Origin of the sequence: Micropruina sp. (assembly GCF_047602085.1) — a bacterium.
Classification (GTDB): domain Bacteria; phylum Actinomycetota; class Actinomycetes; order Propionibacteriales; family Propionibacteriaceae; genus Micropruina.
In genome coordinates this window covers 171,829-229,499 of sequence record NZ_JASGID010000002.1, presented here as the reverse complement: position 1 = coordinate 229,499, position 57,671 = coordinate 171,829, and the positions used below count along the sequence as shown (strand labels likewise).

At 67.1% G+C, this 57,671-nt stretch carries 50 protein-coding genes and 2 pseudogenes (2 of these 52 only partly in view); 26 read left to right on the top strand and 26 right to left on the bottom strand.

The genetic code is table 11. The annotated features are described in order from the left end of the window. Positions 1 to 166: the 3' portion of a GNAT family N-acetyltransferase gene (locus QM721_RS01860; protein WP_415118419.1), read on the top strand. 365 nt of this gene lie to the left of the window's left edge; 166 of the gene's 531 nt are visible here — the last part of the coding sequence; the start codon falls outside the window, past its left edge; the stop codon is at positions 164 to 166. Between the two features lie 94 nt (positions 167 to 260). Here the strand turns inward: QM721_RS01860 and QM721_RS01855 are convergent, their stop codons facing one another. From QM721_RS01855 to QM721_RS01820, 8 genes are all read right to left on the bottom strand, one after another. Next, positions 261 to 584, bottom strand: a complete 324-nt coding sequence (locus QM721_RS01855; RefSeq protein WP_415118417.1) for a thioredoxin family protein — start codon at positions 582 to 584, stop codon at positions 261 to 263. A 58-nt stretch (positions 585 to 642) separates the two neighbouring features. After that, positions 643 to 1,620: a thioredoxin-disulfide reductase gene (gene trxB, locus QM721_RS01850; RefSeq protein ID WP_415118415.1), complete on the bottom strand. Its 978-nt coding sequence runs from the start codon at positions 1,618 to 1,620 to the stop codon at positions 643 to 645. Between the two features lie 283 nt (positions 1,621 to 1,903). Continuing rightward, on the bottom strand, positions 1,904 to 2,758 hold the full coding sequence (locus tag QM721_RS01845) for an HAD-IIA family hydrolase (protein WP_415118413.1): 855 nt from the start codon (positions 2,756 to 2,758) through the stop codon (positions 1,904 to 1,906). A gap of 66 nt (positions 2,759 to 2,824) precedes the next feature. Continuing rightward, positions 2,825 to 4,060: an anaerobic glycerol-3-phosphate dehydrogenase subunit C gene (locus QM721_RS01840; RefSeq protein ID WP_415118411.1), complete on the bottom strand. Its 1,236-nt coding sequence runs from the start codon at positions 4,058 to 4,060 to the stop codon at positions 2,825 to 2,827. Beyond that, positions 4,057 to 5,337: a glycerol-3-phosphate dehydrogenase subunit GlpB gene (gene glpB / locus QM721_RS01835; RefSeq protein ID WP_415118409.1), complete on the bottom strand. Its 1,281-nt coding sequence runs from the start codon at positions 5,335 to 5,337 to the stop codon at positions 4,057 to 4,059. The genes QM721_RS01840 and glpB overlap by 4 nt, the downstream gene beginning before the upstream one ends. Next, complete coding sequence (gene glpA, locus QM721_RS01830) at positions 5,337 to 6,914, bottom strand: anaerobic glycerol-3-phosphate dehydrogenase subunit GlpA (RefSeq protein ID WP_415118407.1); 1,578 nt, start codon at positions 6,912 to 6,914, stop codon at positions 5,337 to 5,339. Before glpA ends, glpB begins: the two co-directional genes overlap by 1 nt. A 134-nt stretch (positions 6,915 to 7,048) precedes the next feature. Continuing rightward, complete coding sequence (locus QM721_RS01825) at positions 7,049 to 8,797, bottom strand: DUF4185 domain-containing protein (RefSeq protein ID WP_415118405.1); 1,749 nt, start codon at positions 8,795 to 8,797, stop codon at positions 7,049 to 7,051. A gap of 2 nt (positions 8,798 to 8,799) precedes the next feature. After that, entirely contained in the window at positions 8,800 to 9,750 is a 951-nt protein-coding gene (locus tag QM721_RS01820; protein ID WP_415118403.1) for a sugar-binding transcriptional regulator, read from the bottom strand. A 228-nt stretch (positions 9,751 to 9,978) separates the two neighbouring features. Here QM721_RS01820 and QM721_RS01815 point away from each other — a divergent pair, with 228 nt between their 5' ends. Further along, positions 9,979 to 10,764, top strand: coding sequence for an MIP/aquaporin family protein (locus tag QM721_RS01815; protein ID WP_415118401.1), 786 nt, complete (start codon positions 9,979 to 9,981; stop codon positions 10,762 to 10,764). Positions 10,765 to 10,874: 110 nt separating this feature from the next. Then, complete coding sequence (glpK, locus tag QM721_RS01810; RefSeq protein ID WP_415118399.1) at positions 10,875 to 12,389, top strand: glycerol kinase GlpK; 1,515 nt, start codon at positions 10,875 to 10,877, stop codon at positions 12,387 to 12,389. A gap of 106 nt (positions 12,390 to 12,495) precedes the next feature. Here glpK and QM721_RS01805 read toward each other — a convergent pair whose 3' ends face one another. Together QM721_RS01805 and sigM are read right to left on the bottom strand one after the other, a co-directional pair. Further along, positions 12,496 to 12,705, bottom strand: coding sequence for a hypothetical protein (locus QM721_RS01805; RefSeq protein ID WP_415118397.1), 210 nt, complete (start codon positions 12,703 to 12,705; stop codon positions 12,496 to 12,498). A 64-nt stretch (positions 12,706 to 12,769) separates the two neighbouring features. Then, positions 12,770 to 13,369 carry an RNA polymerase sigma factor SigM gene (gene sigM / locus QM721_RS01800; protein ID WP_415118395.1) on the bottom strand — a complete coding sequence of 200 codons (600 nt, stop codon included), beginning with the start codon at positions 13,367 to 13,369 and terminating at the stop codon, positions 12,770 to 12,772. A 371-nt stretch (positions 13,370 to 13,740) separates the two neighbouring features. Between sigM and QM721_RS01795 the strand changes: the two genes are divergently transcribed. After that, entirely contained in the window at positions 13,741 to 14,376 is a 636-nt protein-coding gene (locus QM721_RS01795) for a hypothetical protein (protein WP_415118393.1), read from the top strand. 228 nt (positions 14,377 to 14,604) lie between these two features. Here QM721_RS01795 and QM721_RS01790 read toward each other — a convergent pair whose 3' ends face one another. The 3 genes from QM721_RS01790 to QM721_RS01780 all read right to left on the bottom strand — a co-directional run bounded on the left by QM721_RS01790 (position 14,605) and on the right by QM721_RS01780 (position 20,813). Further along, positions 14,605 to 15,165, bottom strand: a complete 561-nt coding sequence (locus QM721_RS01790; protein ID WP_415118391.1) for a hypothetical protein — start codon at positions 15,163 to 15,165, stop codon at positions 14,605 to 14,607. Positions 15,166 to 15,294: 129 nt separating this feature from the next. Then, positions 15,295 to 18,867, bottom strand: a complete 3,573-nt coding sequence (gene murJ, locus QM721_RS01785) for a murein biosynthesis integral membrane protein MurJ (RefSeq protein WP_415118389.1) — start codon at positions 18,865 to 18,867, stop codon at positions 15,295 to 15,297. Beyond that, positions 18,864 to 20,813, bottom strand: coding sequence for a DUF6049 family protein (locus tag QM721_RS01780; protein WP_415118387.1), 1,950 nt, complete (start codon positions 20,811 to 20,813; stop codon positions 18,864 to 18,866). Before QM721_RS01780 ends, murJ begins: the two co-directional genes overlap by 4 nt. A gap of 99 nt (positions 20,814 to 20,912) precedes the next feature. Here QM721_RS01780 and QM721_RS01775 point away from each other — a divergent pair, with 99 nt between their 5' ends. Further along, positions 20,913 to 22,364 (top strand): CCA tRNA nucleotidyltransferase, encoded by a 1,452-nt coding sequence (locus QM721_RS01775; protein ID WP_415118385.1) that lies wholly within the window; start codon positions 20,913 to 20,915, stop codon positions 22,362 to 22,364. A gap of 288 nt (positions 22,365 to 22,652) precedes the next feature. On the opposite strand, the gene QM721_RS01770 is transcribed toward QM721_RS01775, so the two are convergent. The 5 genes from QM721_RS01770 to QM721_RS01750 form a co-directional block, all read right to left on the bottom strand. Beyond that, a complete protein-coding gene (locus QM721_RS01770; RefSeq protein WP_415118383.1) occupies positions 22,653 to 23,753 on the bottom strand; it encodes an ABC transporter permease in 1,101 nt (366 codons plus the stop codon). After that, entirely contained in the window at positions 23,750 to 24,397 is a 648-nt protein-coding gene (locus QM721_RS01765) for an ABC transporter ATP-binding protein (RefSeq protein ID WP_415118381.1), read from the bottom strand. The genes QM721_RS01770 and QM721_RS01765 overlap by 4 nt, the downstream gene beginning before the upstream one ends. A 4-nt stretch (positions 24,398 to 24,401) precedes the next feature. Then, a complete protein-coding gene (locus QM721_RS01760; protein WP_415118379.1) occupies positions 24,402 to 25,454 on the bottom strand; it encodes a peptidoglycan-binding protein in 1,053 nt (350 codons plus the stop codon). Positions 25,455 to 25,514: 60 nt separating this feature from the next. Then, a complete protein-coding gene (locus QM721_RS01755) occupies positions 25,515 to 26,036 on the bottom strand; it encodes a hypothetical protein (RefSeq protein WP_415118377.1) in 522 nt (173 codons plus the stop codon). Between the two features lie 173 nt (positions 26,037 to 26,209). Continuing rightward, positions 26,210 to 26,392, bottom strand: coding sequence for a hypothetical protein (locus QM721_RS01750; RefSeq protein WP_415118375.1), 183 nt, complete (start codon positions 26,390 to 26,392; stop codon positions 26,210 to 26,212). A 390-nt stretch (positions 26,393 to 26,782) separates the two neighbouring features. Between QM721_RS01750 and QM721_RS01745 the strand changes: the two are divergent. The 5 genes and pseudogenes from QM721_RS01745 to QM721_RS01725 form a co-directional block, all read left to right on the top strand. After that, positions 26,783 to 27,007, top strand: a pseudogene (locus QM721_RS01745) (ISAzo13 family transposase); the annotation flags it as partial. A gap of 316 nt (positions 27,008 to 27,323) precedes the next feature. Next, positions 27,324 to 28,697 carry an IS1380 family transposase gene (locus QM721_RS01740; protein ID WP_415118373.1) on the top strand — a complete coding sequence of 458 codons (1,374 nt, stop codon included), beginning with the start codon at positions 27,324 to 27,326 and terminating at the stop codon, positions 28,695 to 28,697. A 101-nt stretch (positions 28,698 to 28,798) separates the two neighbouring features. Next, positions 28,799 to 29,410, top strand: coding sequence for an SAF domain-containing protein (locus QM721_RS01735; protein WP_415118371.1), 612 nt, complete (start codon positions 28,799 to 28,801; stop codon positions 29,408 to 29,410). Further along, the gene (locus QM721_RS01730; RefSeq protein ID WP_415118369.1) at positions 29,410 to 30,183 is read left to right on the top strand and encodes a hypothetical protein; all 774 of its coding nucleotides are present in this window, start codon (positions 29,410 to 29,412) and stop codon (positions 30,181 to 30,183) included. Before QM721_RS01735 ends, QM721_RS01730 begins: the two co-directional genes overlap by 1 nt. Further along, a complete protein-coding gene (locus QM721_RS01725) occupies positions 30,180 to 30,947 on the top strand; it encodes a hypothetical protein (protein ID WP_415118367.1) in 768 nt (255 codons plus the stop codon). Before QM721_RS01730 ends, QM721_RS01725 begins: the two co-directional genes overlap by 4 nt. A gap of 145 nt (positions 30,948 to 31,092) precedes the next feature. Here the strand turns inward: QM721_RS01725 and QM721_RS01720 are convergent, their stop codons facing one another. Next, positions 31,093 to 33,624, bottom strand: a complete 2,532-nt coding sequence (locus tag QM721_RS01720; RefSeq protein WP_415118365.1) for a DEAD/DEAH box helicase — start codon at positions 33,622 to 33,624, stop codon at positions 31,093 to 31,095. A 218-nt stretch (positions 33,625 to 33,842) separates the two neighbouring features. After that, positions 33,843 to 35,621: an SIR2 family protein gene (locus tag QM721_RS01715; protein WP_415118363.1), complete on the bottom strand. Its 1,779-nt coding sequence runs from the start codon at positions 35,619 to 35,621 to the stop codon at positions 33,843 to 33,845. Positions 35,622 to 36,138: 517 nt separating this feature from the next. Here QM721_RS01715 and QM721_RS01710 point away from each other — a divergent pair. Beyond that, positions 36,139 to 36,711: a hypothetical protein gene (locus QM721_RS01710; protein WP_415118361.1), complete on the top strand. Its 573-nt coding sequence runs from the start codon at positions 36,139 to 36,141 to the stop codon at positions 36,709 to 36,711. On the opposite strand, the gene dcd is transcribed toward QM721_RS01710, so the two are convergent. After that, on the bottom strand, positions 36,690 to 38,747 hold the full coding sequence (dcd, locus tag QM721_RS01705) for a dCTP deaminase (protein WP_415118359.1): 2,058 nt from the start codon (positions 38,745 to 38,747) through the stop codon (positions 36,690 to 36,692). The genes QM721_RS01710 and dcd overlap by 22 nt on opposite strands. Positions 38,748 to 38,988: 241 nt before the next feature. Further along, the gene (locus tag QM721_RS01700) at positions 38,989 to 39,315 is read right to left on the bottom strand and encodes a hypothetical protein (RefSeq protein WP_415118357.1); all 327 of its coding nucleotides are present in this window, start codon (positions 39,313 to 39,315) and stop codon (positions 38,989 to 38,991) included. A 247-nt stretch (positions 39,316 to 39,562) separates the two neighbouring features. Here QM721_RS01700 and QM721_RS01695 point away from each other — a divergent pair, with 247 nt between their 5' ends. The 3 genes from QM721_RS01695 to QM721_RS01685 all read left to right on the top strand — a co-directional run bounded on the left by QM721_RS01695 (position 39,563) and on the right by QM721_RS01685 (position 42,654). Next, the gene (locus QM721_RS01695; RefSeq protein ID WP_415118355.1) at positions 39,563 to 40,009 is read left to right on the top strand and encodes a helix-turn-helix domain-containing protein; all 447 of its coding nucleotides are present in this window, start codon (positions 39,563 to 39,565) and stop codon (positions 40,007 to 40,009) included. Positions 40,010 to 40,097: 88 nt separating this feature from the next. Then, complete coding sequence (locus tag QM721_RS01690) at positions 40,098 to 41,342, top strand: hypothetical protein (protein WP_415118353.1); 1,245 nt, start codon at positions 40,098 to 40,100, stop codon at positions 41,340 to 41,342. A gap of 100 nt (positions 41,343 to 41,442) precedes the next feature. Continuing rightward, positions 41,443 to 42,654, top strand: a complete 1,212-nt coding sequence (locus tag QM721_RS01685; protein ID WP_415118351.1) for a hypothetical protein — start codon at positions 41,443 to 41,445, stop codon at positions 42,652 to 42,654. A gap of 199 nt (positions 42,655 to 42,853) precedes the next feature. Here the strand turns inward: QM721_RS01685 and QM721_RS01680 are convergent, their stop codons facing one another. Both QM721_RS01680 and QM721_RS01675 read right to left on the bottom strand, forming a co-directional pair. Then, positions 42,854 to 43,567, bottom strand: coding sequence for a hypothetical protein (locus QM721_RS01680; RefSeq protein ID WP_415118349.1), 714 nt, complete (start codon positions 43,565 to 43,567; stop codon positions 42,854 to 42,856). Between the two features lie 8 nt (positions 43,568 to 43,575). Next, the gene (locus QM721_RS01675) at positions 43,576 to 44,799 is read right to left on the bottom strand and encodes a hypothetical protein (protein WP_415118347.1); all 1,224 of its coding nucleotides are present in this window, start codon (positions 44,797 to 44,799) and stop codon (positions 43,576 to 43,578) included. Between the two features lie 200 nt (positions 44,800 to 44,999). Here QM721_RS01675 and QM721_RS01670 point away from each other — a divergent pair, with 200 nt between their 5' ends. Next, positions 45,000 to 45,158: a hypothetical protein gene (locus QM721_RS01670; RefSeq protein WP_415118345.1), complete on the top strand. Its 159-nt coding sequence runs from the start codon at positions 45,000 to 45,002 to the stop codon at positions 45,156 to 45,158. Between the two features lie 3 nt (positions 45,159 to 45,161). Continuing rightward, a complete protein-coding gene (locus QM721_RS01665) occupies positions 45,162 to 46,202 on the top strand; it encodes a hypothetical protein (protein ID WP_415118343.1) in 1,041 nt (346 codons plus the stop codon). 138 nt (positions 46,203 to 46,340) lie between these two features. Here QM721_RS01665 and QM721_RS01660 read toward each other — a convergent pair whose 3' ends face one another. Beyond that, a complete protein-coding gene (locus QM721_RS01660; RefSeq protein WP_415118341.1) occupies positions 46,341 to 46,661 on the bottom strand; it encodes a hypothetical protein in 321 nt (106 codons plus the stop codon). A gap of 93 nt (positions 46,662 to 46,754) precedes the next feature. Here QM721_RS01660 and QM721_RS01655 point away from each other — a divergent pair, with 93 nt between their 5' ends. From QM721_RS01655 to pdxH, 10 genes and pseudogenes are all read left to right on the top strand, one after another. Next, complete coding sequence (locus QM721_RS01655; protein WP_415118339.1) at positions 46,755 to 47,732, top strand: tyrosine-type recombinase/integrase; 978 nt, start codon at positions 46,755 to 46,757, stop codon at positions 47,730 to 47,732. Beyond that, complete coding sequence (locus QM721_RS01650; RefSeq protein WP_415118337.1) at positions 47,636 to 49,735, top strand: hypothetical protein; 2,100 nt, start codon at positions 47,636 to 47,638, stop codon at positions 49,733 to 49,735. The genes QM721_RS01655 and QM721_RS01650 overlap by 97 nt, the downstream gene beginning before the upstream one ends. A gap of 241 nt (positions 49,736 to 49,976) precedes the next feature. Beyond that, positions 49,977 to 50,828 (top strand): annotated as a pseudogene (locus QM721_RS01645) (ATPase, T2SS/T4P/T4SS family); the annotation flags it as partial. Beyond that, on the top strand, positions 50,825 to 51,670 hold the full coding sequence (locus tag QM721_RS01640; RefSeq protein WP_415118335.1) for a type II secretion system F family protein: 846 nt from the start codon (positions 50,825 to 50,827) through the stop codon (positions 51,668 to 51,670). The pseudogene QM721_RS01645 and the gene QM721_RS01640, both read left to right, overlap by 4 nt. Next, positions 51,667 to 52,542, top strand: a complete 876-nt coding sequence (locus tag QM721_RS01635) for a hypothetical protein (RefSeq protein ID WP_415118333.1) — start codon at positions 51,667 to 51,669, stop codon at positions 52,540 to 52,542. Before QM721_RS01640 ends, QM721_RS01635 begins: the two co-directional genes overlap by 4 nt. Positions 52,543 to 52,564: 22 nt before the next feature. After that, positions 52,565 to 52,744: a hypothetical protein gene (locus QM721_RS01630; protein ID WP_415118331.1), complete on the top strand. Its 180-nt coding sequence runs from the start codon at positions 52,565 to 52,567 to the stop codon at positions 52,742 to 52,744. Further along, a complete protein-coding gene (locus QM721_RS01625) occupies positions 52,741 to 53,100 on the top strand; it encodes a TadE/TadG family type IV pilus assembly protein (protein WP_415118329.1) in 360 nt (119 codons plus the stop codon). Before QM721_RS01630 ends, QM721_RS01625 begins: the two co-directional genes overlap by 4 nt. Then, a complete protein-coding gene (locus QM721_RS01620; protein WP_415118327.1) occupies positions 53,097 to 53,525 on the top strand; it encodes a TadE/TadG family type IV pilus assembly protein in 429 nt (142 codons plus the stop codon). Before QM721_RS01625 ends, QM721_RS01620 begins: the two co-directional genes overlap by 4 nt. Position 53,526: 1 nt before the next feature. Next, complete coding sequence (locus tag QM721_RS01615; RefSeq protein ID WP_415118325.1) at positions 53,527 to 56,349, top strand: LysM peptidoglycan-binding domain-containing protein; 2,823 nt, start codon at positions 53,527 to 53,529, stop codon at positions 56,347 to 56,349. 330 nt (positions 56,350 to 56,679) lie between these two features. Beyond that, positions 56,680 to 57,312 carry a pyridoxamine 5'-phosphate oxidase gene (gene pdxH / locus QM721_RS01610; protein ID WP_415118323.1) on the top strand — a complete coding sequence of 211 codons (633 nt, stop codon included), beginning with the start codon at positions 56,680 to 56,682 and terminating at the stop codon, positions 57,310 to 57,312. Positions 57,313 to 57,479: 167 nt separating this feature from the next. Here the strand turns inward: pdxH and QM721_RS01605 are convergent, their stop codons facing one another. Further along, a protein-coding gene (locus tag QM721_RS01605; protein WP_415118321.1) for a universal stress protein crosses the window boundary here: on the bottom strand, positions 57,480 to 57,671 show its 3' portion. 684 nt of this gene lie beyond the right edge of the window; 192 of the gene's 876 nt are visible here — the last part of the coding sequence; the start codon falls outside the window, past its right edge; the stop codon is at positions 57,480 to 57,482.

Genomic DNA, 57,671 nt, shown 5'->3' with positions numbered 1-57,671 from the left:
GCTGGCCACCGGTTTCGCACCCACCGCGAATGCCTCGCGTTGGCGGCTCGACCTCGACACCACGGTGCGAGCGCCGCTGGAATCGATGCTCGACCGCTTGGGACGGTTGATGCAGGCCGTCCGTCCAATGGCTCCTCCGGAACCGGCCCGGCGCAGCGCCCCTTGACCGGTCAATGCTGCAGTCGTTGCCACTGAACGGCCGCCGGTAGCCGACGGCGACGACGCGGGCTCGCCCGGCGGAAAATCAGCGCTTCGTCAGCTCAGATGAACTCTTCGATCGCCCGGACCAGGGCCGCCTTGGTCTTGCCGCCGGTGAACTGCTTGACCAACTCGCCGCCCTGGAAGATCTGAATGGTGGGCAGGCCCAGCACGCCCTGTTCGGTGGGCACCCGCGGGTTGGTGTTCGTGTCGAGTGAGTAGAACCCCATGCGATCGCCGAACTCACCGGCCAGCTCGTCGATGATCGGGGCGATCTGACGGCACGGGGCGCACCAGTCGGCCCAGTAGTCGACCAGCACCGGTTTGTCGGCGCGCACGACCAGTGCCTCGAAGGTGTCGTCGGTCACGGCGGTGACTTCGGCCATGGGGTTCCTCTCGATTGTGGGGTGACCGGCACGTCAAGCTGTGCCGACAGCGTTCGGATCAGACGTTAGCGCCGAGTTCGGACAGTTCGCCAAGGTCGCCGAGGTCGATCAGCTCGGCCAGGTAGCGCTCGGCGTCCAGTGCCGCCGAGCAGCCGGTGCCGGCAGCGGTGATGGCCTGCCGGTAGGTGTGGTCGACCAGGTCGCCGGCGGCGAACACGCCCGGCAGGTTCGTGTGGGTGGTGCCCGGCCGCACCAGCACGTAGCCGGCCGGGTCGAGCTCGACCTGGCCCTGCACCAGGGCCGAGCGCGGGTCATGGCCGATCGCGATGAAGCAGCCCTGCACGGCCAGCTCCCGCTGCTCGCCGGTGGCGGTGTCGGCCAGTGTGATCGAGGTGAGCGAGGGGTCGCCGTTCAGCGACGCCACAGCGGAGTTCCAGGCGAAGCCGATCTTCGGGTCGGCCTGCGCCCGGGCGATCATGATCTTGGAGGCCCGCAGCTCGTCGCGGCGATGCACCACGGTGACCGAGCTGGCGAAGCGCGACAGAAAGGTCGCCTCTTCGAGAGCCGAGTCGCCGCCGCCGATCACCGCGATGTCTTTGTCGCGAAAGAAGAAGCCGTCGCAGGTGGCGCACCAGCTCACCCCGCGGCCGCTCAGGTCGTCCTCGCCCGGCACGCCGAGACGGCGGTAGCCGGAGCCCATCGCCAAGATGACCGCCTTGGCGTGGTGCACGCCACCGGCGGAGTCTGTGACGGTCTTGATCACGCCGGTGAGATCGACCTCGACGATGTCGTCGGTGACGATCTCGGCGCCGAACCGTTCGGCCTGGGCGCGCAGATTGCCCATGAGGTCGGGGCCCATGATGCCCTCGGGAAAGCCGGGAAAGTTCTCTACGTCGGTGGTGTTCATCAAGGCACCCCCCGATTCGACGGCGCCCTCGAAGACCAGCGGGTGCAGGTCTGCCCGGGCAGCGTAGATGGCGGCGGTGTAGCCGGACGGACCGGAACCGATGACGATGACTTCGCGAACCTCAGACATGCACTACCTCGTGGGTTGTGAGAACGACCAGCACAGCCTAACCGGCCGCTGTCGTCTGAAGAACGAGACCCGCGTGGTGGCTATTCCCCCAGCCGGCCATCGCCGATCAACTTCGGGTGGCAGGGGCGGAAAGGAATCACCATGGTGGAGACATATGTCAAGACCCGCATCGCGGTCGAGTCGTTTGTGTGGCGGCAGGCCGAACTGGCAACTCGCAGTGAGTACCGCTCGGTGTGGCTCGTGCTGATCGGCATGCTCGCCGGCAAGCACGGCTTCAGTCGGCTCAGTTGTCTTCGGTCCAGCCCAGCTCGGACCAGACGGCCCGGGGGATGAGCCGGTCGATCCGGTCGAGCACGTAGCTGGGCCGGTGCTCGTCGGTGAGCGCACGGACGTCGTCGGCCGTCGCCTCGCCGGTGAGCACCAGGCCCGAGACCATGCCTGCATCGAGCGCCATGCGAATGTCGGTCTGCAGCCGATCGCCCACCATCACCGAGTGTTCGAGGCGGGCGTCCAAGCCCTGCATGGTGACCTGCAGCATGATCGGGTCGGGCTTGCCCAGCGAACGCACGCACCTGGTGCGGGTGCAGGCCTCGATCGCTGCCGTGATCGAGGCACAGTCGGGTTCGCCGCGTCCGCCGGGAAAGGGGCAGAACCGGTCGGGGTTGGTCTCGATCAGAAAGGCCCGCCGGTGGTACCAGATGGCGTCGAAGGCGATCTGCAGCTTGCGGTAGTCGAAGCTGCGGTCGTAGCTGGCGATCACGATGTCGATCTGGGCCGGATCGTCGCTGAGCCGGAACCCGGCCTCGGTCAGCGCCCGGTGCAGCGGCTCTTCGCTGATCGGGAACAACACCGCGTCGGGGTGATTGGCCAGCAGCCACCGGGTGGTGGTGACGATCGTGTTCGCGATGTCCTCGACCGGGGTGGGCAGCCCGAGGTCGGTCAACATGCGGGCGTACATCGCGGGGTCTTTGGTCGCGTTGTTCGACAGGTAGCGAATGGGTATGTCGCGCCGGCGCAACTCGGTGATCGCCCGGGCGGCACCGGGCAGCAGGTGGTCGCCCAGGTAGATGGTGCCGTCCAGATCGAAGATGTACGCGTCGTAGAACTCGATCGGGGCGCGAAGTACGTCGGTGGACACGTCGAAGCCCTCTCACCAGCAGGCGGCCGGGCCGGCCTGCGCTGAACCTACCAGCGCCGGCTCAGCTCAGCTCAGCCCGTAGGCCTGGTGCACCAGGAAGATCGGGTGCTCCACCTGGGCGCCCGAGCCTTTGCGGATCTGCCAGCGGCAGGTCTCGGTGTCGCACATCGCGAACTCGGGGTTCACCTCGCGCACCTTGTCGAACAGCGGCTTGCCGACGGCCTGGGCGATCTCGTACTTCTCTTTCTTCAGCCCGTAGGTGCCGGCGATGCCACAGCAGGTGGCGCCCGACTCGACGGCCTCGACACCCGGGATCAGCCGCAGGATCTCCATCGCCGGCTGGCCCATGCCCTGGCTCTTCAACTGGCAGGGGGCGTGATAGACGGCGGTCAACTCGACCGGCTTGAAGTCGGTGGGCAACTGGTCGGCCTCGTGCAATTCGAGGAGAAACTCCATGATGTCGCGAATGCGGGTGCCGACGTCGGCGAGCCGGTCGTCGTCCACACCCATGATCTCGTGCGCCTCGTGCTTGAGCATGCCGGTGCACGAGCCGGACGAACTGATGATGGTCAGGTCGCTTCCGGACGCCCGCAGGTCGTCGCACAATTTCAGCACCTTCTCGCTGGCCCCGTCGAACAGGCCATTGGACTGTTCAGCCAGGCCACAACAGCCCTGCTTGGGCACCAGCACCTCGTAACCGAGATGCTCCAGAACCTCGATCGACTTCTTGGACGTCTCGACCTCGAAGTAGCCCCCGGCGCAGCCGTGGAAGAAGACCACCGTGCCGCGGCTCGCCTGCACCGCCGGCTTCGTGCGCTTCTTCAGCCAACCGGTGATGGTCTGGCTGTTGGCCTTGGGCATCGGAGCGTCGCGGTGAATGCCCATCACCTTCTCGATCACCGTGCGCAACGGTTTGATCGACAATGCCGCGTTGGCCACCGGCGCCAGCGGGGTCATCGCCTTGCCCATCAGTGTGGTCTGGGTGATCAGACGGTCGCGCACCGGCATCTGGTCGGCCTTCATCACCGCCCGGGCCTGGCCGTTCAGCTCCGCGATCTTCACCCCCTGCGGGCAGGCCAGCGTGCAGGCCCCGCACGAACTGCAGTAGTCGAGGGAATGGTCTGCCGACTCGCCGTGCCGGAAGCGTTCGGCCTGCGGCCCGACGAACTTCGGCCCGGTGAACTTCGGGGTGACCGCTGAGACCGGGCAGTGGGTTTCGCAGATGGTGCACTTCACGCAGTGGTCGAGCGACGCCCGGGCGACCTGGGTCTGGGCGAACTCGAGGCCGTGGGGGGCGTTCATGAGGCTGCTCCTTGCTCGGTGACGGTGGCTGCTGTGGCGAGAATCGAGTCGGCGGCCTGCACGGCGCTGGCGACCGCGATGCCCTCGCCCGATTTCTCGTGCCAGCGGGTCGCGCCGGCCAGAATGCCGCCCGCTGCGTACAGGTTGGTGTACACCGGATCGCCACCGGGGTGACGCACCAGCATGGTGTCGTCGGTCTCGACCCCGATGGTGAACAGCGGCTGCGGATCACCCCAGTAGTCGCCGTGCACCAGCGCTCCCTCGGGTATACGCAGGGGCAGGTCGAAGACCGACTCGTGCACCTTGTGGAAGCTGTCGGCGTGCAGGGCACCCGACTCGAAACCGCCGGTGGCAAGTACGAACGCGTCGGCCACGAAGTCGCGCGTGCCGCCGGCGGCGGCAAGCTGCACACTGTTCACCGAGCCACCGGAGGCCCGGAAGCCGGTCACCTTGCTGCCCGGCACCACCCGCACCCCGCACGCCTTGGCGCGTGCGGTCAGCGCTCGGTTGAGCCGCATGCCCGGCACCGACGGCGGTGGCAGGGGAATCTCGAAGACCGGCGCGCCGATCACCTCGGCGATCTCGGCCCAGGCCCCGTGGTCGTCCAGCCCGAGCACGGCCGGCAGCCCGACCGACTCACCCTCGGCGACCAGACCGGCCAGCACCTGCGCGAAGCGCCGCCGGTAGGCCGGGTCGTCCAGGGCCCGGGCGTAGCTCAGGCCGGTGGAGTCGACCTCACCGTCGCGGGCCGGGAAGTCGAGCATCGCGGGGCGGGCCGTGAGCCGTCCACCGGAAGGCAACTCGGTGCGGGCGAGGTTGCCGGCCACCAGCTCGGGGTAGAAGTCCTTGAGCTGGCGTAGCCCCACGATCACGAAGCGGGCGCCTTCGACACACGCACCGGCGGTCATGCTGGGCGAGGCCAAGGCGGTGGGACGAATCGCGCCGACGGCGGTGGGCAATTGCAGGTTCACCGCCGGATCGCCGACCAGCAGGGTGGGCCCGACGAGTTCGTGCAGGTACCCCGCCGAGCGGGCGACCAGGTCGGCGGGCAGCAGCCCGTAGGGGTGCCCCGGGTGCGTCTGGGCGAAGCCGGCCAGCGCCTCCAGCGGACGCTCCACCCGCTCGGGGGCGTAGCCGAGAATGTCGAGGGTGCCCTGGCCCAGTTGCAGGCCGCCGGTCCCCTTGTTCAGCAGTGCCACCCGGGCGCCGCCCTCGGCCAGCCGGATGGCCGCGACCAGCCCGGCCACACCGGCCCCGATCACCACGACACGCGTCATCACACGACCTCCTCATGCGTCGGGCCGGGTAGGTGCTCGACGTCGAGCGTGCCCTGGAAGATCCAATTATCGAGTGCGGTCTGCCGCACCTGGTCGCCGTACAGGATCGGCCAGATGCCGATCCAGCGGTTCTTCAGGAACAGCCGCAGCAGCCCGGTCGCCCGTTCGATGTCGATGTGCTCGGACTGCAACGCCACGCCGGTCGCCCGCATCGAGCAGAACCCGCCCTGGCAAGGCCCCATGCCGAGCCGCAATTGCCGGCGCAGGTCGTCGAAGCTGCCCTTGGGCTGGTCGGCCAGCGCCCGGGTGAACATGCCCTTGCTCATCAGTTCGCACTCGCACAGGATCTGGTCCGCGGTGCGGTCGTACTCACGTTCCTCGAGCCGGTGGGTGATGACGTAGTTCTTCTTGTCCTCCGAGCCCGGGCACTGTTCGTCGGCCGTCCGGCAGGGACGGGTCTCGCCGAGCTGGGCGCACATCGCGTTCACCACGTTCTCGGCCATCAGCCGGTAGGTGGTCAGCTTGCCGCCGGCGATGGTGAGCAGGCCCTTCAGACCGTCGCGCTCGGAGTGGTCGATGATCGACATGCCGCGGCTCATGTGCCGGGTGTCGCCGGAGCCGACCCGGGAGTCCTTGACCAGCGGACGGGCACCAGCCCAGGCGTGGATCGCGCGAGCGTTGCGGAAGCCGGGCACCAGCAGTTCGCCGCAGTCCATCATCTGCTGCACCTCGTCCCAGGCGATCTGCAGCTTGTCGGGGTCGTCGGCTTTCTGGTCGGTGGTGCCGATGATGCACACGGTGTGCACCGGCACCAGGATGTCGCCGTCGGCGGGGTAGGTGAGTCGGTTGATCACCGAGTTGGTCAGCCGGTGGTTCATCGCGATCATGATGCCGGCACCCGGCACCACCTGGACGTCGGGGCAGTCGGCCATGTGGGCGATCTGACCGCCCCAGGCGGCGGCGCAGTTGAGCACGAAATTGGTGTTGATCCGCACCTCTTCGCCGGTCTTGTCGTCGGTGCAGACCACCTGCGAGACCCGGTCGCCGTCGCGGTTGATCTTGGTCACCCGGTGGTAGGTGAGGATCTGCGCGCCGTACTGTTTGGCCGAATTGGCGGCGCTCCAGACCAACTGCCACCCGTCGACCGAGCCGTCCTCGACGGCGAAGGCGCGGGAGATCTTCGGGTTCACCCGGGGCTCGGCCTTGAGCACCGCGGCCACCGACACCTCTTCGAAGGGCACCTTGGTGTCGGTCGCGCCCTTGGCCCAGTCGTCGCCCCAGGCCGGATCGTCGACGTGGGTGGCGACGAAGTAGCCTCCGGTGCGTTCGACGGCGTGGGACTGAATGCGGGTGACGATGGCGTTCTCTTCGGCGCATTCGGTGGCCGAGTGCGGATCGCTGACCACGTAGCGGCCGCCGGAGTGCAGCAGGCCGTGATAGCGGCCGGTGGTGCCCTGCCCGAGGTCGGCCCGGTCGACCAGGATCGCGGAATAGCCGCGCATGGCGACGTCACGGACGACGCCCGCGCCGGTGGATCCTCCACCCACCACCACGACGTCCGCAGAGAGTGTTCTCACGTGCATCCTCCGATTCGAACATGCGGAGCGTTGCCGACGACGTCCAGCCGATCGAGCTTGACGGTCGGGCCCCTTGTCAAGACCGCTTATGCGCGCACGCTACCCGAGTGACGCGGGTATCAGAGGCTTCATTATCAGCAGTCTTTTCTTGCCTTTTTCATTGCGAGTCGTTGCCGCATCAGAACCACCTGGTACGGGTTCCAGGTCGACAACGTGTAGCGCAGCACCACCTCGTCCCCATCGGGTCGGGCGTCGAACAGGTACGGCGCGTAGGCGGCTCCCGTGGCCTCGGCCTGCCCGGCGAAGATCGCGTCGCCCACCGCGTCGCCTAACGAGGCGCGAATGAACCGGCGGGCGTCGTCGGAGCCCATGCCGTCGCCCACCCAGTCGAACAGGCGGATGCGGGGCGACCACGGCCCCCAGGGTTCGGGTGCCGTGCGCAACACCACCGCCGCACCGATCGGATCGTCCGGGCCCGACATGGTCAGCATCAGGTAGCGACTGAGAGCGGGTACCCAGCGCACCGAGAGTTCACCGTGGGCGCCGGGCGGAGTCAGCGGCCGGGCGTCCGCCTCGTCGCCGGACCATCGCCCGGGCCCTGCCCAGTAGCGCACGGCCGCGGCGAAGGCCTCGGCGCGGCCACGGCGTAGACCCGGCACGACGCCGGGCGCAGTGAGGTCCACCCGGGCCAGCCGGACGTCGTCGGCCCGGTAGGCCCCGGTGCCCCACAGCAGCAACTCCTCGCCGATGCGCTGCACCGAGACGTTGATGAAGCGGTGGTCCGAGAACGTGGTCAGGTAGCGCAACTCGACCGGACGCCATCGTGCCGCGGGATCGATGCGCGGCCGCCCCGGACGAGCCCGGGTCAGCACGCTGCGGCCCATCACCTGGGCGTCGCGAAAGTGGTTGGAGGTGTGAAAGACGAACAAGTCGTCGCTGAGGCTGAACCCGTCCAGCGGCACGTCGTACTCGCGCATCGTGGTGCCCCCGCCGCGCAACCGCAGCGGGGAGCCGTGCAGGCACACCTCGGGGTGCTCCGCCTCGGGGTCGGGTACTAGGCCCACGGCGTCGCGGGTGCCCAGCCAGGGCCGGGTCCAGTGCGTGTCGCCGAACAGCAGGTAGGTGTCGCCGGCGTGGTCGACGCGCACCCCTAGATCGGTGCCGCGAACCCCGGAGCGGGACAGCGACGACGACAGGGTGGGCCGACCGGTGCCGCTGGCGCTGTGCTGGCCGTCGCGCTCGCCGGTGACCTGGGCGACCTTGTGCGACGGCTCGTCCGCCACGACGAACGGCTCGGGGTCGTGCAGCCGCAGGCAGGCGTGCCGCAGCCAGCGCACCCGGCCCCGACGTAGCTGGCGCTGCAGGTGGTAGATCGACCCGTCGACCTGGACCAGGGCCTGCACCCAGCCGTTCCGCAGCCGGGTCGCCGCCGTGGCGACTGCGATCACCGTTCCGGTGCCCCACTCGCGGGCGTCGGTTGGGCCGTCCCAGGCCGGACGCGGTGGCTGGTCGATGCTCGCGTCGGCGACCGGGTGCCAGCGTCGCGCGGCCGGCTCGTTGACCGCCCAGGCGTAGGTTCGAACGCCGTCCGGTTCGGGAATCCGGGCGAGCAGTTCGTGCCTGGCGGTGCCCGGACGGCCGCGCTGGTGCAGTTCGCCCGGGCCGACCGCCCGTGTGCTGATCGCATCGCCGCGCAGCCACGGATTGTCCGGACGGCCCTGCCCGCGGAAGTAGTGATGGACGGTCAGCGTCCCGTCGCCGTTGGCGCTGCCGACGACCGCCTCCAGCCGGTGCGGGGCTCCCGGCGGGCTCCACACCGAGGGCCGGTCGTCGGACTCCAGCAGGGAAGCGGGGCCGATCAGGGCGGGGGTTGCGACCTGCACCCCTACAGCCTGTCCAGCACCGCGCGGGCGGTGCCCTCGTCGATCACCAGGTCGGTGGTGGTGCCGGCCCGCAACGCCCCCACCACGGCTGCCGCCCGGGAGGGGTCGGCCACCACGCAGAAGCGGCGCGGTACGTGCGCCAGTTCGGCGGGGGTCAGGCCCGAGGCCCGCTCGTTGAACCCGATGTCACGCCACGACCCGTCCTCGCGCAGCAGCACGGTCGCCACGTCGCCCACCACGCCGTCGGCGGCCAGGCCGAGCTTGTCGTCGTCGTCCATATAGCCGGCGCTGTAGACGTGTGACGCCACCCGCGCCTTCAGGCAGCCGACGCCGAATACGGCCACGTCCATGCGTCGCTGCAGCCCGATCACGTTCTGTACCGACCGTTCGCGCCACATGGCACGCTTGGTTTCGGCGTAGTCGAAAAAGGCGGGCACCGGAAAGTAGACCACCCGCGACGTGAACGCGTCGCCGACCGACTGCAGAATCTCGCCGACGTAGGGAATTCCCGAACTCCACTGGTTGGTGCCGCCGTTCATCTGCACCACGGTCGACCCGACCAGCGGCTTGGGCTGCAGGTAGCGCACCACCGCCGAGGCGGTAACGCCCCACGCCACGCCGATCACGCAATGGTCTGTGACGGCCTCGCTGAGCAGCCGGCCGGCCAACCTTGCCACTTGATCGAAGCGCCGGTTCTCGGACGCGCTCTCACGTACGGCCACCAGGTGCACCCGAACCCCGAAAACCCGGTCGAGAGCAGTCGCCACCGGTGAGCGCGAGCCGGAGTCGTCGGCCAGGCTGATTCGCACCAGCCCCGTCTGCCGAGCCTGCTTGAGCAGCCGGCTGACGCTCGATCGCGACAGCCCCAACTGCTTGGCGATGGCGTCCATGGTCTCGCCCTGGACGTAGTAGCGGGACGCCGCCTGGTACATATCGTCGTACCGCTCGTTCATCGACCCTCCATCGAGTTGCACGTTTGTGCATACAACTAGCGCATCTGTGCAGTACTGGCAATGATGATGGCCGACGGCCGGGGGTGTGGACGGCCGTCCGGCCGGTTTACCGCAAAGGCTGCGGATAAAGGAGCCGACACCCCCTTGAATCCCCGACGCTCGCCCGCGAGCGGCGTAGTTTCTTCGCTGACCGGAGAGTTCCGGTCGCTGGTACGGCATCGCGCGGCGATGCCTGAAGGGAGTTTGAGTGCAATGAGTCTCGCAACCATCTTCCTCTCCGAAGTCGTCGGCACAGCGATGCTGTTGCTGCTGGGCGCCGGAGTGGTTGCAAACAACATTCTGCCGAAGAACAAGGGCAACGGGACCGGGTTCCTGATGGTCAACTTCGGCTGGGGTCTGGCGGTCTTCGCCGGCGTGCTGGTCTCGTACAAGTCGGGCGGGCACCTGAACCCGGCCGTCACGCTGGGTGTGGTGGCCTCGGGGGCAACCGAGTTCGTGCCGGGCGTTCCGGTGAACTTCACCTCGATTCTTACCTACATCAGCGCCCAAATGATTGGTGCCTTCATCGGCGCGGTGCTGGCCTGGCTGGCCTACAAGAAGCAATTCGATGCCGACGCCCCCGACGGCTTCAAGCTCGGCGTGTTCTCCACCGGCCCCGAGGTGCGCGACTCGGTGTGGAACCTGATCACCGAGGCGATCGCCACCTTCGTGCTGGTCTTCGTGGTGCTCGGCGCTGGCAAGTTCACCGGCTCCGGAAGCACCCCGGCCGCCAACCTGGGCTGGCTGGGCGCGCTCGGCGTGGCCCTGCTGGTCGTCGGCATCGGCGCCTCGCTCGGTGGCCCGACCGGCTACGCGATCAACCCGGCCCGTGACCTGGGCCCGCGCATCGCGCACGCCGTACTGCCGATCCCGAACAAGGGTTCGTCTGACTGGGGCTATGCCTGGATCCCGGTTGTCGGCCCGATCATCGGCGGCGTGCTGGCGGGCCTGGCATCGCACGCGTTGCTGCCCTGATCGCCATTTCGCAGTGAATTCACAGTGCCGGGCGGTGGCAGCTTCTGGTGCAGCCGCCCGGCACGCGGCACCATGGACCAAACGTCTACAAGGATGTGGAAAGGACCACAATGGCTGAAAAGTACGTCCTCGCGATCGACCAGGGAACCACTAGTTCCCGTGCGATCGTGTTCAATCACGAGGGCCGCATTGTCGGCTCGGGGCAGAAGGAACACGAGCAGATCATGCCCCGGGCGGGGTGGGTCGAGCATGATGCGATCGAGATCTGGCAGAACATCCGCGAGGTCGTGGCCGTTGCGCTGGCCGATGCCCAGGTCAACAGCGACAGCCTGGCTGCGGTCGGCGTGACCAACCAGCGCGAGACCACGCTGGTCTGGGACAAGAACACCGGCGAACCGGTCTACAACGCGATCGTCTGGCAAGACACCCGAACCGGCAAGATCATCGAGCAGCTCGGCGGCGACGAGGGCCAAGACAAGTACAAGGCGCGGGTCGGCCTGCCGCTGGCCACCTACTTCTGCGGCCCCAAGGTGAAGTGGATCCTGGACAACGTCGAAGGCGCCCGGGCCCGGGCCGAGGCCGGCGATCTGGTCATGGGCACCATGGACACCTGGGTGATCTGGAACCTGACCGGCGGGGTCGACGGCGGCAAGCACGTCACCGACGTGACCAATGCCTCGCGCACCATGCTGATGGATCTGAAGACGCTGTCGTGGGACCCTGAGATCGCCGCCGACATGGGCATTCCGCTGTCGATGCTGCCCGAGATCAAGTCCTCTTCCGAGGTGTACGGCTACGGACGTCCGGCCGGTCTGCTCTACGACGTGCCGATCGCCGGCGACCTGGGTGACCAGCAGGCGGCCACCTTCGGCCAGGCGGCCTTCGAGCCGGGCATGGCGAAGAACACCTATGGCACCGGCTGCTTCATGATCATGAACACCGGCGAAGAGATCGTGCCGTCGAAGAACGGTCTGCTCACCACCGTGTGTTACAAGATCGGCGACAACAAGCCGATCTACGCACTCGAAGGCTCGATTGCGTTGGCCGGCTCGCTGGTGCAGTGGTTGCGTGATCAGTTGGGCATCATCTCGTCCGCTCCTGAGGTTGAGTCGCTGGCGGCCGACGACAACGGTGGCATCTACTTCGTGCCGGCCTTCTCGGGCCTGTTCGCTCCGTATTGGCGCTCGGACGCCCGCGGTGCCATCGTCGGAATGACCCGGTTCGTCGACAAATCGCATTTTGCCCGCGCGGCCCTGGAGGCGACTGCCTACCAGACCCGCGAGGTGCTGGACGCGATGGAAGCCGACTCGGGTGTGACGCTGGCCGAGCTCAAGGTGGACGGCGGCATGACGATGAACGAGACCTTGATGCAGTTCCAGGCTGATCAGGTCGGCGTGCCGGTGATCCGTCCGGTGGTGGCCGAGACGACGGCGCTGGGTGCCGCTTACGCGGCTGGTATCGCGGTGGGGTACTGGGACGGCGAGCAGGACGTCATCGACAACTGGGCCGAGGCCAAGCGCTGGGAGCCGAAGATGGAAGACGGTGAGCGCGACCGGCTGTACCGGCAGTGGAAGAAGGCAGTCACCCGCACCCTCGACTGGGTGGACGACGACGTCAAGGAGTGACGTTCGGTTCGATCAGTCTTGAGCGACACCGCCGGCCCGCGAGCAATCGCGGGCCGGCGGCGTCTTTTCGGGTTTGCCGGCCTTCAGGTTTGCGACCAGCCGACGATCACCGGTCGCTGACCGGGTCGTCCGACCACAGCGGCGAGATGGGCTTCAGGTCGGGCACGTCGTGATCGGGTTCGACCCGGCTGGCCCGGCGCAGTTCGGTCTCGGCGGCGATGGTGGCGCGCAGTCGTGCCCGCACAGCCTCGGGCATCGGGGGGGTTGCAGCGTGCTGCAGAAACCGCGTGACCGCCTGTTCGGCAGGGTCAGGCATCGGGGCTCCTTCTGCAGCGGTTGACCCCGGGTTGGACGCACCGGGGGTAGGTTCGGTTCCCACCTCAGCCCACCTCCTTGAGGTGCCGCAGCAGAACGGCCAGTCGCGCCCGTCCGCGGGAGCAGCGGCTCTTCACGGTGCCGGGGGCGCAGCCGAGAATACGCGCCGCCTCGTCCATCGAGTAGCCCTCCAGGTCGATCAGCACCAGCGCGGCCCGCTGGTCGGCCCCGATCTGGGCGAGTGCCTCGGTGACCTCGTCGGCGATGCTGGCCCGCACGGCGTCGGTCGCGGGGTCGTCGGGCGCGATCAAGGCGGGGGAGCGGTCGAGATCCTCAGGCAGCGGCTCGGCCGGGCGGGCCGCGATCCGGCGCAGTCGGTCGAAGCAGGCGTTGACCACGATGCGGTGCAGCCAGGTGGTCACAGCGGCATCGCCGCGAAAGCTGCCGGCCCGGCGAAAGGCCGAGATCATCGCGTCCTGTAGTGCGTCGGCGGCGTCTTCGGGGTTGCGCATCACCCGCAGCGCCAGCGACCAGAGCCGATCGGCGTGGCGTTCCAGCAGCAGGGTGAACGCCCGGTCGTCGCCAGCCACGTGGGCGGCGAGCAGCTGGGCGTCGGTGGGGCCGTCCGGGTCGGTGAGCGGACGCCGGCGGGCGGGCGCGGTCACGGGCTCACCGCCGGATCTTGACCGCGCCCCAGCCGACCTGGGTCGGGGCACGGGTGGTTCACACCCGGCAGGTTAGCGGGTGTGGGGTCGTTGGCAACTTCTTGGCTGCTGTGCCCGCCTCGGCTAGCCGAGGTTCTGCAAACGCACTCACCTATGATCGTGCGCGCCTGCGCTGTTTCAGCCTACTGCGGTTCAGGTCGTGTGGGCGAAACAAAGCCCCGCGGTGCCTAACTAGCCGAGGCTAGACAGAGGACGGTTCCCGCGGGGCGATGTACCTAGGATAGCAGGTATGTCCGAACCACCGCGCTCGCTTGATGCCGTGCAGGCCGAGCGGTGGCTGAGCACGCCGAGGGTATCGACGCTATCTCGCGGTGGCGGGCGGAGACCATGCCCTGGCGATGGAGACCTACCTGTGGAACTCCCGTGTCGCCGCTGCGGGGATCGTGGATGTCGGGCACCTCGAAATCGCGATCCGCAACGCCTATGACCGTGAGCTGTCGCGGCGGTTCCCCGATTGGTCGATCACCGCGCAGTCACCGCTGTTCCGGTTGGAGCAGGGCGTGCAGCGTGCCCGCGCCCGGCAGCATCGCCGGAACGAGGCGAGCCTGGCGCGGATCGCGGACGCGAAGCGGGGGCTGAGTTCGGCACCGACGCACGCGGAGGTCGTGGCGGCGTTGACGTTCGGGTTCTGGTCGAATCTCACGGTCGCGGAGCGGACGCCGACGATCTGGAACCCGATGCTGCACCGGGCTTTTCCCAAGGGTACGGCGCGGGCGCGGGTGCATGATCTGGTCGCCCGTGTGGTGAAGTTTCGCAACAGGCTCGCCCACAACGAGCCGGTGTTCTCCACGCGCACCGGCTTGGAGGATCGCCTCACCGAGGTGCAGGAGCTGTTCAAGCTGATCGACCCGGACGCTTACGCCTACGTTGGCGATCACTCCATGCTCGATGCGGCTATCGCTTCCTGCCCGATACCGGGCTTGACCAGCGCGAGCGGCCTGCGCTGAACGCTCACCGGCCGAGCCCTGGCCCGTCGCGGTGTGGGTCGTCGCGGTGTGGGCCGCGTTCGGTCGGCTCGCTGAGTTGCCGTTCGCGTTCGGCGAGTGCCTGCTGTCGCGCTTCGTGCTCGGCGCGGGTGGCTTCGATCCGTGCGGCGGCGTCGCGGATCGGTAGAGCACGGAGATAGTCGGCCTCGGCTCGTGGCGCGGCGCGGGCCTTGCGCCTGGCGAGCCTGCCTACGGTGGCGAGTCGGACGGTTGTAGCGGCCTCGCGCTCGACGGCGGCGAGGTAGGTGGTGCCGTCTGTCTCTGCCTGTATGACGAGCGGTTCCGTGACCTCGGCACGGATGCGGGCCGTTCACTCTCGGCGCGGCGGAGCACGGCGGCTTGCTCGTCGTCCTCGGCCTTGTACGTGGCACGTTGGGCGTCGAACCGGGTGGCGGTCTGCTTCCAGCGTTCCGCCGTGCGTTCTGCATGCGCGGCTTCGGCGGTGAGGCGTGTCAACTCATCGGTGACCAGCTGCGCGGGGCCATCAGCGACGAGGCCAAGTCCCGCGTCGATGGCTTGGGCGGTGGCGTGGTCGAGGCCACGGTCTGCCGGGTCGCGTTCCATGGCCTCGATGAACTGCGCCCGCGCACCGGCGAGGTCTTCCGCGACGACGTGCAGATGGTTGTCGTCGCAGCCTCGGGCCATGCCGACGTAGACGCCTGCCGCGCTGGTCGCCTCGGACAGCATCGTGTGCGAGGCATCGACGGCGCCGTCCATCACGTCCAGGAGAAGGTGGGTGGCGACGTTCACGTCGCTGCCCTTCTTGGTCGAGGGGTTTTCGCGCGGCCAAGAGACCCGACTTGGCCCGAACCATCCGAGAACGCCCGGACGCTGACTCTCGACGTGTCCGGCTTCGAAGAGAGCTGACTGTCGACGGGACTACCCGCGCACCTCGATGGTGCCGATGCCGCCCTGGTAGTAGTTGCCCGACTCGGGGGGCAGCGAAGTGAGGTACACCAACAGGTAGCGGGTGCTGACCGGCTCGTCGAATTTCAGCACCGCGGTGCCGGTGGCCTTCGGAATCGAGGCGACCGTCTTCCAGTCGGCCTGCGAACGCATCGGGGCGCTGGTCACGTCGGGGTCGGACGGCACCCGCAACTCCAGCGCGGTGCCCTCGCCGATCAACGCGACGCTGACCTGACTGACCGTCTTCACCTTGCCCAGGTCGAGCACCAGGCCGACTCCGGGCTTCAAGCCCCCCAGCCGGGGGTCGCCCCGGTAGCGCTCGGTGAGCCAGACCGTCTCGGGGTCGTCGTCGATGGCGCGGTTGGCCAGCCGCGGGTTTTCGGCATTGCTGCCCCCGTCGGCGGAGGGGTCGAAGTCGGTCACCGACGCGATCGGAATCACCTGGGCGCCCGCGGCGGTGGACGACACCGAGGTGGCGCTGGGCGCCGTCCGGCGGGCGTTGAGCTGCCCGACCGCGACCCAGACCAGCGAGCCGGCCAGCAGTAGCCCGAACAGGCCGATGACGATCGCCAGCGCCGTGCGGGGCGGACGGCCGATGCCGCCGCGCTGCGGCGAGGGCATCGGCAGTTGGGGTTGCGAGGCCCGGGGCGGCGGCGGAATCGGCGTGAACGGCTCGGTGCTGGGGTCGTCCTCGTGCAGGCCCGGGAACTGCCAGGGCTGCGTGGTCTCGCCGGTGTCGTAGGCGTCGGAGGAGTCCGGCCGGGGCGGCAGCGGGGCACTCACGGTGGCCGGACGAGCCAACGCTGCGGTGGTAGCCGAGCCGGCCACGGGGCGTCCGGCGGTGGTGCGAATCGGGTCGATCGGCATGCGCAGCCGGCGTTCCAGGTCGGGGGCCGCGCTGGCCTGGCCGAGCACGGCGCCCAGTTGCTGGGCGATCGCCCGGGCCGTGGTGATCGGCGCCTGCCGGTTGCGCGGGGTGGGGTTGAGAATGCGGTCGCACAGGGTGTCGAGCATTCGGGGCACGCCGGCCTTGACCTGCGCCGGTGACAGCGTGCGGGCACCCTCGGTGGGGGCTGCCTTCAGCCCGAACCGGTCGCCGCCGGGCCAGCGATTCACCAGGCAGGCGTACAGCAGCGAACCCAGCGCGCGGACGTCCGCCGCCTCGCCGGCATGGGTCTGCTGCGACGGGTCGAGGGCGGCCTCGACCAGTAGCCCGACGATCCGGACGTTGCCGGCGGCGGTGATCACCACGGTCTCGGGGTTCAGCCGCTCGTGGTGCAGCCCCCGGGTGTGCAGGGCGGCGATCGCCTGGGCCAGCTCATTGGTGATCCACGCTGCCTCGACCGGTGACAGTGGGCCGCCGGCGAGCACCTGCTCGATCGATGTCGCGGCGGCGTACTCGTAGACGATGTACGACTCGCCGCTGTCGAACGTGCCGGCGTCGAGCACCCGCAGGAACGCCGAGTCGGGGGCGTCCGAGGCGCGCTTGGCCACGCTGATCAGCTCTGCGCCGCGGGGGTCGTGGGTGGGGAGCAGATGCATCGTCACCGGCCGCGACAACCGCTGGTCGTAGGCCCGCCAACTGAGCGCGTTGCCGCGGCGGGCCAGCAACTCGTCGAGCCGGTAGCGATCGTCCAGCACCTGGCCGACCGTCACCTCGACGACCCCCTCGTCGGTGGGCACGTCCGTGGTGGCGGGGCGGCCGTCCTCGAGGTCACGGTGGTGCGGCAGCGGCTGATCCGACGGCGAGGTGGTGGGCAGTGCCACCGCGACGAAGCGTCCGGCGCCGTCCGGGTCGTCGTTGACCTCGTCGGCCGGTGACGGGCCGGGCTGGTCGGCCTCGTCGGTGGCGGGCAGGCTGCCGACCTCTTCGGCCACCTCGTCGGCCTGCACGGTGATCACCGACTCGGCGGCCGGCCGGCGCCGCAGGGTCTGCAGCACCTGGACGGCCTCGTCGACGTGCAGCCGCTTGGCGACGAAGAAGAAGGCCAGCAGGGCCGCCGTGGCGGCGAGGCCAAGCCCGAGTAGAGCCATCGCGAATGAGTCGAAGCGGGCGAAGAACCAGGTGATGCCCCAGGCGATCAGGGCGCCCGGAACGGTGGCGCCGAGCAAGATGGCCAGGTGCCGCAGCAGCGCGCCGCCGTCCAGGTCGGCCAGCCGCCGGCGCAGCGCCCGGTGCGAGATCCACACCCCGAGCAGGTAGCTGACGCTGTAGGCCAGGGCCAGCCGCGGAGCGACGGTGCCGACGTTGTGCCAGGCCAGCATGAACCCGATCGCCAGCACCGTGTTCACCCCCGAGATCGCCACCTGCAAAAAGAAGGGCGTACGGGTGTCTTCGAGGGCATAGAAGCCGCGCAGGTAGAGGTACTGGATCGTGTAGGGCACCAGGCCGACGCCGAACGCCACCAGCGTCCAGGCGACGAAATGGTAGTTGTCGGCGCCCTGGCCGTGACCGAACGCCATTCGGGCGATCGGCTCGGCCAGCACGATCATGCCGATCGCCGCCGGCACCAGAAAGGTGACCGCGAGCCAGGTGGCTCGGCGCACCTCGGCGGCGACGCCGGCCAGGTCTTTGACCGCTGCCAGCCGGGAGGCCTGCGGCAGCATCGCGGTGGCCAGTGACACCGTCAGCAGCGAGTGCGGCAGCACCCAGATCAGGTAGGCCTGGTTATAGACGTTGCTGCCGGCACCCGACCCGCCGACCACCGCCGAGGTCGCCAGCCGAGTCACCACGGCCTGCGCGACCAGGGTCAGTGCGACGTAGCCCATCATCCACTTGGCAAGGTGAAACGTGTGGCCCAGGCCGGTGCCTTTGAGGTCCCAGCGGGGCCGGTAGTGAAAGCCGGTGCGGCGGTAGAAGGGAATCAGAATCAGGGTCTGCACCACGATGCCCAGGGTGGAGCCCCCGCCCAGCAGCAGTGCCTGCTGGGCGGTGAACGGTGCCGAAGTGTCCAGGCCCTGCCCCCAGAGCACCGCATACAGCCCCAGCACGGCGATCTGGACGACGTTGTTGGCGATCGGCGCCCACATCATCGGGCCGAACGAGTCCTTGGCGTTGAGCACCTGGCCGACGAGGAAGAAGGCCCCGTAGAAGAACAGCTGCGGCATGGTCAGGTAGGTGATGAAGACCAGGGCGTCCCAGTGCGGCAGGCTCTGCCAGGCCGGGTCGGTCCACAGCGTGAGCAGCCAGGGCACCGCCGCCACCATCAGCACAGTGATCACGGCCAGCGCCGCCAAGAAGGCGGTCATCACCCGGTTCACGTAGGTCTGGCCGCCGTCGCGGTCGTTCTTGATCGCCCGGACGATCTGTGGCACCAGCACGGTGTTCAGGGCACCGCCGGCGAACAGCATGTACAGCGTGTTGGGAATCAGGGTGGCCAGACCGAACATCTCGACCTGACGGGTCGTGTTGCCCAACGCGAAGGCGAGCAGCATCGCCCGTCCGAAGCCGAGCACGCGCGAGACCATCGTGCCCGAGGCCATCACGGCGGTGGCGTTCAGCAGCCTGCGACTGCCGGCGGGGGCTTCGCGGCTTTCGTCGCTCACGCCTCCTCCTCCTTCTGCTTGCGGCGCACCTGCCGTATGCGCAGCGCTGTGGCGGCAACCAGCACCACCCCCGACACGATCACAATGATCCACCCGATCATGCCCAGGTCGGTGACCTCGACCACGATGCGCGTGGTGCGTCCGACCGGACGGCCCGAGCCGGTCTGCAGCCCGGCGGTGACGTTGACCAGGCCGTTGGCGGTGGCTTCGGGGCGCACGTTGACGGTCTCACTCTGGCCGGGCCCGACGGTGATCACCTGCGAGGCGGCAATGGTGAGCCGCTGCGGGTTGTCGGAACTGAATACGACGCGCACCTGGATGGGTTCGCTCAGTTCGTTGCGCACGGTGACCGGAAACTCGTTGGCGCGCGACGACATCAGCACCCGGGCGCTGGCCGACAAGGTGACGCCCGCGGTGACCGCCGACTGGCTCATGGTGCTGCTGGCGGCGGCGACCCAGTTCGCGGCGGTCGTGTCGCCGATCCACCAACTGGACGCCATGCGGGTGAGTGTCGCGGGGGCGTCCGCGGCGAGCTCGGAGTCGGGCACCAGGTCGCTGTAGGCGGCGAAGTCGGCGCTCATCGCCCTGAGCTGGCGAAACCGCGCGGCGGGCAGGGTGTCCGGCTCGGTCGGCAGGGTGAGCGTCGCGGTGCCGGTGGGTGTGACCTCCAGCAGGTCATCGATGCCGGTGCGCCGCAGCCAGCGCGGCGCCAGTTCGGCGTCGGCGGTGGCGTCGGCAGCGCTGGTGATCAGGCGGATCAGGCCCCCGCCCAGCACCGCCTCGGCGAACTGCCGTTGTTGCTGCTGCACGGTGCCGTTCTGGTCGCCGGGGCCGCCCGCGGTGAAGTCGGGCGCCAGGCGCAGCAGGGTGGAGCCCGATGAACTCTTGGTGACGATCGGGCCGCGGCCGGCTGTGCTGACCAGCAGTGCGTCGGCGTCGGCGGAGGCCACCTGGGCCGGCGTGGTCGGCCCGGCGACGCCCGCGTGCGGCAGCACCAGCAGCGGCAGGTCGTCCAGTTCGGGCACAGGCCCGGCCGTAACGGCACGACTGACCACGTCGGCTGCGTCATTGGCTTCGGCGCCGACCAGGTCGGGGTTGGCGAACAGGGTGCGGGCCCCCCGCTCGTCCGGCAGGGCGTGAAACTTCTCCAGCCAGGCCTGCGCCGCCTGCTGGCCGGTGCCGGCGCGGGTGCGGTCGCCGTCGACCACCTGGTAGCCGTCGGCCAGGTCGGTCACTTCGTCGATCAGGGCCGGGTCGACCAGCCACGAGACGCCCGGACGCCCGGCCAGCTCGACCAGGGTGTCGAGCCGTCCGGTGAGCTCGTCGATCAGCCCCTCGTTGGCGAACACGTTGGGCCGCACCTTGGTGGGGGCCGCCGACAGCAGCACGAGTGAGGTGAGCGGCAGCTTCTTGTCGGGCTCGGTGACGTAGAAGGTGCGGGCCCGGGCGAGTTCCTGGTAGTTGCTGGACGCGTCGGCGGTGCCACGCACCTGCACCCCGAACGGGTAGATGCTGCCCGCGTCGGTGAAGTCGAGGTCGGCCAGCGTGCCCTTGACGGTGAACTCGGCGGTGGCGCCGGGGTCGAACGACACGTCCGAGGCGGTGATCGAGAAGTAGTTGTGCGGGGAGCGGAAGAGCATCAGGCCCCACGGGTCGTTCTGCCCGTTCAGCACCGAGGTGAACACCGCCGGGTCGGTGATCGGGTCGCGGGCCCGCCAGAGCACCACACGCACGCCGAAGGCGGGCTGGGCGCCGACGTTGCTGACCCGTCCGGTGAGCACGGCAGTCTGCTTGGCGCCCGAACCGGTGGTGCGCAGGCTGGTCAGTTCGACCGTCAGTTGCGGGGCCGCGGCCTGTGCCGGGGCGGCCGGCCCGATCAGTACCCAGGCCACCGCGACCACCCAGGCCAGCACGAGCGCGAGCTTGGCCGTCAGGGTGCGGGTCACCGCACCATCGTAGGGTGCGGGTCGCAGCGTTCCGGACGGCGCCGGGGTGCGTCGCGTGGGTCGTCGGTGTGGCGTGGGGTGCCGGTACAGTGTCTCGACGTGCCCGAACTGACCACTGTTCAACGTGACGCCCTGAGCCGGTTGCGCACCGGCTCGCCGGCCGTGCGTCGGCTGTCGGAGCTGTTTGCCGGGGCTGGGCACGAGTTGTACCTGGTGGGCGGCCCGGTGCGTGATTCGCTGCTCGGTCGTCCGGTGCACGATCTCGATTTCACCACTGGGGCCCGTCCGGACGAGATCGAGTCGATTCTGCGCAGGCTGTCGAGCGCGGTGTGGGACATCGGCCGCGCGTTCGGCACCATCGGCTGTGCGGTCACCGAACCCGGCCCCGACGGCGAGCCGGTGCGGCTGGTGATCGAGGTGACCACGTTTCGCTCCGACGCCTACGAGCCTGACTCGCGCAAGCCGGCGGTGGTGTTCGGCGACCACCTGGGCGGCGATCTGGTGCGCCGCGACTTCACCGTGAACGCGATGGCGCTCGACATGGCCACGGGCGAACTGCTCGACCCGTTCAAGGGGGCCGACGACCTGGTGCACCAGGTGCTGATGACGCCCTCCACCCCCGAGCTGTCGTTCAGCGACGACCCGCTGCGGATGCTGCGAGCGGCCCGGTTCGTGGCGCAGCTCGGCTTCAGTCCGGCGCCCGGGGTGGTGCAGGCGATGACCGACATGGCCGAGCGGATCGCGATCGTGTCGGCCGAGCGGGTGCGCGACGAACTGGTCAAGACCATCATGTCGCCGCAGCCGCGGCTGGGGCTGAACCTGCTGGTGGCGACCGGGTTGGCGGGCTACGTGCTGCCCGAACTGCCGGCGCTGCGGATGGAGCGCGACGAGCACAACCGGCACAAGGACGTCTACGAGCACACCCTGACCGTGCTCGACCAGACCATCGACCTGGAGCACCGGCTCGGCGGACCCGACCTGATCGCCCGGCTGGCGGCGCTGCTGCACGACATCGGCAAGCCACGGACCCGGCGCTTCGAGCCCGGCGGCAAGGTGTCGTTCCACCACCACGACGTGGTGGGGGCCAAGCTGGCCACCAAGCGCATGCAGGCGCTGAAATTCCCTGCTGAGCAGATCAAGGCGGTGGCCAAGCTGGTCGAGCTGCACCTGCGCTTTCACGGCTACGCCGACTCCGACTGGACCGACTCGGCGGTGCGCCGCTACGTGCGCGACGCCGGGGATCAACTGGAACGGCTGCACGTGCTGACCCGCTCGGACTGCACCACCCGCAACGCCCGCAAGGCGGCCCGGTTGCGCACCGCCTACGAGCAGTTGGAGTGGCGGATCGACGAACTGGCCGCGCAGGAGGAACTCGACGCCATGCGCCCCGACCTGGACGGCACCCAGATCATGGCGATCCTGGGCATCGGCCCGGGCCGTGACGTGGGCCGGGCCTACAAATACCTGCTGGAGAAGCGGATCGACGAGGGGCCCTTGGGTGAGGCGGCGGCGGCGGACGCTCTGCGGGCCTGGTGGGCCGAGCAGGGCTGACCACCGCTGGCGACCCTTTGGAAGTAGTCTCGCTCGCTGAGCCGCCAACAACATTCGGCCCTCAGGAAGCGCTGATTCTTCGTTGGTCGATCTTGTCGAGACCTCGAACGGAGTGCTCTCACGAGGGGTTTCGACGCAGAGGATGTAAGTGCCTCCAAGCTCAACCAGCGGTGGGCGCATTGATCAGTACGTGTCTAATATCCTGCGACGACTTCGAGTCTCGACCCGTTCGACCAACGGTGGTCGGGTCTGCCGCGTGAGCAGGTGCGCTCGGTGTCCGGCGCGTCCTCAAGGTGTTCGCATGACGGCGACCGGATCGAGCCTGGCTGCATACCAGGCAGGCCCCAGCACCGCCATCCCCGCACTGACAACAGCCAGCACTCCAACTCCGACAGTGAAGTCGATGGGAGTTTCGCTGCCAATCGACTGGTTCATCGTCCAGCCCGCAATGCAGCCGATCAGCGATCCAACCGTCGCGGTGAGTATCGCGCGGCCCGCGACAAGACCAATGAGATCGGCACGGCTGACCCCGAGAGTGCGGCGTCGGCCGAGATCGCGGCGACGAACCAGTACGTCAGCCAGCACCACAGCAGCGACGAAGAACCCGCCGGCGGCCAGGATCAGGAGTAGCAGCGCTCGCCCGGTGCCCGCGAGTTGCGTGTTGATGTCGCGCGCGGTGTCGGCGAGCACAGTGGGCGCGTCCACGTAGATGCCCTGAGCCTCGGGCGGTGGTGCGAGGATCGACAAGACGGCTGACACCGTGTTGGACGCCGATGCCACGCCAGTCACGACAACCCGCAACTCACGCCCCACGACGGGCTCTATCGGGGCGAGCACGGCACCCGTGTTCAGGTCTTCAAACACGGGACGAGCCCGATAGACCCCGACGATCGGATACTGGGCGTCGTCGTTTACGGCTGTTAGGTAGCCCACGGGTGCGGACAACCTCAGTTGGTCCAGCACATCCACGGAGACTAAGGCTTCACCTCTCCTTGGCGCCCGGCCCCACACCAGGTTCACGACCCTTGACACATCGCCGCCTAGCACCGGCCACACCGGTACTCGCTGGCCACCAGGGCCGACTATCCCGTTTGTGGCGTCGAAGGGTGCCCCCAGCGCGTCGGCCGTTTCAACCGTCGATAGGCTCTGAACAGCCGCTACGGTTCGAGCATTGATCAAGCCGAGGCCGCCACCGTCGGTCACGGACATTCGTCGCGCTCCGGCCTGCTCCAGGCGGGCGGCCACTTCCCTGGCGGCGGCCGCCGAACGACCGACGGTGACAATCGCAGTGAAGCACATCATGCCCGCGACAATGACGATCAGCGCCGAGGGCACCCGAGCGGCCCATGTGGCCGCGATGATCTCGCGGAAGAGCGCTCGACGCCTCACAGCGACAACACCCCATCGACCCGCTCGAGCACCGCTGGGTCATGGGTAGCTATCACCACCGTTGCGCCGGAGGCGGACGCCTCAGCCAAAGCGTCCAGCACCAGGATGGAGTTGTCCCGGTCAAGGTTCCCGGTCGGCTCGTCGGCGAGGATGATGGCAGGGTCATTGATCAGCGCTCGGCACACTGCCACTCGCTGCGCCTGTCCTCCGGAAACCTGACCGGGCCGATGGTCGGCACGCTCAGCTAGGCCGAAGCGCTCCAGCAGCCCGCGGGCTCGAGTCATGCGGGACCCCGGCAGCGCACCCGCGTAGAGCGAGGGCTCCATCACTGAGCGGAGAACAGTGCGCGCCGGGTCGAGTTCTGCGTCTTGAAACACGAAGCCGATCCGAGTGGCACGGATCCGAGATCGCTCCGAGTCACGGCAGTTAGCCACACTGCGTCCGCCGACCAGCACCTCGCCTGCGGTGGGAGTGAGCAGCAGAGCCATCAGATACAGCAGAGTGGACTTGCCACGCCCAGACGGTCCGGTCACGGCGGTCACTGCTCCGGCGGGGAACTCGTGGCTCAGGCCGCCGAACAGTTCGTCACGGTTCGGGCGATAGGCGAACCGCACGTCACGTAGGGCAAGCATCGGGCCTGTCACCGGTTCACCGGCTCGGACTGGGCGACGGGCCCGGTACCACCAGAACCCGCTCGCCGACTGTCACGCCATCGACCACAGCGACCCCGTCCTGAGACCCCCTGATCGTTACCGCCCGGGACGAAGCAGCACCGTCATCAGCAATGACGGTAACCGCGGCAGTGCCGTCAGTGTTAGTGACAACGGCCGCGACCGGTACAGCCGGCCCCTCGACCGGTGGAATGATCTGAACTGTGGCGGGGACATAAATGTCACTGCCCCCAGACACCAGATCACAGTTGCTGCCGCACACCGCACGCCCACCGCCAGCGGTCAGAACTATCCTGGTCTCACCATTCTCGGCAACCGCGGATTCCGCAACAACGGCCTTCCAAGTAGCGCCCCGGTAGGTCATGGTTATCGTCGCCGTGGCCGGGATGAGCGCCGCCTGCTCTTGGCCGACCACCAGCGAGAACGCTGGGCGGCCAACCCTGCCGAACACCAGCTCCTCTCCGCCGCTCAAGACGGCCCCCTTGCGCAGCACCTTCCGGTCCAAACTGACCACCCCTGGCAGGTCTGCCACCGCAACAGCATCGCCCAGTTCTAGTCGGCCAGTCGGTCTCCAACCGACCCGCTTCTGCCAGGCGCGCAGCGCCCGGAGGGTCGCCTCATCGAAGGTTCGGCCAGCGGAGCCGAGCAGTTTCGCTTCCACCAATGCGCGCCGCAGTTGGACAACATCCTGCCCGCTCTTCCCAACGGACAACGCTCGGTAGAACGGCATTGTGCCGGCGATCGCCACCACCGGGCGATTTGCCACCCGATACAACACGCTCCCCTGCCGAACCGGACCCCCCCCTGCGATCGACGTGACCACACCGGTGCGGAAATTCACCGCCAGCGGCCTGGTCGCCTGTGACACCGTGACGTTCATGTTGAGTACCCGTCCAACCGACTGCTGCCGCACTACTGCGATCACGTCGGCAGCCTTGGCATCGTCAGGACTTTCGACCGGCTGCAGGGTGGCCCGGCCCGCAAGGAACGCCACCGTCGCGACCGCGAACGCACCGACGACGGTCACCACTCGGGTGAGCAGGCGACTCCTTGGCGCCAGTCCTGCCTCATCGTCTGGCATCGCTGGTCGTCACTCCTCACCCAGCATGATCGCAGTGGGCGGGTCGAGCGGGCATTCCCGAGCCCAGAGTTCCCTCGCTGCCTGGCTACCTGCATCTGGGTATTCCCAGCGGTCGGGGTCACTCAAATATACCGCACGAGACGGCGCCTGGGCTGGCTCGGCACCGAGCCCTCGAAGACACGGGATGAGTGACTCGGTCAAGTACTCGTAGGCCACCTCGCGCTGCGCCTGATTCCATACCGTGAGGCTGGCGCGCGGGTCTGTCGGGTACAGAGCGCTGCAGCGATACCAGGCCAGGTTCAGGGCAGGAACCTGGGACTCAGAACCCGCGTTCGCGGTGAATCCGCGTCCATCGCTTGAGGAAGTGGCTGCGAAACCGGCGTCGCGTAGACATTGGACAACAATCGTTCCCACCTCTTCAGGGTAGATCCAGCGAATGGGGACCACCGTGGGTGGATCGGTGATCCTGCGCATCGCGGCCAGCCGGTCGAGACGTTCTCGATTCAATTTCTCGCGTTCGGTCTCAGACATCGTCGCTTTCGGTAGGGGCCTGCTTGGCCTCCACCGGGTGGCCACAGAAGAAGCCGAATTTTCCGGGAATCGAGAAGCCTCCTGAGGTGCGCCGCCACAGCCCACGCTCGTGAGGCAGCAACACACTACGGCTAGCCTCGCCCACCAAAAGGGGATTTGCGTCGCACTCATAGCTATTTGACTTCCTCATGAGATCCGCCTATGTTTGCGACGAAGCTTACCCTCCCGGAGCCTAACATGAAGAAAATGATCTCCCGATCCACCGCCGTCACGGCCTCGATCCTGTGCATCGCGTTCGCCTCTGCCGCTACGGCGTCCGCGGAGGCTGTAGAGTCTGGACGCAGGACCTGTAGCACGCAGAACTACTTTGTTGCTTCGAAATCCAAGGGCAAGGGTGTGGTGTGGGCACAGGTTGGAGGGCTAATCGTGGCGAACGATCACAACTACGTCTACAGTGTCGCAAACGTGGAGCAGTCCTCCATGAGGACCAACGTCTATTGGGAGACTGGGGCGGAGTCGTCCTACAACTTCTCATATTCTGGGTCATTCTGCGAACACATCTAGACCCATTCCCACGTTGGGGCCATAGCGACTAATCGGTGCAGAAATGCGCGGCCCGCTGAACCTCACTGAACACGCCCACTGGATTAATTAGGTAGCCCACGGGTGCGGACAACCTCAGTTGGTCCAGCACATCCACGGAGACTAAGGGTCTGACCGGAATTTGGTTGGTGTGTCTGGCGTTCATGCTTGTCATGGACGCGACAGAAGCAGGGTTGCGGTTGAAGTTCGAGGCGCTATTCGGGTATCTCGATGAGCGGGCGCGTCGGCTGGTGCTGGGAGCGGAGGCACGGTGGCTGGGGCATGGTGGGATCGCGCTGGTCGCTCGGGCTGCGGGGGTCGATCCGTTGCCGACGGGCCGGGTCCGGCGTCCGGGGGACGGTCGCCGGCGTGTGGAGCAGGTTGACTCTGTGGTTCCCCCCGAATCGTGGAGGGCTTCTCTATGCGGCTTCCCGGTCGGGGGCCGCGGTGTTCTCGTAGTTGATCGGGCTCATCATGCCCGCCGAGCTGTGCCGGCGGTGGTGGTTACTGACGCACCCCGAGCTGACGACAGAGCTTGGTGAACGCGTTCGCCGTGTAGGTCGACCCACGGTCGACGTTAGCCTCGGGCTTTCACCGGGGTGGGTGTGTTAAATGGGTGAAAGTGCTTCTGGCTTGGGATAATGCGAGTGTCTAAGTCACATTTGGCCCAACCCAGAGAGCACTTTCAAGGTGAAGCGTACCGGTATGTATCCCCAGCCCCACCACGACACTGGAGGGACCCGGGTAGTGGGCCAAGCGGGTGGCATGCTGCTCACCCGGACGGCGCAGGTGACAGATCTCGCCGCTGGCTTGTCACGTGCCCTGTCGCCATGGCGTAAACCGTTGGCGGTTCATGATCCGGGCAAGATCGTGACCGATCTCGCGATCATGCTCGCTTTGGGTGGGGATTGCCTGGCCGATGCCGGCGTGCTGCGGGGTGAGCCGGCCGTGTATGGCCCGGTCGCCTCCGACCCGACGATCTCACGGTTGATCAGCGTGCTCGCCGCTGATGCCCCGAACGTGTTGACAGCGATCAACACTGCCCGCGCTCAAGCCCGTGCGCGGGCCTGGCAGCTGGCTGGTGAGCACTCCCCGGCCCATCGGGCCAGCGTGACTGAGCCGCTCACGATCGATGTCGATGCGACGTTGGTGACGGCACATTCGGACAAGGAGAACGCCAGGCCGACGTTCAAGAAGGGTTACGGGTTCCATCCGTTGTGCGTATTCGCTGACCACGGTCCTGAGGGTGGTGGGGAACCGTTGGCGATCATGCTCAGACCTGGTAACGCCGGCTCGAACACCGCTGTGGACCACATCCAGGTGTTGCGTGACGCGTTCCAACAACTCCCCGGGCTCACCGATCGCCGACCGGGGAAAACGGTGCTGGTCAGGGTCGATGGTGCCGGCTACAGCCACCAACTCCTGGACTGGCTCACCGGTCAGCGGGTCCATTACTCGGCTGGTTGGACGCTGCCCGCTGAAGCCGGTCCGTTGATCGAGCAGGTCCCCGCCAACGGCTGGACACCCGCCTATGACGCTGAGCGGAAACCGCGTGAGGGCGCCTGGGTTGCTGACATCACTGGCCTGCTCAACCTGGAAGCCTGGCCGGCCGGGATGCGGATCATCATCCGCAAGGAACGCCCCCACCCTGGCGCCCAGTTGACCATCACCGATGTGGATGGGCACCGGATCACCGCGTTCGCCACCAACACCCGCCACGGCCAGGTGGCCGACCTCGAACTGCGCCACCGCCGCCGGGCCCGAGCCGAGGACCGGATCCGGCACGCCAAGACCACCGGGCTCACCAACCTCCCGTTGCACGGCTACCTCCAGAACCAGATCTGGTGCACCCTCGTCGCCCTGGCCTGTGAGCTGAAAGCCTGGATGCAACTCCTCGCCCTGGAAGGCCACGACGCCCGCCGGTGGGAACCCAAACGGCTCCGCTACCGGCTCTACAGCATCCCCGCCGCACTCACCCGCAGCAGCAGACAGACCCGGCTGCGCTACCCGACCCATCACCCCTGGGCAGCGCTCCTGGCGATCGCGCTGACCGCCCTCGCGCTCCACGACAGCACCTAACCCAGGTTAGTTATCCACAGATTTGTTGAGACCCCCGGGAATTCTCCAAAACCGCACTTAGTCTCATCGCACGCACAGCCCAAAATGAGGTAGTTCGCACGATGACCGAACCCGTTGTAGCCGCCACCGCCGCGAGGCCCCGCCGCAACCTGCGGTGGATCCTGGTCGGCGTGCTGGCGATCTGCCTGGGCGGCCTCGGGTCGGCGGTGCTGTACTCCAGCGTCTCGAACGCCACCGCGGTGCTGAAGGTCAATCGCACCATCTACCGTGGCGAGGTGATCGGGGTCACCGATCTGGGGCCGGTCAGCCTGGGCACCCATCTGGGCGTCGAGACGGTGCCGGCCGAGCGGGCGTCCGAACTGATCGGCAAGACGGCCTTGACCGACCTGCCCAACGGGTCGTTGGTGGTGCCGGGGTCGATCGGCGAGCCCGAGGTGCGTACGGGCTATTCGCGGCTCGGGCTGCGGCTCACGCCCGGGCAGGTGCCGATCTCGGCGCTGCCCGCGGGCACGGCGGTGGTGCTGGTGCCGATCGCCGCGGCCAACGACGGCGATCAGGCGGGGGCCTCGTACCGGGCCACGGTCTCGGTGGCGCCGCTCACTCTGGCCGACGGCAGCACATCGCTTGAGGTCACGGTGGCCGACGCCGACAGTGACGAGGTGGCCCGGCTCGCAGCCGCCGGACGCCTGGTCGTGGTGAAGCGAGCCGGCTGATGGCGATCGTCGTGCTGTGTTCGGCCGGGCATGCGCCCGGCGTGACCAGCACGGCGCTCGGGCTGGCGCTGGCCTGGCCGCGTGAGGTGCTGCTGGTGGATGCCGACCCCACGCCTACCCAGTCGGTGCTGGCCGGTTACCTGCGCGGCGAACGGTCGGGTCAGCACGGCCTGGGTGGGCTGCTGCAGGCCTGGCGCGAGCGGCGTCCGCTGGGCGAGGTGATCGACGCGCAGGCGGTGGAGTTGCCGTCGTTGCTGGCCCGCGACGAGCCGGCGCGGTTCGTGCCGGGGTTTCCACACCCTGGCGTGGTCGGCCTGTTCGGCGGTGTCTGGCCCGAGCTGATGGCTGCGCTGGCGGCTCGCGACGGCGACGTGCTGATCGATGCCGGACGCCTCGGCGTCGACGGCCTGCCGCTGCCGGTGGTGCAGCACGCCGGCCTGGTGCTGGTGGTCACCCGTACCTCGCTGGTGGCGCTCGCGGCACTGCGGCTCTATCTGCCCGCACTCACCGAGGCCGTGGGTGCCGACCGGCTGGCGTTGGCGCTGGTCGGCAGTTCGATGCCGTACGGACGCTCCGAGGTGCAGCAGCAGTTCGGCACCACGATCGCCGCCGACCTCGACTTCGACCCCGAAGCTGCCGCGGTGCTCAGCGACGGCGCCCCGGCACCGCGCCGTTTCGCCGGCGGCAGCTACTACCGCGGCGTCACGCTCGCGGCCCGCTCCATCTCGGGACGCCTCGAAGCGGCCCGCGAACTGATCGGAACCCGGCGATGACCAAGCTGACCGCCGTGCCCTTGCTGCAGGATCCGCCGTTCGCGACCACGGTCACCGCCGACCAGTTGCCGGCCCGCGAACCGGTCAGCAGCACCGACCCCGACTGGCGGCACACCCGTCCGGTCAAGCCGCGCGCGGCGGCACCGGGGGAGATTCCCTCGCTCGACTGGAGCCTGGTGGTGCTGCTGCGGCGCAAGGCTTCGGAGCTGATCGCGGCGGCGATCGCCCAACACCACGACGCCCACGGCGTGGCGATGCCCGAGGTCGACCGGCGGCTGCTCGGACGCTCGCTGGTGCGTCAGGTCGTCCGCGACCATGCCGAAGACCTCTCCAGCAACGGCCAGGCGCTGTGGCCGATCGCGCTGGAGCAGGCCTACGCCGAGGGCGTCGAGAACGCGATCTTCGGCTACGGACGGCTGCAGCCGCTGTTCGAGATCGCCGACGCCGAGAACATCGAGATTCACGGCCACGACTCGGTGATGGTGCAGTACGGCGACGGACGCCGCGAGGAGCGCCCGCCGGTGGCCGACAGCGACTCCGAGCTCGTCGAGGCGATCCGATTTCTGGGCGAATCGGTCACCCCGGCCCGTCCGTTCGACGACGCCCACCCCACCATGACGCTGGCGGTTTCACGAAACTATTTGACTAGCCCTGATGCCGCTCTTGTGGAGGTACTTCCCTTAGGTCGAGTGCAGATTTCCCCTGACGCACTGTGCGCACATCTGGAGGGGCTGAGGCCCGTGCGGTTGGCGCTGAGCATCTGACCTGCACTTGGCAGAACCGGGGCTCATGCTCGAACGGCCCGCTGTGACCTATGCGGCGGGTGGGCCATGCGTAGGGCCGGGGCAACAATCGAGGCGGCGGTCCTTGAATGTCTGGGCGCTCAACGTGATGGGAGGCCCCCGCACATCACCGGCGACCTTTGGCGGTGAACCTCGCCAAGAAGGTGTTTGCTGAAGGTTCTGCCGAAACTCGCAGGCGACCGTCCGCCAACACACTCATCACCTGTTTCGGGTCGCGGTAGGCATCGTTCGTAGCCAACTGTGGTGCTACGGCCGTAAGCACTTGGCGAAGCGTGTGTAGATGCATGGTGTCGATGACACGGCATCCGGTAGGGATGGCGGCCGCCTTTGCGAATCGCGCGTCCGGGTGCACGATCACCGGGGTGCCTGTGGAGTTGGGGTACCGCTCTCGAAACCAATCCATGGAGTTGGACAACTGCTTGGCGTCGTCCTTCTTGACAGGGTGACCGTCATCCGCGCCGCTTTTGGCTTCGATCACAAGGAAGTCGCCGCCGGGCAGCGCCCACAAGTCGTCAGGGCCTTCGTTGAAGTCTTCATCGGGACGCTGGGACATCACGCCGATGTGCCGGCCGAGGTCAGCCATCGCCTGCTCGAACTGTTTTGTCCGAGGCCCCCAGTCAAGGTCCTGGATCAAGGCGTTGAAACCGATCACAAGTTCGTTGCCCGATGAGTAGCGGTTCAGTAGCCATGTGCATGCCTGCTCTCCCTGTTCCTGCGCGGCAGCCTTCGCAAGGCGCTCGTACTGAATGCCTCCCAGTGGACGCAGCAGGCTATGGTTGGCGCTGTTCGCCTTCTTCTGAAGGGATTGAGCCTTCGTCGGGTTAACTCCGTTTGTGTAGCCAGCGAGCCGTTGGGTCAAAAGCGCTCGGCGATTTTCGTCTTTGCCTCGCAGCGCTTTGATGGCGGCCTTCTGCTGCGTCTCCGCAGTTGCGGAGTCCCCTCGGCGTGCGGCCTCGAAGGCCAGCCGTTCCGCCTCGGCCTCATCCCCGATCACGGGGGCGTCGTAGCGAACTTCGGCCAGGACGCCACGGCTCAGCGCCACCCAGTCTCGGTCGCGGTTGAGGCACTGGTCGATTACGTCAGTCAGCCCATCGAGCGAATCAGTCGCGATCTGACTAGCCACCGCGTCGGCCAGCGCCAACTGCGCCCGTGTGGCGGGCGAGAAAAGGTCGCGCGCCTGGGGGTTGTTGAGTCGTTCGGTGAGTCTTGTGCCGAGTAGCAGCACGACAGTGTGGTCCTCGTTGGAGCGCGTTGCCCGGCCCATGCCCTGTTCTAGGCGTTGCACCTGACGGGAAAGCATGGTCAACGATCCCCGCAGTTGCGCCTGTTCGAGTCGTTCGATCCCGTCCAGAGCCTCAGGTAGCCCGTCCAGCACGAGGATGCGGCAGGCGTCGCCCGGGAGGTCGATGCCGTCGTAGCGATTGATGAATACGACGAGTCCAAACGTTGGGTCTGCTCGCAGTTTCTTGACTCCCGCTTGGATGTTCGTCCTGTCGAGGGTCGACTTCGCCACGGCTTTCCACCAATCAGCCCGGGCACGACTGGGCACAATGACTGCGACGTTTCGGCCGGTCGCCAGACTAGCCACGTAGTTGCGGAGGTCTTCTTCGGTGGCCGAGGGAACGAGGCTTTGTGGCACGAGGATCATGCGGTCGCCGATGTCTCCCGCGCTTGACGGAAAGATTGGCTTCGCCACGGACTTGGGGTCAGCGGCGAAGTGCCGTACGAGGACGGAGTCATCAGCCAACGTTGCGGTCAGGTACACGCGGCGCTTGGCCTGATGGAACCCAGTCAGGAGATCGGTCGGGTGCACCGGTGGCTGAATCTCCACGGCGTCGCCGGTGATGACGGCAGAGCACAGAGGCAGGCAGTCGGCTAGCAGAGGCCATGCGAACTTGAGAGGCTCCTGATTCGACAAGGGGTGCAATAAATCCAGAACGCGGTCCTGTTTGTCCTGCCAAGACCAGAAGGGCACCTCCTCAATGGCTGCGCGGCGGCCCGCCTCTAGGTCGAGGAGCCCACTTCTGGACTGCTGGCGAATGTCGTCGCGGAATAGTCTCAGGAGCGCTTCATATGCCTCAGGGTGGGTATCTACAGCGATGCGCAGGCGAAAGGCTTCGTCCGCGCGTGCTACACAGGCGTGCGCGTCGTCGATCACTACGCCAGACAGTCCGAATCTGGGAGCCTTGAAGACGTTACCTTGTACGCCGAAGACCGACAGACCGTTGAACAGTTTGGCAAAGGTGCCCACGAGCACCGCTTGGCCGCGCTGGTAGGCGGGCTCCTCCGGTGTGCTGACACACTCGATGCCGAGGCGCTCTGCTTCTCGCATGACTTGCGCGACCAAGAATCCGTCTGGGACCAAGTAGGCCACCGGGCCGAGCCCCTCGTTCAACCAACTGCGTGCAATCAGAAAACCGACGAGCGTCTTGCCCCCACCTGTGTTCATTTTGATCACGATGTCTCGATCCTGACGGCGCGCGTGCCACGCAGTCAGCACTTGGTCCTGGGGTCCCCGCAGGTAGTCCAAGCCGGTCTCTTTGTCGGGCAGTGCGTTGAACAGATCGCGAGGTTCGACGATGGTGCGGGCGGGCTCTGATGTCACAGCGCCGAGCCCTCGGAAGTTCACCTTGACCATGGCGCCCAACTTATCCAAACCATTGACTTTAGGTGCGTGACCGACTGCCGTGCAGATGTATCGGCCCGGGAAATGTCCCCCCCCCCGGGGGTATCCCCACTACTGCCTTTGCGGTCCAGGTAGATGCCAGCCGGTGACTTGGAGGACTCGGTCGCACCCGCCAACCGGTGACACCAAGGCATCCGAGCATCGTGGCCGCTGCTCTGGACGGGGTCCTGTCAGCCGAACCGTCGCTGGGAGAACATCTCTCGCATGTTCTTGCGGTGCTGCTCCATGAGTGCCTCTTGCTTCGCAGCCCCGCCGAGGTAGTCGGTCCAGGGCCAACGGGAATCACGCTCCTGGCGATCCAGGAAGTCGCTCTCACATGCGGGTGAGTTGCTCTTGCCGTACCAGGCAGTTTCGCCTCCCGACTCACCGTAGAACGGGTAGGCGTTGTTGTGGGCTTGGACGAGCCCTATTCGGTACTCCCAACCCCAGGTGAGGTGCAGGTACGTCTCGTCGTCGGGGATCAGGTCGAGGAAGGCCGGGCGCACGTCCTCGCGAAGAAGTCGGCTCATCGGGAAAATCCACCGTTGGCCGTTCCATCGAGACAGAGCGTTGGCTCCGTTAGGCGACAGGATCGCACCTGGGTCGAGCAGTTCGTAGGCAGGTACTGGAGCCCCGTGTCCCATGCCCTCTTTGCCGCGCACTTCAGTGAGTACCCGGATCATCAGGTTCTCCCGGCGGCGAGCGATGGCCGCGATTCCGAGGACGTACTGAGCGAGGATCGCTGGATAGATTCGCAGCCGGTCCAGACCTTGTGTGCACGATGAGACGGCGGTTGTGGTCTGCGCAACCAGTCGCTGGACTGCATCCACCCACAGGTCGGCATGGTCATCCCTGGTGTCGTGCCAGATGCCTGTGGCAAGCAGGTGGAGCAGCGGCATGACTCCTTCCCTGTGGGCGGTCAGGATGCTGTCCAGCGTCTCGCCGTCGATGCTAGGTACGTGCAGGGTGTGGGCTTGGACCTCGGCACCTGACTGGTCCACGGCCGCCATCACGAGGTCGTAGAGGTCCACCCGGTGCACCGGGTCTGCGAGGTAGCGTTTGAGCCGGGCTACGGCCATGGCTGTACTCAGTGGCGGCTCGGCTAGGCGGTCGAGCGTTGCGATGTTGGACCCCAGGCCCAGGAACATCTCATCGGCTCCGGCAGCCGGAACGACGGTGCCGGACCGCGCCGCTAGGAGTCGCTGGGCGTTGGTTCCTCTGCTGCTTCGGCCGTCCCAGTACATCGGGTAGCGCCGGTTCGGTGCCGTGTCGATCAGGGAGACCAGTGCAGTGTCCCAATCCGCTGACCAGCCCGAGATTACGAGGCCGTATTCGTCGAGCACCCGGGTCAGCAACGTCTTCCACTCGTCTGGGTACTCCTCCAACTCACTCGGGGTGTTGCGCGATCCGAGGTCCAGGTAGTCACCATGCAGTTTGATCACTGTCGCTGGCGCGTGTACAAGCGGCTTCATCCCTGCCACCGCCTCAGGGCGGGAGATGACCTGAGGAGCGACACCCACAGCGTCCAACGCCTGCTCCATGAGCCGGTCGAAGTTTGTTGTCACGATCACCTTGACCGTACCGCGTTTGACGAGTTCGGCTATCGCCAAGTGGGCCTTGCTGGGGGTCTTGATGCCCTGTTCACGCTCTTCGTCGGTGGGCTCGAAGAAGTCGGCCAGAATGCCTTGCCTGGCGGCGGGGGTAGGCGCCAGTGCCTCCAGCAATGCCGCATAGCCGAGGTCGCCATCGTGATGGTCCCGCCACCACTGCTCTGGGTCAGTCTCGGCCACGGCGAGTGTGTCCGGGTCCTCCACGGCGGCTACCCGGCGAACCAGTTCCTTCACGACTCCCCAGCCGGTGGGAATGCCTGCTCCGGTGGATACACCCGAGCCTAGGAGGAGCGCGTAGACACCCGGTTGCGCATGCATGGAGGTCGCAAGCATGGCAGCGGCGGAGAGCGGATTGGGCACGGGTGGTCCTTCGGAGCAGGGTCTTGGGGTAAGTCTGCACGGTCCGACAGACTGTGCAACGGATGCCATGCAGGCACCGAAGGGAACCTCTGAACACATCAATGAACCCATGTCGTGCGGAGGCGTCGGCTGCTAACGTCCCCCTGTAGAAACGCCCTGAAGGGGAAAGAATGGCTGACGCGCCAGCGCATGATACGACCCTCCCCTACCAGAGGGTGGCAGTGCGCCCGTGGGAGTACGTGCGCGAAGGTTCAACGACGAAGACAGGTTTCTGCGCACGCTGTCATGGCGAAGTGACCGTAGAGAGGCGCGAAGTGACGGTGTCGGCCGGTCCGTCGAGTGGGTCTGAAAGCCGGAACACCATCCTGTGCAGATGCGGAGGCGGCCACACGGGCCACCCGGGGAAAGAGGACGGGTGCGGTGCGTACTGGTTCGACCGGAAGGCGGAGCAGTGACTAGCGAGACGAGTCGGCCTTCAGACGACGAACTACCAACCCTCGCGGACGCAGACTGGGCAGTGCGCTACGAGGAATACCAAGCCGACGAACTGAATCAGGTAAGGGCGAGCGCCAGCAAGTGGCAGACGGCCCTTGTGAGTCTGTCGGGCTTGTTAGTTACAGGGTTGGGGCTTTCGGCGCCTTACCTTGCCTCCACCATTCAGGTCGAGGGCGCCCGTTGGAGCATCATCGGAGGAGCGGGCCTCGCTCTGTTGCTCCTGGCTGTCGCCGGATGGCGGGCCACAGTAGCGGCAGCCGGAGTACCCGAAAAAGTGAACGGAAGCGATGAGTTTCGGATCGCTGTGTTGCAGAAGGTGACTGACTCTACCAAAGCACTCCGCTGCGCGCAGAGGCTATTCATTGCAGCGCAAGCAGTTCTGATCGGAACCGTGATCACAGCGATAGTCATGTCTCCGGTGAAGCAGTCCGTTCTTCCGAGCGCATCCGTGGTGCTTCATGACGGACGCCTGCTCTGCGGCGTAGTTCTGAGAGACTCGCCCACCGGGACTATACGTTTGACATTGCTCGATGGCCGGGTTGAGCAGTTCTCACTCCAGGATTTGGCTGCCATTCAGCCGGTTGGCTCCTGCTGACCTGCGCGGAGCCGCATCAGCCACGGGTCCAGTCGAACGTTGGGAAACTCCGGGCCTGTTGGGCAAACGAACGATCCGCTGGCGATCTCAGGCCCCGGTTTGGCGGGAGCCGCCTGGCCGCCCACACCCACCGCGAAGAAGATCAACTGAGCCACCTGCTCGCCCGGATAGAGAGCCAACGGAACGTTACCCAGGTTCACCAACTCAAGCGTCAGGCATCCCCGGTAGTACGGATGGACCTGGACAGCCGTAGCCGTGATGAGCCCTAGCCGCCCATAGGACGAGCGGGTGATGACCTGCGCCGCAACGTCGTGCGGCAGCGCGATGTATTCGAGGGCGCTCGCCAAGACCACCTCGCCTGGGTGCAGCACAAACGGCTGTTCCAGCGAAACCTCATGCTCTCGCTGTACGGCACGGGGGCGATCGTTCAGCACCGCATCGAACGAAGCAATGGAGGAACGATGAAAGGTGATGAAACGCGTACCCAGGCGCAGGTCGATACTTGGGTTCTTGATCGACTGGCCCAAGGTCATGGGCGTCAACACGAGGCGTTCTGAGGTTCGCTCAGACACCAAGCGACGTGTGATGTCTTCCGCGCTCAGGATCGCCCGGCCGTTGAAGTTCGGCTCATCGACCCCCGAAGCCTCGGGAGGCTCGAACGGAGCGAAGTCGGCGCTGCTGGCCCCCCGCTGTGCGATCTCGATGGTCTGCAAAATCTCAATGGCCTTGAGCGTCAGCCGATTGATGGGGACCCGACCCTCGATCTTTCCGTCGCCTTGGAGGGCTCGTGCAACACACGACGCGTTGAGGAGGTCCTCAACGGTGATCGTGACGAGGCCAGGGTCGTAGTCGTTGAATGGCAGATCGACTCCTGAATCCTTGAACGCGTCGAGGCGCGCTGAATGAGGAGGAACACCCCACGCGAGTTGGTTGACGGCGCAGAGAACCGCGCGTTGCCGGTCAGCGTCACTGGCTGTGTAGGTAGGTAGACTCAACCCGTCTACAAACTGGAAAATAACCGTCTCGTGGGCATCGAGATAGTCAATCAGTTGCGATGGAGCGGGCTCGGTTCGCGCGGAGTCAGATTCGAAGTGCGGGACCTGGAATGGCTCGATCACCGACTTGAGAATCCCGAGGTCGGCGCGGCTGACGTACTTCATCATTAACGCGAGCCGGACTGCGCCTGGTGGGTGTGTGTCGTGCGGAGGCCGCATGCTGTTGGTCATAATCAAGTGGTCTGCCATGGCGACGATGGCAGCGGGGCCGTAGGAGCGGACCATGATGAGGTCACAGATGATCTCGCTCAACCAGTCATTGGCCACCTTGATGCGTTTGATGATTGCATTGTCGACCGAGGTAATCGACGGCTCGCCCTTCGGCTGAGTTATTGGAGCATTCCTAGGTGCCCTAGGATCTGTCTGGACGCTGCCGCGCGGCCTCTTGATTCCGGCCTCATGCTCAATTTCTGCTCGGACCTCTGCAAAGGGGAAGGTCTCGATTAGTCCAACCTGCCATAGAAGCAGGGTCTCGTCCGCAGGTTCGTTGTTCTTCTTCATCACAGTGCTGGGAGCGCCATCAGGGAGGTTGAATCCGGCCTCCCGTTGGTCGATCAGCCACCGAGCGTTGGCTTCGCGGAGTAGGTGATGACCTACTTCATGGCCAAGGACGATGGTCCATCGGTGGGGGGCCTCTGACGCACGAAGAGGTATTCGCAGGATCGTGTACAGATTCTCGAAGTCTTCTTTGGGCTCATTCGGAAGTATGAAGTCAGAGCGCACATCTTCGATGCCGATATCAATCTCGTCTGGAGGTCCAGCGACAATGATTGTGACGATGTTCTTCAAGCCGTGTCGGACGAACGTTGAGTCGACCTCTCGCTGGACGGCCACGGGGATACGGTCTACATCAGCCGAATCGAACCACTCCCTCAGTCGCCGTGAGCAGGAGAGGACCACTCGCGCATCGTTCTGCAAAGACATGACCAAGTTGTCTTCGTCCGCAGAGTCCGCGCAGCGGCGCTCGACCACCTCACGCATTCGTTGTGGGTACTGCTGGAGAGACGTGAGGAGGTCGAGCGCCGCCCTGTGATTGCTTGGTTCTTGAGCACGGTACCGCTTGGGGACGCATCGAACGTCGATCAGTCTTGCAATTTCTGCCTCTAGTGCTTCAACCCCGTCCAATACGCCATGGATGACGCCCTCCGTGTACGGGGACGGGGTGAACTCGGAGCCGAAAGCAAGGGTGCGTTGCGAACGTGTTTCGGGCACGCCTCAAGTTCTAGCCCGTTCGCTGCTCCGCCAGGAGGGCGACACGCTTGAACAATGGAACCAAACGTTCGGCTTCTTCTCGGTTGCCCGACGCAATCTGGTCGATGGCGGTGACTAGCCGTTCGGCTCCCTCGATGGACTCAGGCAGGTCGAACTGAAGGACCTCAGCCGCCTCCCATGCCAGTTCCAGCATGTCCCCCGAGTCCAACAGCATCAGGGCGGGCGCCACGGACTGTGAACCGGGGTTGGCTTGTGCCTGCACATAGCGCAGCATTTGGCACTGGTTCTCGACCGCGTATCGACTCTCGTTCAGCGTGTGGCGATCCCGGTCGTTCAACTCTCGACCATGAGCGACTCGGGAGGTCGTACCCCACAGGGCCAGAGCCAGGGACGCAAGATCATCGCTGATCGCTTGATGGGAAGCGATCGAGCGTGCGGTGCAGCGTGCGACTGTTGACGTACTCATGTGTTCCGTCCTCGCGTGCCTAGGGTGCTTGTTGTTGTCATCGTGACACAGCCTTCTGTGCCTTGGGGAGGTCTGGGAGCCGATAGGTTGACCCACGGTCGAGGTGCGGTAGGCCGTCATGGCCGCCAGTCTGGCACTCCCCGATGCCAAGCACACTTTGCACCCCAGTCTCTCTCATACATCTATTCTGAGCCCTATGGAGCCCGAGGGACCGTCAAACACGCCGCGTGGAGCGCCACATCTGCGCCTCGTAGGCGAGCCCGAGGATGCACAGCAGACTGTGCATATCGGGGCGGCCGTCAAGGCCCGCAGGGAGGCCGTGGGTTTGACCCAGGAGCGCGCGGCTGCGCTCGCGGGCATCACCCGCAATGCGCTGCGCAACATCGAGAAGGCTCCACTCCCCAACACTCGTCTGAGCACCTTGCTCGCCTTGATGCGCGCGTACCATCTGCGCACGTTGGACGAGTTGCTCGGCCCGACAGCCGCCGAGGTCGCAGCAAAGGCCTGGTGTGATCGTGGTTGGGAGGGGGGCACCCCGAACCCGCTTCCAGGGGCAGGCGGGTAAGAGCACAGGATCAGGCATCGGCGCACTCGCCTTTGCCTTCCAAACAATCAGGCTCGGACGCTCTCGACCCATCCGACACCATGTCCCCATGGACTGGTCCCTCAACGACGCTCAAGCCGGTGTCCTGTCATGGATGTGCACTACGCCCGACGCTGAGCCGCCACCCGGGAACTGGAAGACGTCGGTGGCGGCGCTGGTTTCGCGCGGGCTGGCGACCGTCTCGAAGAAGGGTGGCGGCTATACGGCGACCGCGACCGATGCAGGACGCTACTTCCACCAACATGGGGAGTATCCCGCCGACAGCGCAGGCGGCAGACGTGCGGCGCGCGTACTGGTGGAGAAGGAGGCGCGGCGGACCGCATCAGCACCGGTCGAACCGAGTCCGCGCGGCCCCGGAAGTGAAACCGTTACTGGCACGCCGAAGGGGCGAGTCGCCAAACAGAGGCAACGCAGTCAGGTGGCGGCTACGCCCCCTCGCCTGCCGGAGGCTGCCCCGCAGCGGATCGTAAAGCCGCACCCTGCGGTCCGGTCGCTCATGGACCGCCCAATCGCCCTCCCGAAGGACGCCGACGCACGGAGGCGGGCTTTCGTCGCCGCCCACATGCTCATACAGGCGGCGGAGCAAGCGGGATTCACGGTTGAGGGCTGTACCCAGCCGAAGCAGCGGGGACGCGAACGCCCATTCCGGGGCGAGACGCTCGTGACGCTCGATGCGGGCCACCAGGCCGTACCTGTTCGTATCGGTGAGTTCGAAAAGGGCGTGGACCACGTTCTCACAGCGGAGGAAATCGCCCACAAAGAGCGATGGGGGCACTCGTGGGCTCCGCGCTACGACTACCTGCCCACCGGCCTGCTGTTCTTCCGCGTCTACGCGTCCTACTCCAGCACCCGACTACTGGAGACGAGCACGAAGTGGTTGGGTGACTACGTGCCCAAGGTTCTCGCCTTGGTACAGACCGCGACCGAGGTTGCATTGGCACACGAGGAGCAAGCCCGAAAGCGGGAGCAGGAGCGAAAAGCACAGAAAGAGGCCGCCCGTCTCTTGGGCAAGCGTCGGGCGCACTACGAACAGTGGGAGCAGTCGCTGCTCGACCAGGCCAAGGCGTGGGGGAAGGCCACACGGCTGAGGGCCTTCCTGGCCTCGTTCGGGTCAGCGCAACACAGCCCGGCTGCGGAGGTCTTCCGAGAGTGGGCAAGTGGTTACGCCGACATGATCGACCCAACCACGACGCTTCAGGTTCCCGACGGAGAACCGCCCGGCATGCCACACGACGAGCGACTGAGACGCGGACGACCAACAGAAGCCCCGAATCCCTTTGCTTCTTGGCGTTGAATGGGCCGCCGTACTCCCGAGTTCGGCACGGCAACATGCTTGTCGGCTCCCAGTTCAACGGCACCGAAAAGTGTCAGTGCCAGCGCATAGCCTTCCCGTCGTGCAGATCGAGCGAGTCAGGCCGCCGTACGGGGCGTATCAACCCGTGGGGCGCTCTGCGCTTGTCCGCCGTGTCGTGCGCGTGCCCGTCCCGATCCGGCGGGTTCTCGGTGTCAACGACTACGTGGTGGCAGCGGTCGACTCGATTGTCACGATGTGTGCCATCGTCTTGGAGGAGAGCGAGGTTCCGCTACTGGAGCGTCTGTCCCAGACAGGCTCAGAGTTCGCTGTGCTGAAAGAGGCGCCGGACTGGATCGCCGACGCTCTTCAGCATGTGTCAGACACAGCACTGACCGATTGGGTGAACCGGCTCAAACGGGCCGATCACCTGAAAGTGCTCAACCGTCTCCTCGGGACAGCCGCCTTCGACGCCATGCGCGGGGACTTGCAGGAGGATGCTCGAACGGTTCTGATGGCGGTGCGGGTCGGGGTTAACTTCCTGCGTCCCTGGGCTCTCGCCATGGATGACGCATTGGGCATCCTGACCGAGGAGCAGCGCAAAGACGTGGGCATGCCAGCGGCGCTCGAATCGTCCTTCTTCGGGATGGTCCTGAATGCTGAAGAGTTGATCGGAACCTCCCTGAGTAGCGAGATCGGGCTCAAGTTTCCCGAACACCCGGAGCACCAAGCCCTGGAGCCTGCCGAGGTTGCGGCGGCCATGGACCAGTTCCGGACGGTGCTGCGAGCACGCGCCGACTCCGACCTTGCCGAACTGAGCGATGTGTTCTCGCGCAAGGTCCGTGGCGCCCGCGACGCCCTCGACCACTCAGTCGATGGCGTATCCCAGGCGGCCAACTCGCTAGTGGAACTAATCGACCGAATCGCGCGCGAAGCGTTCAGTGACGCCAAGGTTCTGGAGTGGTTGGCGGCCAATGGTCTGCACGACAGCCGCCATACCTATAGCGTTGCGGAGGGTCGATGCCGCCCCACGAAGCGGGGGCAACTTCTGTGTCTGGCATGGGCCGGTGCCCCGATGAAAGAAGCAGCGCCGGGCGCGCTCAACCTCCAGAAAGTGGCGGCCTACGCGTTGCTGAACATCCGCGACAGCCTCCAGAAGTTGAAGCACGCCGACGAAGACACCGAAGCCGAACGGGTCCTACTGCGGCGGCTCCTTGATGCCATTGAGGCGACCACCGTCCTCATGGTGAAGGCGGCTTGGGCAATGTCGGGCCGGGAGCATGTGCAAGCGTTGCGCGCGCAGTTCGCTCAATAGAGCAGTCATCTGGCGTCCGCGCCACCGCTCGCGAACCCCTCGAAGGGTCTGATGTCGCGGCGCGGCTCCGGCAGCCCTGCCCGCCGTCGCGACCGCTCACTGTGCAGGTCTTCCCGGTCCTCGGCCATGAACCGTGCCTCCAAGGCAGCCAGTTCTGGCGACACCGACTCTCCTGAGCGTGCGACATTCTCGGTTGATTTCATCGGATCGCTCCCACTGCCACCTCCGGGGGCTCCGCCATGCCCTGAGGGAGGGCACGGCGAGGCGTCAGCCACGCTGCGGCGCCGCATGCCAGGCAGACCCAGTAGATGAGCGTGAGCAGGTTGTCGAAGCCCGTGGGCGACTCGGCGTAAGTGGAGGAGCCGAATGCCGCGAGATAGGAGAATGTGAACACCAGGCTCTGGCCTGCCGAGAGCACCCCCAGCGCCCATCGGCGTCTGGCTAGCGCCCCCACGGCCAAAGCGAGCGTCAGCGTAGGCATCAGGGGCAGGCTGGCGGCCTGTACGTACAGCCCCGGGTGATCCGGCCAGAACAAGACGTGAAGCACGACGACCACAAGAAGAATCAGGAAGGCCGCCCCCGTCCACAGCACGGGCAGGAAGGACCGCCGCGTGGCCAGCGCCCTGATCGCCAGCACCACGAGCAGTAGGAACAGCAGGGGCACACTGAACGGGATCGCGACAGGGAAGTACATCAGGATCGCGCCCAAGACCAAGCCGACGAACGCGGCAGTGAAGACGGCTGCGACGACGCTCAAGCCCAACGCTGCACCGGCGAACCCGAGCAGGCTCGGCAGACCCACCATGGGGGCGCCCAGTTGGTCGACGTGCCCCACCACAGCCCAGTTCGTTCCTCGCGGCCCGACACGGTAGATGCGCCCGGTGCGTGGAGATGCCCACAGATCGCCGATCATCGTTTCCCCTAGTGAATCTTGTTTCCGGTAACGATTGCTTCGTTGGAGTCCCAGTGGATGGCGATGTCTCCGTCCATGACGCCGATGGGCAACTCGGCACCCTCCGGCATGGCAAGCGTGGTGATGTCGCCGTTCGGGGCCAGGTCCAGGAAGAGGGCTTGGGAGCCGTCGGCGGAGGCCATGCCGAAAGCACGCCCGGCGTCGGTCACGGCCGTCAGCGTGACAGTCTTCTGGCCGCTGCCGCCGCCGAAGCAAGTGGCCTTTCCTGCGCTATCGAGTCTCATCGGTCCGAGCACCTGCCATGAGCGAGCAGGACTGGAGACAAGCGGTGCGGCGGTGCGAGGCTCACAGGATGGTTTGCTGAGCACCTTGCCCGTTGGCGCTTCAAGCACCTGAATCTGCACCTCCTTCGTAGACACGGACGGGACTACCCACCTGCCGACGAGCAGCCGGTCGGCATCGCTTGCCAGAACAGAGGCGGACGTGAACCGCGGCCCGGGGCCGCTTGTCCGGGAGTCCCAGCCGGGACCGGAGAATCCGCTCGCTGCGTCGCTGCCGCCGCTCTCCCACACGCTCATGCCCGTGCGGCCGACAGATATTCCACTCGTGGTCTTCATTGACCGCACGGTGGGCGCATCTACCACGTCGCCGTCGGGGGTGATCGCGGAGACGCCGCCCTGTGGAAGAGCAAAGCCGAGCCCGAGGCTCCCGATCTGGGGAATCTGGGACGGGGTGCCGGGAATGGTGACCTGCTTGATGAGGCTGCCATCCTGCACCTTCATCAAGGTCACCTTGACCTGGCCGGTGTCCTTGTTGAGCCCGTCACCCTGGGCTGTTCCACCGTCCACCACCGCGACGACATCGGGGGACACCTGTCGCAGGAGGGGGTATCCGTCCGACCCTTTTGATCGGGCCTCGTCGGTGAAGCCCTCCCATGGCGTGGCCCAGGCATCCTTGCCTTGCGCGTCCAGCGCACGGACCTGTTGCCCGTCGAGCATGATCAGACGCTGCGCCGTCACCAATGGCCGTTTGTGTGCGGCGGCCTCCGAGAATCGAATACCCCACGCGGGCGCATCGAAGACCTCGGCCACCGGCAGAGACACCGGAGTGGCCGAGGCTGTAGACGGGGCGGGGGTTTCGGCTGGCGGGGTGTTCGAGGCTGCCGAGCAGGCCGACACCGTAACGGCCGTTATGGTCGCGAGCACGATTGCGAGTGACGGACGGACGAGCATGGCGGGCTCTTTCGGGAGGGGAACTGGCTGCCCCGTATGGGGTGATCGCTTTTCAGTGAAGCACCTTGCACCAGATCGGTGCAAGGTGCTTCACTGCCTGGTTGGATTGCGATTGGTTTCGTAGTCTGGTGTTGCAAACGCCGGAGCCGGACTTGTCGCGGCTTCCTGCGATCTTCCAGGAGCGACGTGCACTCAGCGGCATGAGTTACGACGACTTGGCCGTCCAGAGCGGCATCTCCAGACGGACCCTGATCAACATCTCCACCGGGAAGTACAAGGGTGACCTCAGGACGTGGATGATCCTGGCGCGCACTTGGGCCGTCACTCTGGATGAACTGCTCGCCTCGACTTGGGACTAGCGCATGCCGCGTAGTCATGCTGCATCCCCGGCGCGCAAGTACCGAGCGCAGATCGAAGCGGCGCGGCAAGACCTGGATTCCATGGCCGACAGCCCTCACCCGTTCGCCACCGCCGCCCGCGAGGGCCGGTTGAAGCCCGATTCTCCATTCGACGCGTTCACCATCGGGTTCGCCGCCGCTGTGGACGAGACCCTGTGTGCCCATTACGCACAGCGGATCAGCGAGGACCCGCACGGGCGTCAGCCGGAGCGGTCGGTCTCCGCTCGCCTCGGTGAGCGGCTGGGACTCAGCGGGACATCGGTCCGGGCGGCACGCGACGGAGACCGCTGGGTCCAGTTGCCCGAGGTGCTTGCTGGGCTCAGGATCGTCGACGGCTTCGGTGCGACCCTCAGCCGCCACCTCGATGTGCTCTTGCGCGAATGGCCTTACCTGCTACACAAAGATTCCCAGGGACACCCAACCCTTTCCTTCGCTCGTGCCGTCGTTGATCCATCGGCCGGCTCTGATGCAGTGGTCACCCAAGGAGAACCACGGCGGCTGAAGGAGAAGGACGTGCTGCAACTCGAACAACAGGTCCGAAAGGCTGTGGCAACGCTTGTCGCCACACAGAACCGGGCCGCGCTACACGGACGTGCACTGCCGTCTCCCGTGGACTGGGTGGCAGTCGCCAGCCTGCTCGATCCGGATCTCAGCCCATGCCCGGGCTATAAGTGGGGACATGATTCGCAGGAGGCCGACCCGTATAAGACCCTGCCCGACTTTGGTATCGACAACCTGAACGCCGACGTTCGGGCGGTTTTCGAGGACGGCCAGAGCCACCCCGCCCGCGAGGTGATCTCCCGCATTCAGCAGGTCGGTCACGAGCGTCAGATCGCGCGGGGTCTAGAGATTGCCCCAGTTCCGGAAGTCTCGATCCGTGCCGCCTTGTGGCGCCTGCATTCTCTTCCCCGGAACGACCCCGAGAAGCGGTGGCTCGTGCGTGGGTACAGAACATACAAGCCGGGGCCGCGATGGTTCCGTGAGCGAGGAAACCAAGGGGACTGATGACGCCGCGCCTTCCGGCGCGCGAACAAAGCGAAACCCCCACGGAGAACCGAAGGGGCTTCAGAGGTCTTGGAACCATCTCTGAACCTACACCTTCAGGCTGTCTGGGCGGGCGACCAGTAGCAGCGTGTCGCGCGTCTATCCTTCGACGCTCTGGCCGGGTTCCTCGTGGGTAGCGAACTCCCGGCTCACATGCGGGGGCCACAGCGCCTGGTCGAGGGCGACTTCCAGCACCGCGACGGCTCGCGAGGCCGGCCAGGTTTTGCCGCTGAGGTAGTCGCTCAGGATCGAGTAGTCCAGGTCGACTTCGGCCACAGTCTTGCGCAGCGAAGCGCCACCCATGGCCGCACGCAGTCGGAGGACGAAGAGACGGACTTTCTCGGCGGCCGGGTCGCTGCACGCTCGGTCGGGCCAGTTGTCGCTGAAACTGGCCGGGGGCTCCCGTCTGGACCTGGGCACGAGGTCAAACTACCCCGGTCGATGCGCCGCTTTACGCGACGCCGAACCGACCCCTCGAAGAGAACTGTCAGTGACGGGTGGCACGGTGTTGGTATGAACCAACAACCTCCTAGAACGGCGGCGCAGGAGACCGTAACGCACGTTACGGCCAACTACCGGCCGCGTGCGGTCGACCTGTACCACTGGCTGAAAATCCGCGAGTTCGTCGTCAAAGCAGTCGTCGACAGCAAACCTCACGACGGGGACGAGGCGCGGCGCCGACTGACCCTGCTCGCGCAACTGGTGGACTGGGTGGTTTACGAGGCAGGCTTCGAAATGACCCGGCGAACAGTCTTCGACCTGGACATCATGAGCGAGTTCCTGGACCGGCAGACGGACTGGACCCCGAAGGTAAAGAAGATGTTCCGGGGCAAGTTGAAGACGATGGGCCGGGCATTGAACTCCGAGTGGCCCGACGACCTGCCCGAAGAGACTTCCTACACCTCCGCCTGGCACCCCACCCCGTACACCGATCAAGAAGTCCGGACGATCCGCAACTGGGCAAAAGGTCAGAGAACGGCCCTGAACCGCAACAAGGCCCAAGTTTTTCTCGCCCTCACTCTCGGCGCCGGGCTGTACACGCACGAGATTGTTCTTCTTCGCGTCCGGGACATCCAGATTGACGAGGAAGGCGTCCTACTGCATGTGCGGGGCAGGTCCGCGCGCGAGGTCCCGGTCCTCGCCGAACACGAAGCGATCCTCATCGAACTCGTACAGAACGTCGACCCGGACGACTACGCCTTCGCGCCGGGGAGGACGAACCGCAGTTCGAGCGTCGTGCAGGCGTTCATCCAAGGCACGAACAGGGACGAGGGCATCCATCCCAATCCGCGCCGCCTCCGAGCGACCTGGCTCGTCCGGCACCTCTCCAACGGCGTTCCTGTCGCCGCCTTGTGCAGGGCTGCTGGGCTCACCAACCTCCGCGCCTACGAAAAGTGGCTGCGCACGCTGCCCGAAATGGACGATGCGGAGTTCCGGCACCTTGTTCGGCGGTCGTCACGGGTCCCCGGCACCTGGGGTGCGGAGAACTGATGGCAAGGGGGCCGAGGAGCAGGCAGGGCGGGGGCACTCCTGCCGTGCCCAATGGCGCGCAAGCACGCGTCGGCCTCCTCCAGCAGCCCGGATTCTCCTACGCCAGTCGTCGATACACACCCGTTCACGTCAACGAGGTGAAGGTCGTCGCCCAACTGATCGACCAGTCGGGCCTCCTCCAGATGCTGGAGGATTGGCGTGACGAAGACGGCAGACCCGTCGGCGGAAGGCCCACAGAAGTCAGCGACCGAGCCCTGCTCTGCCTGCTGGCCGTCTTGGCGAACGAGGGCACGCCGCTGCACCTGACCAAGGTCAACGAGTTGGTGCTATACCGGCTCACCGCCCAAGCGCACGCCTACCTCGGCCTGCCACCCCTGGCCAGGAAGACGCCACAAGGGTTGATCCCAGGCACGCTCGGCGCGAAGGCAGACCGCAGTCGTTACGCGTACGGCCCGAAAACAGTTCATGCCGCGACACCACGACGGACATTCGGCGCGAAGTTCATCGACGCGTGGGAGGAGCGGTTGCGCCGAGCCGAACGCCGCATTCGGCGGGTTCTCGACCCGTTCCCCGAAACCCAGCATCACTACCGCTACGACAAGGCCGACTTCACGGCCCTGCGCGAGACCCGCGACGAGGCGTTTGTGGCCCGTCGCCGAGCGCGCCTGATGGCCTTCCAGAACGCGCTGATCTGGACCGTGGTCGAGCAGACACCCCGGGAGTTGCTGGGCTGGTGGGACGGCACGGTGGCCTTCGACGGCACGTTCGTGCCGGGCGTCAGCAAGGCCACGACCACCAAAGGCAGGCGAGCGAGTATTGAGCCGGACATGGGCTGGTACAACCGCACCCACGAGAAGGTGCCCGACGACTCGACCAACGAACGGTTGAAGGTTGCCTGGGGCCTGGACCTGACGCTGGTGATGATGAGCGCATCGGGACCTAAGCAGCGCGTCCCAGGACTGCTCCTCGGGGCCTCTATCGACAAGCCCGGCACCAACCCCAACGGGAATGTGATGACCGCCTTGGCCAAGGTGATGGCGGCCGACATGCCGCACGGCTACGCCATCGGGGACCGGGACTTCTATCCGAAGATGATCGCCGAACAGTTCCAGATTCCGCTGCGCGAGGCCGGGTACAAGATCATCGGCGACCTTCGACGAGACACGGTCGGCCTCCAAGGAACCTACGCAGGAATGCTCTTGGTGGACGGTCATTTCTTTGACCCGGCTATGCCTCAGAAGATGGTGACCGCCACACCCGACTTCCTCGAAGGCCGGATCACCGAGGAAGACTGGCGCACGCTGCTGGAGCGTCGGGCGAGCATCTACCTGAGTCGGGTCAAGGACTCACGACCGGACGGCGCCACCCAGTTCAAGTGTTGCGCTTCCGGGCCGGGCGCGACCCTCCAATGCCCGCTGCGCACGTCACTGATGACGGACCTCGCCGACCAGCGAGCCCAACGTACAGGCGAAGACCCCAGGCTGATCCGTGCCCGGCTGCTGCCTTTGACCGCCAAGCGGCTCACCTCGGCAAAGTTCACCGCCCCCAGCCGCGAAGATGCCCGGGAAATCTGCTCCAACGCCTCGTCGGTCACCGTCCCTCTGCGAGGCACCGCGACCCCAGGGCCCAAAGGGCAGCAGTTCACCATCGCCAAGTACCTCCAGCAGGGGCCGACCTGGGAGAGCGATGAGTGGGCCTCGATCTACTTCACCGGACGCAACTCGATTGAGGGCACCAACGCGCGGCTGAAAGACTCCCACGGCCTTTCGCTCGCCCACCACGGCAACCGGATGCTGCGAGGCTTCGCCGCCCAAGCCTTCCTGGTTGGCTTTATCTGCTTCGCCCACAATCTCCGTGTGCTGAACGCCTTCATGGAGACCGACCGGCTGACCTCGACCGACCCGGACTCCACCCCTCCACCGAAGCCGACCAGGCCACGCCGGTGGCGGACCCTTCTCGAAGAGGAAAGGGAGCGGCCGAACGCGCCGCCGCTAGCCGCCTAGCCTCTCCGACATCCTCAACAGCAGCACCCGATAGCCCTCGAAGGGCTATCGGGTGTTGCCGCGTTCCGGGGCTGACCGCTCGACAGACGGTTGGCGATGGCCGACGGAGCGCGGATCGAGCGGGATTCGGGCCGGATTGGACACGGCGAAAACCCCTGCTGCGCAGATGAGCAACAGGGGATCGAAATGGCTGGTCAGCGGCGGTTTCGTGAATAGATTGAGGGGATTTCGTGAATCCCCCACGCTGGCGCTGGGCGACCGGTTCAGGCTGCACGCCATCGGGTTTGGCCTCTCGTATCGGCCCAGCATCACCATTCGCCAGCACATTCTCACCGACATCGGCCTGAAAGACCTGGTCAAGACCGGAATGATGCCCGATGCGGTGGGTCGCTTTCTGCACGCGGCGGTGATGGCGCGCAAGTCGATGGTGATCGCCGGCGACCAGGGTGCGGGAAAGACCACCCTGCTGCGCGCCCTGATCGACGCGATTCCCGCTAATGAGCGCTTCGGCACCCTGGAGACCGACTACGAACTGCTCACCCACCTGCGGCCGGAGCGGCGCAACATGCTGGCGCTGCAGGCCAAGGTGGGCATGGGTGAACAGCAGGACGGCCGGCGGCTGGGCGAGTACTCGGTGGCCGACCTGATTCCCGAAGCGCTGCGGCAGAACCTGTCGCGGCTGATCATCGGCGAGGTGCGGGGCTCGGAGGCCGGTGCCATGTTCGAGGCGATGCAGTCCGGCGCGGGAACGTTGAGTACGACTCACTCGCACTCGGCGGCCTCCACGATGGACCGGCTGGCCTCCCGGGTGGCGCAGGGTGGCGTGCTCACCGTCGACGAGGCCTACCGGCAGGTGGCGCACCACATTCATCTGCTGATCTATGTGAAGCTGGTCGACGACACGTGGCGAGGCGGACGCCGCACTCGCCGGGTGGCCGAGATCCGCCAGCTCACCGGAGCGCTTGAGGCCGGCCGTCCGGTCACCCATCTGGTGTACGCGGCGCCGACCGCCACCTCGCCGGAGCAGTTTCACCCCGAACCCGTATTCGCCGCCGAACTCGCCGAGTTCGACGAGGCGTGGGAGCGGCCATGACCACCGTCGTCGCGTTGCTCGGGGCGCTGCTCAGTGCCGGCGTCGTGCTGGTCGTGGCCGGGTTTCGCACCTCACCGCGGGCGACCCGTCCGGCCTCTGGCGCGAGCCGGCTCGATCGGTTGCGGCCGGTGCTGCGCAAGCACGGCTGGCGATTGGCGCTGGGGCTGGTCGTCGGGGTTGCCTTCGCCACGATCACCGGCCTGACGGCGACGGTGCTGGTGGCGCCGCTGGCCGCCGTCGGGTTGCCGCTGCTGCTCGGCGCGCCGTCGAACCGTGACGTCGAGCTACTGCAGGCGCTCGATCGGTGGATTCGCAGCCTGGCCGCCATGCTGCCCACCGGCCGCTCGATCACCGACGCGATCCGGTTGTCGCAGCGCCAGGCGCCTGAGTTGCTGGCCGCACCGCTGCGGCTGCTGGTGGCCCGGCTCGACGAACGCTGGACCTCGGCTGAGGCGCTGCGCGCCATGGCCGATGAGCTCGATTCGGCCGACGCCGACGCGGTGCTCGCGGCCCTGGCGCTGGCTGCCGATCGGGGTGGCACCGGCGCCACCGCAACCTTGCACGCGCTCGCCGACTCGATTCAAGACCGGCTGAAGGCTCAGCGCGAGATCGAGACCGAACGGGCCAAGCCCAGAATCGTGGTGCGTCAGGTCACGATCATCACCGTCAGCGTGCTGACCCTCGCGCTGCTGTTCGGGCGCGACTTCTTCGCCCCGTACGCCACACCGGTGGGCCAGCTGATTCTGCTCGGCCTGCTCGGCCTGTACGTCATGTCGCTGGTGGTGTTGCGCCGGATGACCCTGCCGCGTCGCCGGGAACGCATTCTGCGGAGCCTGCGATGACCGGTCTTTGGGTGGCGGTGGCATCCGGAATTTTGCTCGCGGCCGGCCTGTGGGCGGTGGCCGGCTTCTTCGTGCCGGCCCACCCACGGCTGAGCGACGCGTTGCGCGTGCTGGACGGACGGGTGCCGCCGGCCGTTTCCCCGGCGTCCGGGGCAGACCGGATTGGTGCCTGGGTGCGGGGCCGGCTGCCCGGTGCCGTCGATGACCGCATCGCTCGCCAGTTGCAGTTGCGCGGCATCTCGATCGACCGGTTCTACACCTACAAGGTGCTGGGTGCCCTGATCGGTCTCGCGCTGCCCGGGCTGGGGGGCGTGCTGCTGCTGGTCAGCCTCGGGGTGTCGCTGGTCATACCGGTGATCGTCGGCCTGGTGCTCGGTCTGATCGGCTTCTTCGTGCCCGACATCGTGATCGGTCGCGGCAGCGCCAGCACGTCGGCCGACGCCACCGAGGCCCTGCTTACCTTCGTCGACCTGGTCACCTTGGAGCGACTGGCGAATTCGAGCGCCACCCAATCGCTGCACGCCGCGGCCGCCGTCTCTGACCAGGCGGTGTTCGTGGCGATCCGCGATTCGCTGCAACGCTCGCGCCTGGAGCAGCGGGCGCCGTTCGCCGAGCTCAAGCGGTTGGGTGAAGAACTCGAACTGCCCGCGCTGTGCGACATCGCCGACGTGATGAAGCTCGATGACTCGGGCGCGTCACTGTCTGATGCCCTGCGCGCCCGGGTGAAGGAACTGCGCGACGCGCACCTCACCGAAGCCAAGATCGAGGCAGCCACGGTGTCTGAACGAATGACCGTGCTGATGGTCATGCCCAGCCTGATCTTCGGGCTGCTCTTCCTGATTCCACCCCTGCTCCGCATGGTGAGCAGTTGACCCACAACCACGAGGAGAAATCATGCTGGCCATCCTGCACACCGTGATCGGTTACGTGTTCAGCCCGCCCGAGCGGGACGAGCGAGGGCTGTCGCAATCCACCGAGACGGCGCTCCTGCTCGCCGGTGCGGTGGTGGTCGCAATGGCCGTCGTCGGCGTGGTGACCGCCTACGTGACCGGAAAGCTCGGCGCCCTCAAGTGAGCGAACGCGGGGTCTCGGAGTCCACCCAGTGGGCACTGTTGATCCCGGTCGTGCTGCTCGCCGTGCTGGGCACCATTCAGGCCGGGATCTGGCTGCATGCGCGCACGGTCGCGGGCCAGGCCGCCGGTGCCGCGGCCGAGCAGGTGGCCTGGTCGCGCGGCTCGGACGGCGATGCCGTTGCGATGGGCCGGCGCATCGCCGGTGCCGGCGGTCTGCAGGACGCCACGGTTCGCATCGAGCGCTCAGCCGGCACCGTGCGCGTGACGGTGAGCGGACGGGCGGCGATGATCATCGATCTCGGCATGGGCACGGTCACCGAGTTCGCCCTGATGCCGCTGGAACAGGCCGGGCGATGAGGCGCCCACGCGGCGAAAGGGGTGCCGCCGCCGTCGAGTTCGCCGTGATCGTGCCCGCGCTGGCCCTGCTGATCGGCTTGATCATCGGGGCCGGACGGGTCTGGCACGGGCACACCGTGGTGGAGCAGATCGCGGGCGTGGCGAGCCGGGCAGCGTCCCTGGCCAGCACCCCGGCCGAGGCGAAGGTGGCCGCCCAGCGCATCGCCGGCGCGCAGGCGGCCACCAGCGGCCTGAACTGCCGGGCGCTCGGCGTCGAGATCGACGTCAGCGGGTTTCAGGTGCCGGTCGGCCAGCCGGCACAGGTGCGGGTGCGGGTCAGTTGCGGGGTGCCGCTGGCCGACTTGGCAGTGCCCGGCTGGCCGGGCGAATGGCAACTCAGTGCGGACGGTTCGTCCGCGCTCGATCGCTACCGAAGAAGAGGGTGACATGGTTCGCATCCGTTCGATCGGCGCCGCGTTGGCGCTCGTGGTCGTCGTGGTCGGCGCGCCGCTGGCGTTGCTGTTCTGGGGGGTACCGGTCACCGCCGTGGGCAACCTGGCCCGGCCCGACGACGGGTCGGCGCTGCTGGCCCTGCTGACCCTGGCCGGATGGGTGGCCCGGGCGGTCTTCGCCGTCTCGGTCGTGCTGGAGGCGGTGAACATCGTGGGCCGGCGGGCGGTGCCCTTGCGGCTGCCGCTGGCGGGCGGGCTGCAGGCGATCGCCGGTGCCCTGGTCTTCGCCGCGCTCTCGCCGGCGGTCCCCGCCGGAGCGGCCCCACCGGTGGCAGCCCCGGCCAGTTCAGGCGTCGAGGCAACCGGCGCCACCCAGGCCGAGTCGCCGACAGAGGTGGCCGGCTACCTGGTTCGGCCCGGTGACGACCTGTGGAGCGTCGCCGAGCAGGTGCTGGGCGAGGGCCGGCACTGGCGACAGTTGGCCGAGATCAACCCTCAACTGCTGGCCAACCCCACCGTCGATCTGGTGCCAGGCACCCGGCTGGTGTTGCCCGCCGGGCCCGAGCAGTCGCACCACCAGGTGGCTCGGGCGCACACCGTCGTCGTCGAGCGCGGCGACACCCTGAGCGGACTGGCCGAGACGCACCTGGGCAATGGCGCGAAGTGGCCGCGCATCTACCGGGCCAACGCCGACCGCATCGACGACCCCGACCTGATCGACGTCGGTTGGAAGCTGGTGATTCCGCAAGGCAAGGCGGCGCCGGCCCCCCAGCGGCAGCGTCCGCCGCGCAAGCCCGACGTCTCTCTCGAGGTCCCACAGGGAGAACAGCCGGCACCGGTTCAGTCCGCGACCACGGCCGCGTCCCCGGTCGCCGAACCGACGGCGACGCCTACGCCGACGCCGACGGTGACCGCGTCGGCGCAGGCCGCACCCGAGGTGCCCGCCGCCGTCACGACCAGCGCACCGGGCGACCCGAGCTGGCCGCTGCTGGGTGGCCTGGGCGGAGCAGCCGCGGCCATGATCCTGGCCGGGGTCGGCCTGAGCCGGGCCAACCAGTTGCGCTCGCGCCCGCTGGGGCGGCGCATCGCACAACCGCCCGTCGACCTGCGCCGCTACGAGACCGCGCTCGGCAGACGTGAACGGCCCGACAGCCCGGTGCTGCTCGAACGCGCGCTGCGCCGGCTCGGCGCACACGTGCACGCGACCGGACGTCCACTGCCCCGGCTCGACCGGGTGCTGCTCGACGACGTCGGCGTCGTCTTCCACTGGCACAGACCGCCGGGCGAACCGCCGGAGCCGTTCCAGGCGTCCGGCTCGGCCTGGCTGTTGTCAGCCCGTTCGGCCGCGTCGCTGCCCGAATCGACCCACCCGGTGCCGTTCCCCGCGCTGGTCACGCTGGGGCGCGAGCAGTCCGGCGCGTGGCTGATGGTCGATCTGGAGTCGGCACCGCCCCTGGCACTACGCGGGCCCCGGACACTGCGGCACGCTGCGGCCGCCGCGATGGCGGTGGAGTTGTCGTGCTCGCCGTGGTCCGCCGAACTCACCTTGACCGTGGTGGGCGGCGACGAGATGTTCGTGCGGGCCGCCTGTCCCGAGCTGGTCCGGTTCACCGGCGATGCCACGGTTGCCCTCGACGACCTGCAGGTGACCGCGCTCCAGCGGTCGGACGACGAGGCGCCCACGGCGCTGCTGCGGGTCGACCCCGACCGGGCCGAGGCCGGTGCCGCACAGGTGATTCTGCTCGCCGACGAGCCGACCGCCGACCAGCGGCAGCGGCTCGACGCGCTGTTCGACGGCGATCTGGGCATTAGCGGAGTGGTGGCGGGCGCCGGCAGTTGGTCGCTGGCCCTCGAGGGCACCGAAGAGGCCGCCCGGGCCACGCTGGAGCCGTCCGGGCAGCCGCTGCTGCCGCACCTGATCGCCGCCCACACCCGTGCCGCAATCGGCACGATCTTCGCGGCCACCGACGAGGGCGCGCACGAACCGGCCCATTGGTGGGCAGACCAAGACTCCGACAACGTGCGCACCCTGGTGCCGCGGCGCGCCGATCGGTTGAGCGTCGACGATCGCCGACCGTCCGACTCTGCGCACCCGTACCTGCGGCTGTTCGGGCCGATCGAACTGGTCGGTGCGGCCGGCCCGGCACCGGCCCGGTCGCGGCGCCAGTGCGAGGAGTACTGCGGCTGGCTGCTGGAGAACCCCGGCAGCACCGCCACCCGGATGACCAGCGAACTGGTGGTGGCCGAGACCACCCGTCGCTCGAATATGTCGCGACTGCGGTCCTGGCTGGGGCACGACCCAATCGGCCAGCCCTACCTGCCCGAGGCATACTCGGGCCGCATCGCGCTGCACCCCGAGGTGGGTTCCGACTGGCGGCGCCTGCAGGCCTTGATCGCCCCCGGCCTCAACCGGCTGACCGCCGAGACCCTAGTGGACGTGCTCGACCTGGTTCGCGGTGCCCCGCTGGCCGACGCGGCACCGGGCCAGTGGCGCTGGGCCGAGGAACTGCGCACCGACATGGCCTCGGTGGCCCGTGACGCGGGGGTGCTGCTCACCCGATGGGCGATCGAGCACCGCGACCTCGACCTGGCCCGCTGGGCCGGCGCCCGGGCCCTGCTCGCCGCACCCGAGGACGAGCTGCTGCTGGTCGAGCGCATTCGCACCGAGCACCTGGCCGGCAACACCGGCGAGGTGGAACGGCTGGTTCGCTGGGTGACCGGCCAGGCGCGAGTGCTGGGCATTGATCTGGCTCCCGAGACCGTCGACGCCTGCCAGCAGGCGCTGGAGGGCCGAACCCGGCCCCGGGCCGTCCGGTGACGCGGGTGAGGCGTCGGACAACGGTGAATGCGCCGATTTGAGCCTCGACCCACCGACTTGCGACTTCTTGGCGCGCCTGCCGAGAAACGTGCGTATTGAGTTGCGGCGCGGCCGCAGCTCATCGTCGACGCGGAGAAGTGCGCTTTATGGCCTGCCACGATGGCCGGCATAACGCTCGTCTCGGCGCGCGGGGCTGCATGAGGGGCGTCGAGCGGCGGCGTAACGCACGAATCGCCGCGCGCACCCCTTCGCGCCACCGGGGCGCAGGTGAATCCAGCCAAGACCGGTCGCTGGGCCTTTGGTCGGTGGATCGCGGCTTAGGCTCGGACCATGGACCCCGCCGACATGCGCGTCAACTACCAGCGCGACACCCTGGAGGAGCTGACTGCCGCCGCCGAGCCGCTGCGGCAGTTCGACGCCTGGTTCGCCCAGGCGGCCGCCCAGGGTGGTTCGGAGGCCAACGCCATGACGCTGGCCACCGTCGGGGCCGATGACCGGCCGTCGGCCCGCATCGTGCTGATGAAGGGCTACGACGGCCGCGGCGTGGTGTTCTTCACCAACTACGACTCGCGCAAGGGCGCCGAGCTGGCCGCCCACCCACAGGCCGCACTGTTGTTCTACTGGGGTGAGCTGCAACGCCAGGTGCGCATCGAGGGGCCGGTGCAGCGGGTCGCCGAGGCCGAGTCGGAGGAGTACTTCGCCAGTCGCCCGCTGGGGTCGCGGCTGGGGGCGTGGGCCTCGCCGCAGAGCCGGGTAATCGCCGGACGCGAGGTGCTGGAGCAGGCAGAGCGGGCAGCGTCGCAACGGTTCGGCAACGATCCGCCGCGTCCGCCGCACTGGGGCGGGTACCGGCTGGTGCCCGAGGTCTGGGAGTTCTGGCAGGGCCGGCCCTCGCGGCTGCACGACCGGCTGCGCTATCGCATGCTGGATGGCCGCTGGGTTCGGGAGCGGCTGGCCCCCTGACGGCACACGTCGCTCGCCCTCCTGCGCGAGCGACGAATGGTCAGGAAAGCGCCGATCGAGGCGCCCTCCGTTGGTTGAGCGAGTCGCAACCCTTGCCGGCGAGCGAACGTCGAGGCCTCGACAAGCTCGACTCGACCAGCGCTTCCTCAGCCGAAACCGAGAGGGGTTCAGGGAACGACGATCACCGGCACGGTGGAGTTGCGCAGGATCTTGGCCGCGCTCGAACCCAGGAACACGTTGGCCAGCGGGTGGGTGCGTGACGAGCCGACCACCAGCACGTCGCCGTCGCTGAACTCGACCGATGCCAGCGCCTCGGGCCACGAACTGCCCCGAGCGACCACGGCGGTGGCGCTGACGCC

Coding starts and splice junctions, on each gene's coding strand:
- QM721_RS01690 (WP_415118353.1), top strand. CDS start 40,098: ATGGACTGGTCCCTCAACGACGCTCAAGCCGGTGTCCTGTCATGGATG.
- QM721_RS01725 (WP_415118367.1), top strand. CDS start 30,180: ATGACCAAGCTGACCGCCGTGCCCTTGCTGCAGGATCCGCCGTTCGCG.
- QM721_RS01735 (WP_415118371.1), top strand. CDS start 28,799: ATGACCGAACCCGTTGTAGCCGCCACCGCCGCGAGGCCCCGCCGCAAC.
- dcd (WP_415118359.1), bottom strand. CDS start 38,747: ATGCGTGAGGTGGTCGAGCGCCGCTGCGCGGACTCTGCGGACGAAGAC.
- QM721_RS01615 (WP_415118325.1), top strand. CDS start 53,527: ATGGTTCGCATCCGTTCGATCGGCGCCGCGTTGGCGCTCGTGGTCGTC.
- trxB (WP_415118415.1), bottom strand. CDS start 1,620: ATGTCTGAGGTTCGCGAAGTCATCGTCATCGGTTCCGGTCCGTCCGGC.
- QM721_RS01635 (WP_415118333.1), top strand. CDS start 51,667: ATGACCGGTCTTTGGGTGGCGGTGGCATCCGGAATTTTGCTCGCGGCC.
- QM721_RS01805 (WP_415118397.1), bottom strand. CDS start 12,705: ATGCCTGACCCTGCCGAACAGGCGGTCACGCGGTTTCTGCAGCACGCT.
- QM721_RS01840 (WP_415118411.1), bottom strand. CDS start 4,060: ATGAACGCCCCCCACGGCCTCGAGTTCGCCCAGACCCAGGTCGCCCGG.
- QM721_RS01730 (WP_415118369.1), top strand. CDS start 29,410: ATGGCGATCGTCGTGCTGTGTTCGGCCGGGCATGCGCCCGGCGTGACC.
- QM721_RS01655 (WP_415118339.1), top strand. CDS start 46,755: ATGAACCAACAACCTCCTAGAACGGCGGCGCAGGAGACCGTAACGCAC.
- QM721_RS01670 (WP_415118345.1), top strand. CDS start 45,000: ATGAGTTACGACGACTTGGCCGTCCAGAGCGGCATCTCCAGACGGACC.
- QM721_RS01755 (WP_415118377.1), bottom strand. CDS start 26,036: ATGTCTGAGACCGAACGCGAGAAATTGAATCGAGAACGTCTCGACCGG.
- QM721_RS01630 (WP_415118331.1), top strand. CDS start 52,565: ATGCTGGCCATCCTGCACACCGTGATCGGTTACGTGTTCAGCCCGCCC.
- QM721_RS01740 (WP_415118373.1), top strand. CDS start 27,324: ATGTATCCCCAGCCCCACCACGACACTGGAGGGACCCGGGTAGTGGGC.
- glpK (WP_415118399.1), top strand. CDS start 10,875: ATGGCTGAAAAGTACGTCCTCGCGATCGACCAGGGAACCACTAGTTCC.
- glpB (WP_415118409.1), bottom strand. CDS start 5,337: ATGACGCGTGTCGTGGTGATCGGGGCCGGTGTGGCCGGGCTGGTCGCG.
- QM721_RS01640 (WP_415118335.1), top strand. CDS start 50,825: ATGACCACCGTCGTCGCGTTGCTCGGGGCGCTGCTCAGTGCCGGCGTC.
- pdxH (WP_415118323.1), top strand. CDS start 56,680: ATGGACCCCGCCGACATGCGCGTCAACTACCAGCGCGACACCCTGGAG.
- QM721_RS01855 (WP_415118417.1), bottom strand. CDS start 584: ATGGCCGAAGTCACCGCCGTGACCGACGACACCTTCGAGGCACTGGTC.
- QM721_RS01820 (WP_415118403.1), bottom strand. CDS start 9,750: ATGAACGAGCGGTACGACGATATGTACCAGGCGGCGTCCCGCTACTAC.
- QM721_RS01695 (WP_415118355.1), top strand. CDS start 39,563: ATGGCCGCCAGTCTGGCACTCCCCGATGCCAAGCACACTTTGCACCCC.
- QM721_RS01680 (WP_415118349.1), bottom strand. CDS start 43,567: ATGATCGGCGATCTGTGGGCATCTCCACGCACCGGGCGCATCTACCGT.
- QM721_RS01675 (WP_415118347.1), bottom strand. CDS start 44,799: ATGCTCGTCCGTCCGTCACTCGCAATCGTGCTCGCGACCATAACGGCC.
- QM721_RS01815 (WP_415118401.1), top strand. CDS start 9,979: ATGCCTGAAGGGAGTTTGAGTGCAATGAGTCTCGCAACCATCTTCCTC.
- QM721_RS01620 (WP_415118327.1), top strand. CDS start 53,097: ATGAGGCGCCCACGCGGCGAAAGGGGTGCCGCCGCCGTCGAGTTCGCC.
- QM721_RS01665 (WP_415118343.1), top strand. CDS start 45,162: ATGCCGCGTAGTCATGCTGCATCCCCGGCGCGCAAGTACCGAGCGCAG.
- QM721_RS01720 (WP_415118365.1), bottom strand. CDS start 33,624: ATGGTCAAGGTGAACTTCCGAGGGCTCGGCGCTGTGACATCAGAGCCC.